We start from the raw sequence: 57,194 nt of genomic DNA on the forward strand, positions 1-57,194 counted from the left end.
AAGTGGGGCGCATTATAAGGGGATCTGAAACCCCGTCAACCCTTATTTTCAAAAAACCTTAATATCGCCGAAAAACAAAGCGGGGAGGCCTGTCGGCCTCCCCGCTTTATACCCATTCTTGCCCGTTACAGGCTCGGGAAGGCGAACTGCGATGCCTCATGGCTGGCCCGCTGCGGCCAGCGCTGAGTGATTGCCTTACGGCGGGTATAGAAGCGCACACCATCCGGCCCGTACGCATGCAGGTCGCCGAACAGCGAACGCTTCCAGCCACCGAAACTGTGGTAGCTCACAGGCACCGGCAGCGGCACGTTCACACCCACCATACCCACTTCGATCTCGTCGCAGAACAGGCGCGCCGCTTCACCGTCGCGGGTGAAGATGCAGGTGCCGTTACCGTATTCATGCTCGTTGATCAACTGCATGGCCTGCTCCAGGCTGCTCACGCGCACCACGCACAGCACTGGGCCGAAGATCTCTTCCTTATAGATGCGCATGTCTGGAGTAACGTTGTCGAACAAGGTGCCCCCCACGAAATAGCCATCTTCATTGCCTGCTACGCGCAGACCGCGACCGTCGACCACCAGTCTGGCCCCCGCAGCCACACCGTCGTCGATGTAGCCAAGCACCTTGTCACGGGCAGCAGCCGTCACCAACGGCCCCATGTCCAGGCCACAGGAAGTACCTGCACCGATCTTCAGCGCCTTGATCTGCGGCTCAAGCTTGGCAATCAGCGCATCCGCCACCTGGTCACCCACGCATACAGCGACCGAGATCGCCATGCAGCGTTCGCCACAGGAGCCGTAGGCAGCCCCCATCAGCGCACTGACCGCATTGTCCAGGTCAGCGTCAGGCATCAGCACCGCATGGTTCTTCGCACCACCCAGAGCCTGCACACGCTTGCCGCGCTTGGTGCCCTCGGCATAGATGTACTCGGCGATCGGCGTCGAGCCAACGAAGCTCAGGGCTTTAACCTCTGGCGCCTCGATCAGCGCATCCACCGCTTCCTTGTCGCCATGCACCACATTGAGGATGCCTTTTGGCAGGCCAGCCTCCAGCAGTAGCTGGGCGATGAACAGGGTCGAACTCGGGTCACGCTCGGACGGTTTCAGGATGAACGCGTTGCCACAGGCGATGGCCAGCGGGTACATCCACAGCGGCACCATGGCCGGGAAGTTGAACGGGGTGATGCCGGCGACCACGCCCAGCGGCTGGAAGTCGGACCACGCATCGATGTTCGGGCCGACATTGCGGCTGTACTCACCCTTGAGCAACTCCGGGGCAGCGCACGCGAACTCGACGTTCTCGATACCGCGCTTGAGTTCACCCGCCGCGTCTTCCAGCGTCTTGCCATGCTCCTCGCTGATCATCTGCGAGATCTTCGCTTCGTTCTGCTCCAGCAGTTGCTTGAAGCGGAACATCACCTGGGCACGCTTGGCCGGTGGTGTGTTGCGCCAGGCCGGGAAGGCCGCCTTGGCCGAATCGATGGCCTGCTGGATAGTCGCACGACTGGCCAGCTCGACCTTGCGTACGGCCTGGCCGGTGGATGGGTTGAACACATCGGCGGTGCGCTCGCCTTTGGTAACCAACTCGCCGTGGATCAGGTGCTGAACGATGCTCATGCAGAACTCCCTATAAAGAAGGTGAAGGCGGGCGCGAGGTTTACGCGCCCGACGTCAAAATCGGAAAAGTCAGTCGACCTTGTTCAGGGCTTCGCCCACAGCGTCGAACAGGCGGTCCAGCTCTTGCGGCTGGGTATTGAAAGTAGGCCCGAACTGCAAGGTGTCGCCACCGAAACGTACATAGAAGCCGGCCTGCCACAATTTCATGGCCGCCTCGTAGGGACGCACGATCGCATCACCGTCGCGGGCGGCGATCTGGATAGCGCCAGCCAAGCCATAGTTACGAATGTCGACAACGTTCTTCGTGCCCTTGATGCCATGCAGCAGGGTCTCGAAATGCGGCGCAAGCTCGGCCGCCGATTGCACCAGGTTTTCCTTCTGTAGCAGGTCCAGCGCAGCGATACCTGCCGCGCAGGCCACCGGATGCGCCGAATAGGTGTAACCGTGCGGGAATTCCACGGCATATTCGGGGGTCGGCTGATTCATGAAGGTCTGATAGATCTCGCCGGTGGCGATCACCGCGCCCATCGGGATGGCGCCGTTGGTCACCTGCTTGGCGATACACATCAGGTCCGGGGTCACGCCGAAAGCCTCGGCACCGGTCATTGCGCCCATACGGCCGAAACCGGTGATCACCTCGTCGAAGATCAGCAGGATGTTGTGTTGGGTGCAGATCTCGCGCAAACGCTTCAGATAGCCCTTGGGCGGCGGTAGCACGCCTGCTGAGCCGGCCAACGGCTCGACGATGACAGCAGCGATGTTAGATGCGTCGTGCAGCTCGATCAGCTTGAGCATTTCGTCTGCCAGCGCAATCCCGCCCTCCTCCGGCAACCCCTTACTGAAGGCGTTGGCTGGCAGCACGGTATGCGGCAGGTGATCGACATCCAGCAGTTGGCCGAACATCTTGCGGTTGCCGTTGACGCCCCCCAGGCTGGTGCCGGCGATATTGACACCGTGATAACCACGGGCACGCCCAATGATCTTGGTCTTGGTGGCCTGCCCCTTCAGGCGCCAGTAGGCACGCACCATTTTCAGCGCGGTGTCGGCGCACTCGGACCCGGAGTTGGTGAAGAACACATGATTCAAATCGCCTGGGACCAGATTGGCGATTTTTTCAGCCAGTTGGAACGACAGGGGGTGGCCGAACTGGAAGGCAGGCGAGTAATCGAGGGTCGCCACCTGACGTGCGACCGCCTCGCTGATTTCCTTGCGGGTATGCCCTGCGCCGCAGGTCCAGAGGCCCGACAGGGCATCGAACACCTTGCGCCCTTTGTCATCGACCAAGATATTGCCTTGCGCCGCCACGATAAGGCGCGGATCGCGCTGGAAGTTACGGTTGGCGGTGTAGGGCATCCAGTGGGCGTCCAGCTTGAGCTGGCTGGCCAGACTGGCGTGGTCGGTTTCAGGCATGTTCATCGGCGGTTCCTCGGAATACGACTAAGCAACGATGGATGTTGTTGCAGCTAGTATTGGCACGGCGATAAAGTCTGGAAAACCCAACATTTCTAACCTTCAGTCAGTTACAGGCTAAACAGATGAGCCGACGCCCCGATGCCCTCGCCCAAGTCAGTGATTTCGATATCCGCTTGCTGAAGATCTACCGCAGCGTGGTCGAATGCGGTGGGTTCTCTGCCGCCGAGAGCGTACTGGGCATCGGCCGCTCGGCCATCAGCCAGCAGATGAACGACCTCGAGCAGCGACTGGGCCTGCGTCTTTGCCAGCGCGGGCGCGCCGGTTTTTCACTGACGGAGGAAGGCCGCGAGGTGTACCACTCGGCCTTGCAATTGCTCGGCGCTCTGGAAAGCTTTCGCACCGAAGTCAACGGACTGCACCAGCACCTGCGCGGTGAACTCAACATCGGCCTGACCGACAACCTGGTGACCCTGCCACACATGCGCATTACCCACGCCCTGGCCGAGCTCAAGGATCGCGGTCCAGATGTACGCATCCAGATCCGCATGATCGCCCCCAGCCAGGTCGAGCAAGGTGTGCTCGACGGCAGCTTGCACGTCGGTGTCGTACCGCAGACCAGCCCGCTCTCGGGCCTGGAATACCAGCCGCTGTACAGCGAACGCTCGCTGCTCTATTGCGCGGTCGGCCACCCGCTTTTCTATGCCGATGACCATCAGATCGATGACCTGCGTCTCAACAGCCAGGATGCCATTGCCCCCACCTTCCGCCTGCCAGCTGAGATCCAGGCGCACTACCAGGCACTGCGCTGCACGGCCAGTGCCTCGGACCGCGAGGGCATGGCATTCCTCATCCTCACCGGGCGCTATATCGGCTACCTGCCCGACCACTACGCCAGTGTTTGGGTGCAACAAGGCCGCTTGCGCGCACTCAAGCCCACTCAGCGCTTCTACGACCTGAGCCTGAGCTGGGTGACGCGCAAAGGGCGGCGACCCAACCTGGTGCTGGAAAGCTTCCTCGACAGTCTGGCCGCGACACGCTGATGCCTGTCTCTGACGCAAACGCTTGTTACTTCAGCACAGGCAGGTAATCTGTCCGACATCCGTTGCCACCGACCCTGTACGGAATCGTCCATGACCCTAGAAGTCCCTGCGCATCGCCTCCTGGCCTCGGGCAAGCCCGCCGGCCGCATCCGCCAGAAGAACGAACAGGCCATCATCCAGGCCGCCGAGGACGAGTTCGCCCGCCACGGCTACAAGGGTACGAGCATGAATACCATCGCGCTCAAGGCCAACCTGCCCAAGGCCAACCTGCATTACTACTTCACCAACAAGCTCGGCCTGTACATCGCCGTTCTGAGCAACATCATCGAACTGTGGGACAGCACCTTCAACGCCCTGAACGCCGACGACGACCCCGCCCAAGCGCTGAGCCAGTACATCCGCACAAAGATGGAATTCTCTCGACGCAACCCGCAGGCCTCGCGGATCTTTGCCATGGAAGTGATTAGCGGCGGCGAGTGCCTGACCGAATATTTCAGCGCCGATTACCGCGAGTGGTTCCGTGGACGGGCTGCGGTGTTCGAAGCCTGGATGGAGGCTGGCAAGATGGACCGGGTCGATCCCGTGCACCTTATCTTCCTGCTCTGGGGCAGCACCCAGCACTATGCCGACTTCGCCACCCAGATCTGCCAGGTCACCGGCCGCAGCCGCTTGACCAAGCAGGACATGGAAGACGCCAGCAACAACCTTATCCACATCATTCTCAAAGGCTGCGGCATCACCCCGCCCGCCTGATTCGGACCTATGCCTTCTACCCTGCTCGAGCTCTGCGAATTCCGCGAGGAGATCCGCAAGAGCCGCTTCATCACCCTCGCCGGCCCGATCAGCAGCCCTGCCGAGGCCATGGCCTTCATCGAACGCCACAGCGACCTGGCGGCCACGCACAATTGCTGGGCGTGGAAGCTCGGTGCCCAATACCGCAGCAGCGACGATGGCGAGCCAGGCGGTACGGCCGGACGGCCGATCCTCGCAGCCATCGAGGCCCAGGACTGCGATCAAGTGGTGGTGCTGGTCATCCGCTGGTACGGCGGCATCCAACTGGGCACCGGCGGCCTGGCGCGAGCCTACGGCGGCGGCGCCAACAAATGCCTGCAACAGGCCCCAAAGCGACTGCTGGTGCAACGCAGTGAGTTCAGTTGCAGTTGCAGTTTCAGTGAACTGGCCCTGGTCAAGCTGCGCCTGGCCGAAGTGGACGGCCTGATACTGGATGAGCAATTCACTGCCAACGGCGTGGATTTGCACATCGCCCTAGGCGATACCCACCTGGACAGCCTGCAACAACAGCTGGCTGACCTGAGCCGCGGTCGGATCCTGCTGGAACGGCGCTGAGGCTTGCCCACAGCTCCTGTGGGCGTGCTTGTGGATAAGCTTTGGGCTTTTCGACGCAGGTCTTGTACTGCAAGGCTTTCAGCGTATTGAGCATATTTTGATCACAGTTAGGTGACAGCCGCTTAAACCACGCAGGATCAGTGAGTTATCCCCAGCCGACTAGTCGCAAATCGCTAGATAGCGCCCTTTTCCGGCCTTCATGCTTGCTCACAGTAACTGTGGAGCAGCCTGTGGATAACCCGTTGAACAACGCGCTGCCCCCCAGCGAATGCGGGGCTCAGGCGCCGTTGATCATTTTTTGTTCAACCAAGCGTGCCTTAGGCCAGCACTTCAGCACCGCACAGAACAGTTCAAGTACCAAGCCCCCTGCGATCAAAGAAAGCGCAAGGCTAAAGCCTGGGGTATCCTCCAAGGTCAAGCCCGCTAATCTGCGAGGCCACCACCCTCCGAATCGGCCAACTGGCCCTGAATTACGCGGCGAACTTCGCCAACGCCTCGTGCAGGCCCGCCCACTTCGCCCCGAAAATCTTCAAGGAACATCGCAATGACCGAACACAAGACCGCGTTGATCATCGGCGCATCCCGAGGCCTCGGCCTGGGCCTGGTGCAACGCCTGCACGAAGATGGCTGGAACATCATCGCCACCGTTCGCGACCCGCAAAATCCCGGCGCCCTCGCCGAGGTGCCGGGGGTTCGCATCGAACGCCTGGAAATGAACGACACCGCACAGCTTGACGGCCTCAAGCAGCGTTTGCAGGGCGAGGTGTTCGACCTTTTATTCGTCAACGCGGGCGTCATGGGTCCACTGCCCCAAGACCTGGAAGCCGTGAGTGTCGGAGACGTCGGCGATCTGTTCTTCACCAACGCCGTAGCACCGATCCGCGTCGCCCAGCGCCTGTCCGACCAGCTGCGTCAGGGCAGTGGTGTACTCGCCTTCATGAGTTCGATCCTGGGCAGCGTGGGCATTCCCGACGGCGGCGAGATCTGCCTGTACAAAGCCAGCAAGGCCGCACTCAACTCGATGATCAACAGTTTCGTGGTTCAACTACAGCGCCCCGACCTGTGCGTATTGGCCATGCACCCCGGCTGGGTGAAGACCGACATGGGGGGCGAGAACGCCGAGATCGACGTCCTCACCAGCACCCGCGGCATGCTCGAACAGATCAAGGCGCACAGCGGCAAAGGCGGCCTGCGCTTCATCAACTACAAGGGTGAAAGCCTCGCCTGGTAAGCCGCCAACGGCATAAGCGCTCGGATCGTCGGTCGAACGACAAGGGCCTGAGCGGGCGCATTGCCCGGCCAGGCCCTGTAGAATGTCGCTCAACCGTACCTGATCGAGACTTATACACATGTATGAATGGCTGAACGCCTTGCCCAAGGCGGAACTGCACATGCACCTGGAGGGTTCACTCGAACCCGAACTGTTGTTCGCCCTGGCCGAACGCAACAACATCGCACTGCCCTGGGCTGACGTGGAAACACTGCGCGCCGCCTATGCCTTCAACAACCTGCAAGAGTTCCTCGACCTCTACTACCAAGGTGCCGACGTGCTGCGCACCGAGCAGGACTTCTACGACCTGACGTGGGCCTACCTGCAACGCTGCAAGGCACAGAACGTGATCCACACCGAGCCCTTCTTCGACCCGCAGACCCACACCGACCGCGGCATCCCCTTCGAAGTGGTGCTCACCGGCATTACCCAGGCGCTCAAGGATGGCCGTGAGCAATTGGGCGTCGGCAGCGGATTGATCTTGAGCTTCCTGCGCCACCTGAGCGAGGACGAAGCGCAAAAAACCCTCGACCAAGCCCTGCCATTTCGCGATGCCTTCGTTGCCGTCGGCCTGGACAGCTCAGAAAAAGGCCACCCGCCCAGCAAGTTCCAGCGTGTCTTCGACCGCGCCCGCAGCGAGGGCTTCCTGACCGTCGCCCACGCAGGCGAAGAGGGCCCGCCCGAATACATCTGGGAAGCACTCGACCTGCTCAAGATCCAGCGTATCGACCATGGCGTACGCGCCATCGAGGACGAGCGCCTGATGCGACGCATCATCGACGAGCAGATTCCGCTGACCGTCTGCCCACTGTCCAACACCAAGCTGTGCGTGTTCGACCACATGAGCCAGCACAACATCCTCGACATGCTCGAACGTGGCGTGAAGGTCACGGTCAACTCGGACGATCCGGCCTACTTCGGCGGCTATGTGACGGAGAACTTCCACGCCTTGCACGAGCACCTGGGCATGACCCAGGACCAGGCTCGCCGACTGGCGCAAAACAGCCTGGACGCCCGCCTGGTGCGTTAACCCACCTGTCGGTTCGGCAACCGGGCAATCGCCGCGATCTGTCGGACGCCGAGCGGTACCATGCGTACCGCCCGGCTTTCTTCCTGCTCATGCACCCAGCCCGACTGGATGAACAACTTGAGCAACGCATACCCCAGGCTTCCGCCCAGGTGGGGCCCCTGGTCGCTCCATTCACTACAGTGACAGAGCGTGCAGCCGCGCGGCTGTCCGGGTGCCAACGAGTCGGTGAACACCCCCAGTGCCTCCAATTGCACCCGGCCCTGCGGGCTGACATTCAGGTGGTGCGGTTCGCCCTCCAGCCAGCCAGCCGCCAGCAAGCGCTGGAGCAGCTGCGCGGCAATCTCGCCACCCAGATGATCGCCGCACCGCCGGGCCTTGCGCATGGAAACGGGTATCTGCAACGGTGAGTGGGCACGCTCACCGTGTCGGTTGGCCAACTGAATACTGGCCAAGGCCTCGACCGCGGCACCGACTTCCGGCGTCGCCAGGCGGAAATGGCGTTTGCGCCCACGCACCTCGATACGCAACAAGCCGGCGGTGGCCAGCAGTGAAAGGTGCATGCACGCCGAAGAGGTGCTCAAGCCGGTGGTGATGGCCAGCTCGTCCGCCGCACGGGGCGCGCCATCGATGAGCGCCCAGAGCATGGCGCTGCGTTTTGGGTCGGCCATCATGCCAGCGACCCGAGTGATGCTGTTGACTGCATTCATGAATGCTCTAATCCCTGAGAGTTATCGTCTGGTTGCCATGACAGTAGGCGCGACTCATTCTGCCGTTACGCAGCAATCGCCGTGTGCGATGAGGGGGAAATGCCTCGGGCTTGCGCTAGCCGTCGGGCGCAGTATAAGCCGCGAGTTGCACAGCGTTTTGTAGGCAAAACGACCAACTCGCGTGGTCCGCCGAACGTTGCGCTCGACATGGCTTCTCGCATAACCCCCGCGTGAACGGAGCAAAAGCCCGCGCTAAAGCAGGCGTTTGGCGTACGACGTAAAATTTCCCACACCACGCGTACACCTTGCTCACGCCCCGACACCTAAAGTAAGGCACGCAAAGCAGAATGCTCCCACCCAAGACTGACCGTCAGTCAGACTACTGAGCGCGCTCATGGCAGGTAACCGAGGTCACGCTACACTTCATCGGCGCTTGCTCACTGGAGGTAGATCGCGATGAAGATTGTCGTCAGTGCGTCGAACCGAAACCCCAACTGCCCCTGGCTGGTGCAGATGGACCAGCATAGGGTCAGCTTTCGCAGTGAAGCCGAAGCCAGGGCCTTCGTCAGCTTGCTGGAAAGCCGACTGAAGGCGCCCCACTCGCTTACCCAGGCCGCTTGGCCTGAGCGCGCCGGACCAGCACTGCAACACTGACCACCAGTGCGCCGCACAGGCTGATCACCAGCGCCATGGGTACCGCGCTGCCATCGTGCAGCACGCCGACCAACGCCGCGGCCCCGGCCGCGACACTGAATTGCAGGCATCCCATCAACGCCGAAGCACTGCCTGCCCGGGCACCCTGCCCGTTCATGGCGCAAGCAGAGGCGTTGGGAATAATGCAGCCCAGGCTCGCGATACACACGAACAGCGGCACCAGCAATGGCCACAGCGCCGCTGGACGCAGCGCAGCCACCGCCAGCAGTGCAAGGCCTGCAACCCAGTACAGCCACACGGCCCGCGCCAGCAAGAAGGCAGGCCCCCGACGGGCGAGCAAGCGCGCGTTGACTTGCGCCACGAGGATGAACCCGGCGGCATTGGTCCCGAACAGCCAGCCATAGTGCTCAGGCGGCACGCCATAGAGCTTGATGAAGACGAAAGGCGAACCGGCGATGTAGGCGAACATACCCGCGATGGCGATACCGCCGGTCAGGGCATGCCCGATAAATACCTTGTCGCAGAGCAGACGCAGGTACTGGCGCAACGCGCCCGACAAGGGTTGGCGCGGCACATCGGCCGGCAAGCTCTCCGGCAGGCCCAGGCCCACTGCCAGCAGGCACAGAGCACTGAACAAGCCCAAGGTGAGAAAGATCGACTGCCAGCCGGCCAGGTTCACCAGCACGCCCCCCAGCATCGGTGCCAGGATCGGCGCCAAGCCCATGACCAGCATCAGTTGGGAGAACACTTTGGCCGAGGCGATGGCGTCGCACTTGTCGCTGACGATAGCGCGTGACAACACCATGCCCGCACAGCCTCCCAGGGCCTGGACAAAACGCGCCAAAATCAGGCTGTCGAGGTCAGGCGCAAAGGCACAAACCAGCGAGGCCACGGTGAACAGACCGACGCCGCACAGCAGCGGGATACGTCGGCCAAAGCGATCGGCGACCGGGCCGTAGGCCAACTGGCCAAGCGACAGGCCCAGGAAATAGGCCGCAAGAGTCGTCTGCACATGCTGCTCATCCGTGCCAAAGGCAAGCGCCATGGCCGGGAAAGCCGGTAGATAGAAGTCGATCGCCAAGGGCCCGAACGCACTAAGGGCGCCGAGAATCAGCAGGGTTCGCAGGTTCATGGAAAATCCATAGCAGGCTAAGCAAGTACGCTAGTTTACCTGCACCGGACACCACGGCGACGAAAACCTTTGTAACATTTGCACGACCCCGCTACCCCGACGTGCCCCCAGTACCGTGCCAGCCAATCAGCCTGCCGCGACCTCCGCGGCGTAGCCTTCTTCACGAATCGCCGCCAGCAACTGCTCGGCGCCCAGGGCGCTGTGCACCCGCACCTGCCGCGCCGCCAGGTCCACCTCGACCTGCGCCTGCGCATCTTGCGCCTGCACTGCGCGGGTCACGGCCTTGATACAGTGGCCGCAGGTCATACCTTGCACATTGAATACTTGCATCGAGGTTACCTCCTTCGGGATTTGGCCCAGTTTCGACCTTGCCATCGGGGCAAGGTCAAGTTCTGCAGCGAACTGCCGGGGTGGAAATCCGCGCCGGCCTCGGCCAAGCTGCGTGTTTGACGATTTTGGCAAGCAGGAGATTCTTCATGATCAGGGCAGCAATGGGCCTCGTCGGACTGCTGGGCACGCTGGCCGTAGTGCCGCCGGTCAGCGCCGAGGGCAACAGCGACTACAGCGTGCTGATCATTTCCCGGGAGCGCCTGGAAGTGGCCACCACCTGTGAAATCGGCGTGTACCTCAACGATCAACTGTCGGGGCGGGTGTTCCAGGAACAAGCGACCTCGTTCAACCTGCCGCCTGGCCCGGTGGATGTGCGCCTGCGCCTGCTGCCAGGACAAGCCCCAGGCTGCGCGCCTGGGATAGAGGACCAACGCAGTACGCGCCTGACCCTACAGGCGGGCCAGATCAACAAATACCGAATCGCCATGGGGCATGATGGCCTGGTGCTCAAACGGGCCAGCCTGGGCTATTGACCTTGACCACGTGACAAGGTTGATGCTGCTGGCATGTCCACGGAGGAAAGCGCCATGCCCGCATCCACGACCTTCGACCTGCCCATCGGCGGGATGACCTGTGCCAGCTGCGCCGGCCGGGTCGAGCGCGCCCTGCGCAACGTCACCGGTACCGAACAGGTCAGTGTCAACCTGGCCACCGAACAGGCCCGCGTCCAGGCGCCGGCCGACAGCCTGCCAGCCTTGGTCGGCGCCGTGCGCGAAGCCGGCTACAGCGTTCCCACCAAAACCTTGGAACTGGCGGTTGGCGGCATGACCTGCGCCAGTTGTAGCGGCCGCGTCGAGCGCGCCTTGGCCAAGTTGCCGTGGGTCGAGCAGGTCAGTGTCAACCTGGCCAGCGAGCGGGCCCACGTGCAGGTCGTGCAAGGCATCGACGTCAGCCAACTGATCGCCGCAGTGGAAAACGCCGGCTACAGCGCCAGCCTGCCGCACAACGCCCAGGATGATCGCCAACAAACCCAACGCCGCCTGCGCAAGGAGCGCCTGGCGGTCGCGGCCGCGCTCGTGCTGGCACTGCCCTTGGTCCTGCCGATGCTCGCGCAGCCGTTCGGCCTGCACGGGATGCTGCCGGCCTGGGTGCAATTCCTGCTGGCCACCCCGGTGCAGTTCATCCTCGGCGCACGCTTCTATGTGGCGGCCTGGAAAGCGGTGCGTGCCGGGACCGGCAACATGGACCTGCTGGTGGCCCTGGGCACCTCCGCCGGCTATGGCCTCAGCCTTTACCAATGGGCCAGCGCCCACCCAGGCATGCAGCCACACCTGTATTTCGAAGCCTCGGCAGTGGTGATTGCCCTGGTGTTACTGGGCAAATACCTGGAAAGCCGTGCCAAGCGCCAGACGGCGAGCGCTATCCGCGCGCTGGAGGCCCTACGCCCAGAGCGCGCGCTACGGATCATCGACGGGCGTGAAGAGGACGTGGCTATCAGCCAGTTGCGTCTGGACGATGTGGTCGTGGTCAAGCCCGGCGAGCGCTTCCCAGTCGATGGCGACGTGCTCGAAGGCTCCAGCCACGCCGACGAAGCGCTGATCAGCGGTGAAAGCCTGCCGGTGCCCAAGCGACCCGGCGATACCGTCACCGGCGGGGCAATCAACGGCGAAGGCCGGTTGCTGGTCAAGACCCGTGCGCTTGGCGCCGAGACCGTGCTGGCGCGCATCATTCGCCTGGTCGAAGATGCCCAGGCCGCCAAGGCGCCGATTCAGAAACTGGTCGATCGGGTCAGCCAGGTGTTCGTCCCCAGCGTGCTGGGGCTGGCGCTGCTCACCCTGCTGGGCTGGTGGCTGGCCGGGGCGGGGCTCGAGACCGCGCTGATCAACGCCGTGGCCGTGCTGGTGATTGCCTGCCCCTGCGCCCTGGGCCTGGCCACCCCGACCGCGATCATGGCCGGCACCGGCGTGGCCGCTCGCCACGGTATCCTGATCAAGGACGCCGAAGCCCTGGAACGTGCCCATGCTGTGAACCGGGTGGTGTTCGACAAAACCGGCACCCTGACCTCGGGCAGCCCACGCATCGTCCATCTGCAATCGACCCACAATGACAACGACGAGCCACTGCGCCTGGCCGGTGCGCTGCAACGGGGCAGTGAACACCCCTTGGCCAAGGCCGTGCTGGACGCCTGCGCCGAGCGTGGCCTGGACGTCCCGACAGTGAGCGACAGCCAATCGTTGAGCGGACGCGGCATCGCCGGCCAGGTACAAGGCCGCACACTGGCCCTGGGCAACCGCCGCCTGCTCGACGAAAGCGGGCTCCCGGCCGGCGACCTGGCCACCAGCGCCAAGGCCTGGGAGGCCGAAGGTCGCACCCTGTCATGGCTGCTCGAACGAGCCCCACAACCCAGGGTACTGGGTCTGTTCGCCTTCGGCGACAGCCTCAAGCCCGGCGCCGCCCAGGCCATCGACGCCCTGCATGCACGCGGCATCAGCAGCCACTTGCTGACCGGCGACAACCGTGGCAGTGCCGCCGTGGTGGCCAAGGCTCTGGGCATCGACGACGTGCACGCCGAAGTGCTGCCCGCCGACAAGGCCGCCACCGTAGCGCTGCTGAAACAGAACGGCGTGGTGGCCATGGTCGGGGATGGTATCAACGATGCACCGGCCCTGGCCGCTGCCGATATTGGCATCGCCATGGGCGGTGGCACCGATGTGGCCATGCAGGCCGCAGGCATCACGCTGATGCGCGGCGACCCGCGCCTGGTTCCCGCCGCCCTGGAAATCAGCCGCAAGACCTACGCAAAAATCCGCCAGAACCTGTTCTGGGCGTTCATCTACAACCTGGTGGGCATTCCCCTGGCCGCCTTGGGCTACCTCAACCCGGTACTGGCCGGCGCCGCCATGGCCCTGTCCAGTGTCAGCGTGGTAAGCAATGCCCTGTGGCTGAAGACCTGGCGCCCCACCGACACTCACCCGGAGGCCCCATGAACATCGGCCAGGCCGCCCGCCACAGCGGGCTGAGCGCCAAGATGATCCGCTACTACGAGTCCATCGGCCTGCTGCGCCCAGCCAAGCGCAGCGACAGCGGCTATCGCCTGTACCAGCAGGAGGACCTGCACAGTCTGGCGTTCATCAAGCGCTCCCGCGACCTGGGCTTTTCCCTGGATGAGGTCGCCCGTCTGCTGACCCTCTGGCAGGACCGCCAGCGCGCCAGCGCCGATGTGAAGGCCCTGGCCATGCAGCACATCGACGCACTCAATCAGCGCATCGAAGAGTTGATGAGCCTGCGCGACACGCTCGGCGAGCTAGTCGCCGACTGCCAAGGCGACGACCGCCCGGACTGCCCGATCCTCAAGGACCTGGCCAACGGAGCCGGTTGCTGCCGCTGAACGTCTGCGGCGCCCTTCGAACAGCATGCGGTATGCCGTAATAGCCTAAACACGACATTTTTTCGCCCGAATACGCCCTTCACCCACTAAATGCGGCATCTGCCCTTTAAAACCGCATGCCCTTGCCGATGCAGTGAATACCTGCCTTGCGTAATGAAAAGAAGAAACTGGGAGCGTGGATGAACATCAAGCAAAAATTGACTTGGGCCTTTGCCGTCATCGCCGGCCTGCCCATCGTCCTGGTCGCCAGCCTGGTGATCCTCAACCTGCGCGGTGAAGCACGCGACAATTTCCTCGACAACAGCAGTCGGGAAATCCGCCAGGTCGGCAACGCCATGAACATCTTCTTCCAAGGCATCGACCAGAACGTCGAGTACATTGCGTCCCAACCGCTGATCGCCGCCACCGGCAACGAACTCAACAAGTTCATGAGCGCCAATCCGTCTTACGAGTTGGGCGAGCGCGCCACACAAGTGCTCGACTTCTTCACGCGCCTGGCCGACTCGCACCCCAGCTACGCCTACATCTCCTACGGCGTCGCCGACGGCGGCTACGTCGGCTGGCCGGCAGGGCAGAAATTCGTCAACTACGACCCGCGCCCGCGTCCCTGGTACCAGTTGGCCATGGCCAACCCCGGCAAGACCCTGCGTACCAATGCCTACTACTGGGCAGCGGACGACGCAGTCCTGATCAGCACCGTGCGCAGCGTACCCAACCAGCTCGGCAATAACGGCGGTGTAGTCAACATCGACGTATCGCTCAAAGGCCTTACCGAGATCGTCAAGAAGATCAAGCTGGGTGATAGCGGCTACCTGATGCTGGTGGAAAGCAACGGCAACGTGATGGTCGACCCACGCGACGCCAGCCACAATTTCAAGCAGCTCTCGAGCTTCGGCGAGGGTTATGCCGAACTGGCCAAGGCCGGCAAGGGCCTGGTCGAGGTCGAAATCGGCGGCCAACGCTACATGGCCAACGTGTATCCCGACGAGCAACTGGGCTGGACCTTCATCGGCCTGATCCAGGAAAGCGAAGTGATGCAGACCACCACCCGCCTGACTTGGCTGATCGGTATCGTCGCCCTGGTGCTGGCCGCCCTGTTCGCCGTGGTCGGCGCCACCTTCGCCAAGCTCATCGTGCGCCCGATCAACAGCGTCACCAATGGCCTGGAAGACATCGCCCAAGGCGAAGGCGACCTGACCCGCAACCTGGAAATCCGTGGCCGTGACGAAACCGCACAGCTGGCCAGCTGGTTCAACCAGTTCCTCGGTGCCATCCGCAGCCTGATCCAGCACATCGGCTCGGCAGCGGGCAAAATCCTCAGCACCTCCAGCAGTTCCACGCGGGTCTCGGCCGACATGTCCGAGGCTGCCGGTCGCCAGCGTGAAGCCGTGGACATGGTCTCCACCGCCTTCCACGAAATGGTCGCCACCGCCAACGAAGTGGCGCGCTCGTGCAGCCAGGCGGCGATGTCCGCCGACAGCGGCCAGCAGCAGGCCCGCGAAGGCCAGCAGCAGATCGACGCAGCGGTACAAAGCGTCGATCGCCTGAGCCAGGAGATCGAGCAATCGGCGCAATCGATCCAGCAGTTGGAACGTGACAGCAACGCCATCCAGTCGATCCTCGGGACCATCCGCTCGATTGCCGAGCAGACCAACCTGCTGGCGCTCAACGCGGCCATCGAAGCCGCACGCGCCGGCGAGCAAGGTCGAGGCTTTGCCGTGGTCGCCGACGAAGTCCGTGCCCTGGCCAAGCGCACCGCCGACTCCACCGCGGAAATCGACGGCCTGCTGGGTAACCTGGCCAGCCGCACCGCGCAAGTGGCCGAGCAGATGCACGCCAGCATCGAAGTGTCGCAGCAGTCGGTCAGCCGCATCGGCATGGCCCGCGACAGTTTTGGCCAGATCCGCGAGTCGGTGGACGTGATCCGCGACATGAACACCCAGATCGCCACCGCCGCCGAAGAGCAGCATCAGGTGGCCGAGGACATCAATCGCCACATCAGCCAGATCCATGGCGATGCGCAACTGGTGGCCGAACTCGCCCAGGCCGCGCGTCAGGATTCGGAAAGCCTGGCGGGACTGTCCAACGAGCTGGATGCACTGGTGCGACGCTTCCGCACCTGATCGAACGCATCGCGGGGCGCTCGCCCCGCGATGTCCCTCAGCGCTCGACGATAGCCGTCACCCCCTGCCCGCCCGCCGCACAGATCGAAATCAATCCACGCCCCCTGCCGCGCTCGGCCAGCAACTTGGCCATATTGGCCAGGATACGCCCGCCCGTGGCGGCGAAGGGGTGCCCGGCCGCCAGCGAGCTGCCCTTGACGTTGAGCTTGCTGCGATCGATAGCCCCCAGCGGCGCAGCCAACCCCAGCCGGGTGTGGCAATAGTCTGGATCCTCCCAAGCCTTCAGCGTACAGAGCACCTGCGCAGCGAAGGCTTCATGGATTTCATAGAAATCGAAGTCCTGCAGGCTGAGGCCATTGCGCGCCAGCAGACGCGGCACCGCGTAGACCGGCGCCATCAGCAACCCCTCCTGGCCATGCACGAAGTCCACCGCCGCAGCTTCGCCATCTACCAGGTAGGCCAGCACACGCAGGCCCTGCGCCTCGGCCCAGCCCTCGCTACCCAGCAACACCAGCGACGCGCCGTCGGTGAGCGGCGTCGAGTTGCCGGCGGTCAACGTGCCTTGGCCACTACGCTCGAACACCGGAGCAAGCTTGGCCAATTGCTCGAAGCTCAGCCCTGGACGCAAGTTGTTGTCGCGTGTCAGGCCCAGATAGGGGGTGAGCAGATCATCATGCCAGCCGTCGGTGTAGGCCGCCGCCAGGTTGCGATGGCTGAGCAACGCCAGTTCATCCTGGGCCGCGCGCTCGATCTGCCAGGTCTGCGCCATAAGCTCGCAATGCTCGCCCATCGACAGCCCCGTGCGCGGCTCGCCATTGCGCGGCAGCTCAGGTTTGAAGTGGCGCGGGCGCAACTTCAGCCATGGCCTCAGCCGTTCGCCCAAGGTCCTGCCACGGTTGGCTTGCAACAGGATCTGGCGCAGCCCTTCGCTGATCGCGATCGGCGCATCGGAGGTGGTGTCCACGCCCCCGGCGACAGCGCAGTCGATCTGCCCGAGGGCGATCTTGTTGGCCACCAGCAGCGCCGCTTCAAGGCCGGTGCCACAGGCTTGCTGGATGTCATAGGCCGGTGTCTGGGGCGATAGCCGCGAGCCGAGCACACACTCGCGTGTCAGGTTCAGGTCACGGGCATGCTTGAGCACAGCGCCCGCCACCACCTCGCCCAAGCGCAGCCCATGCAGGTGGTAGCGCTCCACCAGGCCCTCCAGCGCCGCAGTGAGCATCGCCTGGTTACTGGCCTTGGCATAGGCGCCATTGGAACGGGCGAAGGGGATCCGGTTGCCTCCCAGGATCGCGACGCGGCGGGTTGGATACATGCCTGTTACTCCTGTAACAAATTGATCGATAAGCCTAGGCGGTTTTTCGCCGGTTCGAACGACCTGCACGCAATCATGGTCCACACTGCATGCTTGCCTTCAGGGAGACCCCGTACATGAGCGATCGCTACCTCGGCTTTGCCACCTCCAACCTTGGCCGGCGCCTGCTTGATGCTCTCGGCCTGCCCTGCCCAGTGCCGCTGGAGCGCTGGCAAGCCGGGCGCCTGCGGCCGGTGGAGGGCGCCTTGGTGCTCGGTGGCGGGCCACTGGCTCGCCAGGTCGAGACGTTCGCCGCACGCTTGACCAACGAATGCTATGGCTTCAACACTGACAGCCTCGCCTTACCGGCATGGACCGCAGGCCTGGGGCCTCAGATCAAGGCGCTGGTGTTCGATGCCAGTCACCTGTCCGACAGCGATCAGCTCCAGCAGTTGCGCGCGTTCTTCCAACCGCTGCTGCGCAGCCTGGCGCCCTGTGCCCACGTGTTGATACTCGGGCGCGCCGCGCCGCCTAACAGCGATGTCCAGGCCTGCGTGGCCCAGCGCGCGCTCGAAGGCTTCAGCCGGTCGCTGGGCAAGGAACTGCGTAGCGGCGCCACCGCCAACTTGCTGTATGTCACTCCCGACACCGATCTTGAAGGCGCACTGCGCTTCTTCCTGTCGCCCAAAAGCGCGTTCGTCAGCGGCCAGACCTTGCACCTGGGCGATTGCACCGATCAGGTCCAGGACTGGACCCGTCCGCTGGCCGGACGCCACGCCCTGGTCACTGGAGCAGCCCGCGGGATCGGCGCGGCCATCGCCGAGACCCTTGCCCGTGACGGCGCCGAAGTGACCTTGCTGGACGTGCCCCAGGCGCAGTCCGACCTGGACGCGCTGTCCGCACGCCTGGGCGCCAGCGCCCTGGCCCTGGACATCTGCGCCGCCGACGCCGCGGCGCAACTGGTACAGGCACTGCCGGGCGGGCTGGACATCCTCGTACACAATGCCGGAATCACCCGCGACAAGACCCTCGCCAACATGACGCCGGACTACTGGGACGCGGTCATGGCGGTCAACCTCAAGGCCCCGCAGGCGCTTACCCAGGCACTGCTGGACGCCGACAAGCTGCACGACGGGGCACGCATCAGCTTACTGGCCTCGGTCAGCGGCATCGCCGGCAATCGCGGCCAAACCAACTACGCGGCGAGCAAGGCCGGGCTGATCGGCCTGGCCCGCAGCTGGGCACCGATGTTGGTCAGCCGTGGCATGAGCATCAACGCCGTGGCGCCGGGTTTCATCGAGACGCACATGACCGCCAGCATGCCGATGGGCTTGCGCGAGGCCGGACGACGCCTGAGTTCGCTGGGCCAGGGCGGGCAGCCACAGGATGTCGCCGAAGCCATCGCCTGGCTTAGCCAACCGGGTTCCGGCGCGGTCAACGGCCAGGTACTTCGGGTCTGCGGTCAAGCACTGATGGGGGCATGACATGAAACGCACCTGGCTCGATCTGCACGCCACCGCCCCACGCGCCAGCCTCTACTGGCGCGCCTTGGGTAAACGCAAGATCAGCGGCGAACAGTTGCCCGAGCAGGGTCTGCGTTGCTACCTGCGCGTGGACCAGGCCAACCTTGGCGCCTACCGCAGGCTTTGCCACTTCGCCGACGACGGCCGCCTACCGGGCACCTACCCACACGTCATGGCCTTCGGCTTGCAGTTGCAACTGCTCACCGCTCACGACTTCCCCTTCCCACTGCTGGGGCTGGTGCACCTGGCCAACACCATCGAGGTGCTGCGTCCACTCGGCGGCATCGACGGTCTGCGCTTTGCGGTGCACAGCGAAAACCTGCAACCCCACGCCAAAGGCGGCACCTTCGACCTGATCACCGAAGCCGAGGATGGGCTGGGCCTGCTGTGGCGCGAAACCAGCCGCATGCTGGTGCGCGGGCTCAAGCTCGATGCCAATGCCGTGGTCGAGCCACACGCACTACCCCAAGCGTTGCCCGAAGCCACGCGCTGGTATGCCGATGGCGATATCGGCCGGCGTTACGCACGGGTGTGCGGCGACTACAACCCGATCCACCTGACCGCGCTCAGCGCCCGGCTGTTCGGTTTCCCCAGTGCCATCGCCCACGGCATGTGGAGCAAGGCGATGGCACTGGCCGCACTCAAGGGGCACCTGCCCAAGGCCGGCTACGGCTTCGAGGTTGAGTTCAACAAGCCCGTGCGCCTGCCCTCGGAAGTGATGCTCGGCGCCAGCGAGGCAGGCGCGACGGGTCAGTTGCGTCTGGACGGTCATGCCGGGCTCGTGCATATGGTTGGCAACTGGCGTTCGCTCTGACACATACGGATGTCACTTGCTTTACATCGGACCCCACCGGAAGCTATGCGGTATGAGGAGACCCCGATGAACCTGCAAGAACTGACCGAACGCCTGCACCGCATCCGCGACAACAACGACTGGCGCGCCTTCCACAGCCCGAAGAACCTAGCCATGGCCGCCAGCGTCGAAATGGCCGAACTGGTTGAGATCTTCCAGTGGCTGAGCGAAGACCAGTCGCGCCAACTACCCGCCCAGCAGTTGGCGCATGCCGGCCAGGAGGTCGGCGATATCGTCCTGTACCTGTTGCTGCTGTGCAGCGAACTGGGCCTGGACATGAACGAAGTGGTACGGGCCAAACTGGCCGACAGCGAGAGGCGTTTCGCCAAATGAACGACCGTCATTTCGATGAGCTGGCCACCCGCTTCGCCGAGAAGATCTACGGTGGCGCCAAGGGCGCGATCCGCTTGGCGGTGCTGCAAGCGGACCTGGCCGAAACGCTGCCCGACCGCCCGCTGCGCATACTCGACATCGGCGCAGGGCTCGGCCACATGGCCCTGTGGCTGGCCCAGCGCGGCCACCAACTGACCCTGGCAGAACCCGCAGCGCCGATGCTCGAAGGTGCCCGAGCGCGCTTTGCCGAAGCCAGCCAACAGGCCACCTTCATCCAGGCCCCCTGGCAAGACTTGCTCGGCCAGCTCACCGAATCCTATGACCTGGTGCTATGCCACGCCGTGCTCGAATGGCTGGCCGAACCCGAGAGCATCCTGCCGGTGCTACACCAACTGACGGCCCCCGGCGGCTGGCTGTCGCTGGCCTTCTACAACCGCGATGCACTGGTCTACCGCAACCTGCTAAAGGGGCATTTCCGCAAACTGCGCAGCAATCGGCTGGCCGGCGAAAAGCAGAGCCTGACCCCGCAGAAACCACTTGATCCGCGTGAACTCAAGGCGCAACTTGAAGCCTTGTGGCAGGTCGAAAGCGAAAGCGGGATTCGCGTATTCCATGACTACATGCCCAAGGAATTCCAAAGCAAGGCCGAGCTGCTCGACCTGCTCGAGATGGAGCTGGCGCACCGCCGCCACCCAAGCTTCGCCGGACTCGGTCGCTACCTGCACTGGATCTGCCGCCCGCACTGATTGCCACCACCAGGAGGCCCCATGCCGTACCGCCCGCTGTGCCTGGTCCTGCTCCCCCTGACGCTGGCCGCCTGCCAGGGCAGCAACCCGTACGTGGCCAGCGGCAACCCCATCCCGCCCGCACCCGCGCAGGCCGCTGGCACGTTCGACGCCAGCGCCTATCCAGCCCCGGCGCGGGATTACGGTCGTTACCGCAGTTGGGCCTGGCGCGACAGCCGCTCGCCTACCGGCATGCCCAGTACCGACCCCGGCCAACTCGCCGATGCCGTCAGCAACGCCCTCGACCAGCACGGCCTACGCCCCGCACACGGCGCACCGGCCGATTTGCTGGTAAGCGCCGACATTCGCCAGGAACGGCGCCTGCGCCAGGTACGTGACTACGATTACGACCCCTACTACGGCCCCACTGCCGGTGTCGGCTTCGGCGGCTACCGGCATGGCTACGGCGCCTACGGCAGCGTACCGGTAGTGCGTACCTACGCGGTCGAGGTCATGGTGGTGCGCATCGAGCTGTTCGATGCGCGCAATGGCCAGCCGATATGGAGTGCCAGCGCCGAAAGCGGCAGCAGCAAGGACTCGCCGCGTGACCGCGAAAACGCTCTGCGCGAGTCCGTGAGCAAAGCGCTGAGCGGCTATCCTCCCAGTTGATCCTCGATCGGAGAACCATCATGTTGCGCCGCCTCGTTCTACTGTCTTGCGTGTTGTGGCTTGCGGCCTGTGCGAGTAACAACGTCCAGCATGACTTCGATGCCAGCCGCGATTTCGCCGCCTACCGCAGTTGGGCTTGGCAGGAGCCTGGGTTGCAGTACCGCCCGGATGATCCGCGAATCAAGAGCGACCTCACCGAACAGCGCATCCGCCAGGCAGTCGCCGACCAGCTCGACCAACGCGGCCTGCGCCCGGTGCAGGGCAACGCCAAGGCCGACGTGAACGTGCGCGCGTACCTGATCGTCGAGCAGCGTCAGCAGCAGGTCACCACCAACTACGGCGGCGCCTGGGGGGGTTATTGGGGTGGCTACTGGGGCGGACCGATGTACAACGAGACACGCAGCGTCGACTACAAGGTGGCGACCATCCAGGTCGACCTGTTCGATGGCAAGGACGGCAAGCTGGTCTGGCGCGGCAGTGCCGAACAGATCATGAACAACTATCCGCCCAGCCCGCAGGAGCGCAACGTCGCCATCCAGAAGACCGTGACGATGGTGATGGGTAACTACCCACCCCGTTAAGCCCACCGCTGCTCCTGTGTAGGAGCGGCCTTGTGTCGCGATAGGACCGCAAAGCGGTCCCGGCGATGCTATGCGAGGCCGATTTCTCGGGGCTGCTTCGCAGCCCTTTCGCGACACAAGGCCGCTCTCATAGAACTACACATAACTTGTTGATTTAGAAGGAATCTGTGGGAGCGGGCTTGCCCGCGAACACCGGCAAAGCCGGTGCCATCCACCGAGTCGCCTGCTTCGCGGGCAAGTCGGGGCGCCGAACCGCCGCTCCCACAGGGTACGCGGAGCGCTTGCGAAATCAGTTCTCTGCGCGACAGCGCAGCCCAAAGGGCTGGGTGATCTCCTACAAAGCACGCACCGCTTTCAGGCGCCCCGCGCACAGGCACCCTGCCATCATCTTGGCTACACTCTTTGCACAGCAGCCGCGCTGCCGGGCCTCAGGCCGGCAAAGGAGTGCCCCGTGGTTCCCCGCTTCGCTGCGCGCCAACACGGCGCGATCGGCCTGATGGCTACGCTGACCCTGGGCCTGGCCCTGCTGTTCATGTTGCTGGCCGTCGACGGCGGCCGCCTCTACCTCGAACAACGCAAGCTGCAACGCATCGCTGACATGGCGGCCCTGGAAACCGCCGAGCATGGCGGTGTCTGCACCGGTAGCGGCCCGCAAGCCACGGCCTTGGCGCGGACCGCCGCCACGCGCAATGGCCACGCCGCCAGCAACCCGCTGGTCGCCAGTTGCGGCTACCTGCAAACCGGCGTCGGCAGCGTGCGCAGCTTCGTGAACGACAACACGCGCCCCGAAACGATTCGCGTCGAGGTCAGCAACACCGTCACCACCAGCGTGGCCGGCGGCCTGTTCACCCTGGTCGAGGGCAACTTTGCCCGCACGACCACCCTGCATGCCCGTGCGGTAGCGGCCAAGCCCCTGCCGCCGCAGGCGATGCTGAGCCTGCGCACGACCCTGGCAACGGTCAGCTCAAGCCAAGGCCCACTGCAGAGCGGCTTGGTCAATGCACTGGGCGGCAACCTGCAACTGGACCTGCTCGGCTGGCAAGGCATCGCCAATACCCAACTGAACCTGCTCGATTACCTCAACCAACTGGCGCTCGACCTGAATCTGAGTGCAGGCAACTACCGACAAGCGCTGGCCTTCGAAACCAGTGCCGGCAAGCTTTTGCAGGCAGCCGCCAAGGTGCTCCAGCGAGGCGGTGCGACGGCCGACGTGCTCACCAACCTGGCAAAGATCGGCGCGCAATTGCCCGCTATCGATAACCTGCAACTAGGCGACCTGCTGGATGTGCAAACCGGCGCCGTGCAATCGGGCCTGAATACCAACCTGCAACTGCTGCAATTGGTGCAAGGGGTGATACAGCTGGCGGCCAAGGAACATGGCGCCAGTGTCGATCTGCCGATCAACCTGCTGGGGCTGGCCAATGGCAAGGTGCAACTGCGAGTAATCGAACCCCAACAGATCTCGGCGGTGGGCGATCCACGGACCGACGATCTTCGCGTACATACCGCACAGATACGTGCGTTGATCTCCCTTGACCTGCCACGGCTCACTGGCGTCGCAGGGCTTACCAACGCCGTGCTCGACCTGGCAGCGCCACTGACCAACGTACTCAACAACGTGCTCGGCCTGAACCTGATGGGCACGGTGCAGTCGCTCACCTGCGCCTTGGGCGTGCCGTGCAAGGTCAGCGATATCAAATTGCTCGATGAGGTGACCCACATCGACATTGGCCTGGAAGTCGCCGAGGCGACCAGCCGCCTGCGCCCGATGCCGCCCGATGCCTACAGCTGCTCGCCAAAGACCCTGACCACCGTCACCCAGCGCTCGGCAGCAGCGATTTCGGTCGGCAGTTTCGGCGCCAATGCAAGCAAGTTCCTCACCGACGGTAGCGCCAGCACGCCCGTCCAGGCGCTGCGGCTGATCGATATCGGCACCAATGTGTGCAGCCGCTTGCTGATCCTGCCGCCCTCCTGCGGCACCCGCGTGCCTGGCGTGGGCGGCGGCCTCGGCCTGCGGGTAAATACCAAGGTCCTGGCCAGTAGCCCAGCGGAAAAACCGCTGGTGTTCAACAACCCACCCAACATTGGCCTGGCACCGGCCTACCAGAACCTGGATACCGACCAATCGCAAGTCGTCACGAGCCTGGCCGACACTTTGGCCGGCATTCACCTGGAGGCCTATCGCCCGACCACCAACAACGGCCTGGGCCTGGTGATGAATGTGACCGCAGGCCTGCTCGATGGCGTGCGTGCGCTCATCGACCCGCTGATCTGCAACCTGCTCGGCCCGCTGCTCGACCCTGTGGTCAACAGCCTGCTCAAGGGGCTGGGGGTCGACTTGGCCACCGGCCAGGTTGGGGCCAACCTCAGTTGCAGCAGCGGCCACGCTCAACTGGTGCTGTGAAGCGGCAACTCCACGCAGAAACACGCGCCCTGCTCGCCATTGGCCACGCTCAGGCAGCCGGCCATTTGACTGACGATGCCATGGCTCACCGACAACCCCAGGCCCGTGCCGACACCCGCCGGTTTGGTGGTGAAGAACGGCTCGAAGATACGCGCGTGCAGGTCGGCGGCGATACCGCCTGCGTTGTCGTCCACCAGCAGGCGCACACACGCTCCATCCAGGGCCTGACGCACACGGATCCACGGCTGCGCAGGCCGTTGTTCGAGCAGCGCATCGCGGGCATTGACCAACAGGTTGATCAGCACCTGCTCCAGTTGGTCTGGGTGGCCGAACACCAGCCCCTGCTCGGGCGGCACCTCCAGGTACAGGTTCACGCCCTTACCGTGCAGGTTTTCCTCCAGCAGCGCTCGAGCGCCCTCCACCGCGTCCCAGGCGGCAAAGCACTGGCGCTCGTGCATGGAGCGGCGACCGTACACCCGCATATGCTCGACCAGGCGCTCGGCACGGGCCACCTGAGCCTCGATACGCTGTAGCTTCTGCACCAGCCACGCGGGGTCGGCACTGCCCTGGTCCAGTCGGGTGAGGGCATTGCTCACGGCCATGCGCATGACATTGAGCGGCTGGTTGATCTCGTGCACCAAGCCTGTTGCCAACTCGCCCAAGGTGGCCATCTTGGCGCTCTGGAGCAATTGCTGCTGGCTGCGGCGCACCTCGGTGTTGTCGCGGCCCACGGCCTGGATCTCCAGCAGCTGGCCTTGCTCATCGAACAGGCCACGGTCAGCCCAGATCCACCAGGCGTGCTCACGCCCGGGTAATTGCAGGCAGATTTCCGCACTGCTGACCGGCTGCGCCGGGGTCAGCCCCTGCAAGCGTTGCACGAAGGCCTCGCGCTGGCTGGTTGACAGCCATTGCCCAAGGTCGGCGCCCACCAGTTGCGACACCGGGCATTGCAGGTACTCAGCCAAAGGCCGGTTGGCGAACACCAGGGTCAGGTCAGGGCGATAGCGGCAGATCATCGCGGGGGAGTCTTCCACCAGCACCCGATAACGCTCCTCGCTCTGGCGCATACGTTCGGCCGCATCCGCCGCCTCCGTGACATCCAGCCACAAGCCAACCACTTCGCGCGGCTGGCCCAGATCGTCACGCAACAAGCGCGCCTCGTCGAGCATCCAGTGATAACTGCCACGGGCATCGCGCAACCGGTAACGGCAGCGGACGTGGCCATCGTGCAGCAGGCTGCGGGTGCGCTCCAGCCACAGCGAGCGGTCGTCCGGGTGCACCGCCAGACCCGGCTGGCGCGCCTGCTCGCTGTCGGTGCTCCAACCCAGCAACGGCGCCAGGCTTGCGCTGAAAAAATCCCCATACAGCGCGCCTTCGGCGTAACGCTGCACATAGATCACTGCAGGCGAACTGGCGATCAGGTTCTCCAGTCGCGCCTGGGCCGCAGCGGCATGCTGCTCTTGCTGCTTGAGCGCGCTGATGTCGAGCAGAAAACCGCGCAGGCGAGTGCCTTGGCGCTGTCCGGCCCAATGCAGCCAGCGCGGCGACGCGTGCGCCAGGCGCAGGCCGATGTTCAACCCCTGGCCTTCATGGGCCTGCGCCAGAGCCAGTTGCGCCGCCTCGCGGTCAGCCGGATGCACCTGCGCCAGCCACTGCGCCTGGCTCATTTGCTGGGGCAGCTCGAACGACGCGGCGACGGCCGGGTCCAGTTGCAAGTCGGCCCCTTCCGGCCACTCCCACCAGCCAGCGCCCAATTGTTGCTGGAGGTCATCCAGTTGCCCCGCCTGACGCCGTAACTGCTGGTGGCGGTGGCGAGCCAGAAGCGGCTCGATCAAGGTCCGCGCCAAGGCCAGGGCCATGTCAGCCGGCGGCGCCTGGGCTGGCGCCGCGCACAGCAACCAGGCCTCGGCATCCCGGCCTTGGCGATAAGGCACCACATACAGCGCAACGCCACCGCACAGCGCCTGTAACTCGGGTTCGTCGCGGATTTGTTGCGGTACGGCGGCCGGTAGGCGTTGCAACCAAGCCTGCAAACGGCTGTCATCGGGCCAGGGCCAGTGTCGATCACTGTCGGCATAGTGGCGCCAGCCACCGGGATCACGCAGCATCAGGCGCAACGCTCGGGCCTGCCAGTGCTCGGCCAATAGTTGCAACTGCTCGCAGGCGGTCTGCTCCAGGCGTTCGGCACCGCACTCACGCAGGGCGTGGCCGATTTCACTGAACAACGGTCGCTGGCGGTCCCAGCGTTGCTCGCGCAGCAGATCGCCGACATCGAACAATTGCAACAGCCACCCTTCGGCCTGGCGCTGCAACCAGCCACGGGTGGTCAAGGCATGCCCGACCACGGTCTGAAAATCCAGGTCCAGCGCCTGGCCCTGCCAGTCGGCAGGCTCGCCTTCGAGCACCAGCCAGCTGTGCGGTAGCAGATAATCGTGCACGCGCGCGCTCGGCTGCGTGGGCAAGGCCAGCAAGGTGCGCAGCGGGCCGCCCAGGCGTAGCACCCGGGCCTGATCGTCGAGCCACACTTGCAGGCCGACCGGCGCGGGCAGCTGGGCTGGCTCGATAGGCGCAGGGGCCGCGCGCCAGCGGTCGAAAAGGCCGCCGCTCACAGTTGCAGGCTCGCTTGGGCTTGCAGGCGTTCAGGCAGTTTCGGCACAGAGCCGATCACCGGCAGCACCAGCACCGGCACCACGCGCTCAAGGCGCTCGCGAGGGTAGTCGATGGCCACGGTTAACAGCTTGTCGGCCCCTATCGTCACCCGGGTATCGCTGCTCACGCTGAAGCCCAGCGCGCTCGGCATCCAGGCCAGTTGCTGGCCGATCACCTGGCGCGCCAGGCCCTGCACATCCTGGGCATAGGTGGCACTGGTCGGGTCAACTGCCACGCAGCGGCGCACCGCCTCGCTGCTGGCCTGGTTGAACGCTTGCAGCATCAACATCGGCAAGGCGTAGCTGACCAGTCCATAGAACACCGCGAAAAACACCATGAATACCGCGACAAACTCGATGGCTGCCGCGCCTTTTTGCTTCCGAACTGGGCTTGCCTGCATGTTCGCGTCTACCCTGACAGTAAGACTTGTCTGAGAGCATAGAACCGTTCAACGAATAGGGATGGCGATTAGCCAATGCAAAGCATTGTTCTCCTGATGTGGCTTGCCTTGTGCACCGAACAAGATGTCCGTGAACGGCAGATCTCCAACGCCCTCACCCTGGGTGTAGCGTCCTGCGCGCTGGTCTGGCTGTTCGCCACCGGTCATAGCTGGATCGGGGCCGATGCCAGCGATGCTGGCTGGGCCTTGGCCATCGTCATGCTGCTCACCCTGCCCGGCTACATGCTCGGTCGCTTCGGGGCCGGTGACGTCAAGCTGATGGGCGCACTGGCCCTGTCCACCAGCCCGCAGTACGTGCTAGGCACCTTCATCGGCGCCGGCATCACCGTTGTGGCGTGGCTGCTGGGCCGCCGCCGCCTGTGGACGCTGCTCAATCCCAAGCTGAAAAAACGCCTGCAAAAGCTTGCCGAAGAGGTGGGTGACAAACAGCCATTCGCCCCCTACGTCTTGGCAGGCTTTCTGCTGACTGCCGTCTGGATCCAATAAAACTACCGTACAGCAGAATGCAGGCAACCTGCCATGACAGAACCGTAAAGCGCGACTAGCTTTCTTGCTGCCAGAGAGACTGGTCCGGGAGCAGGGCCGATACAACAGGGAGTTGAATGTGAACAAGCCGGTCAGTGAGGTAAAAGTGCTGGTAGTCGATGATCAACCTTTGATCGTCGAGGAGTTATGCGAGTTTCTCGAAAGCCAGGGGTATCGCTGTGTCCCGGCCAACTCCAGCGAGCAGGCGATCGAGCGCTACCGAGGCGACGACGCAATTGGCCTGGTGCTGTGCGACCTGCATATGCCCGAGCGCGATGGTATCGAGCTGGTGCGGGCGCTCAAGCAGATCGCCGGCAACCAGCGAATGTTCGAAGCCATCATGCTCACCGGACGCGCCGACAAACAGGACGTGATCCGAGCCCTGCGCGAAGGCTTTGCCGACTATTACCAGAAGCCCATGGACTTGGACGAACTGCTCGAAGGGCTGCGCCGCCAGGAACAGGCTTTGCTCGAGCGGCGACGTAACTTCCGCGAGCTGGGTAGCCTCAACCAGCGCTTGCAGGAGCTTGCCGACTCGATCGAGGAACTCTACCAAGACCTCGAAAAAGCCCGCGGCCAAGGCGTGCACCGCCGTGCAGGCGACCATGACGAGAGTGATCCAGAGCTGCCGGCTGCGTTCGAAAAACTGTCGCCACGTCAATTGGAGGTGGCCAAGCTGGTGAGCAAGGGCAAGACCAATTATCAGATCGCCTGTGAGCTGGGCATCACCGAAAACACGGTCAAGCTTTACGTCTCACAGGTACTGCGCCTGACCCACATGCATAACCGCACGCAGCTGGCGCTGGCGTTGTCGCCAGGCGCCTCGCCGATACATCAGCGCTTCACCACCCACTAAACACGCCGCCCCCCGAGCCACGGCATCGGCCTCAGCGCCAGATTCTGCGTGTGTATTGGGCGCGGCGCTGGGTGGCTTGCACAACGGCCCCACTCAGTTGTTCGATGAGTTGATCTTGCTCCAACGGTAGAAATCGGGAATCGCGTACTTGTAGCTGTCCAACCAACGCTGCATCGCCTGGTCACGCTCCTTTTCAGTCTGTACCTGCGGCACCTTCGATGCTTCGCGATTGCTGGCCTGGAGCGTCAGCCAAGTCTGCGTCTCGCGCTCGGGGCGTACCGGGTGGGTGGCGTCTTCGGCCATCGCGAGCGCAGGCAAGGCCAGACAGGCCAGTAACGTCGCGTACTTGAGCATGTTCACCTCCCGATCAGTTGACTACCGCCGTGGCCTGCGTGGCGGCGGCCAGCGGGCCACGTCCGCCGGCCTTGAGCTGCTGCGCACGGGCCTGAGCCTGGGCGAACTGCGCTGGTGCCAGGTGCAGGCGCTTGACCAGATCCTCGGCCTGGGCCCAGTTGTCCTGGACCAGCGCCAAAGCCACCAGGTTGATCGCCGGCAGCGGGTTGTCGTCCTTGAGTTCGATGGCCGTGAGAAACTCGAACCGCGCCTGTTCGGCGTGCCCCAGGTTCATCTGCACCACGCCCAGGTCATTGCGCACCTTCTCGTTGGTGGGTGCCAGACGCACGGCGCGTTGCAGGTGGCTCAGCGCCTGTACCTCATCGCCCCGTGCCGATGCCAGTTGCCCCAGGCCATGCTCGCCTTCAGCCGCCAGGCAACCACCCAGCAGGCTGCGGTACAGCGGCTCGGCCTGACTGCGCCCGAGCAGGCGCAGCACCTTGGCCTTTCGCAGGCGCACCTGATCGAGGCCATCGGGCAGTTGCTCAAGGTGCGCCAGCCCCGCATGGGGGCGCCCCTCGGCAATCAGCTGGTCAGCCATGTCCAAGCTCATCTGCTGGTTCGCATCCGGCTTGGCGCAGCTGTCGCCACCGAACATTCCCCCCAGAACGGTGGACTGTTGACCGGCGCAGCCGCTCAGCAGCAGGCCAGTGAGTACCATGATCGCTCGCATCGTGCCCTCCTTCAGGATCCCAAAGCCCGCGCCAGCGCGGAAAACCCAGGCCCGGCCAGAACGATGAGCAAGGCCGGGAACAGGAACAGCATCATCACCGCCGACATTTTTGCCGACATCTTCGACACACGCTCCTGCAACCCGGTCAGGCGCCGGTCATCGAGCAGCGCTTTGAGTGCCTGCAACGACTTCATCGAACCACTGCCCTGGGTCAACAGTTGCTGGAGGATCACACAGGTGTCAGTGAACTCCTCCACTGCCAGCAGGCGCGCAGCCTTATCCAACGCCGGCCCCAAGGCCAACCCCGAATCCACCCGTTGCAGCACCAGGCGTAGTTCGCTGCTGACCTGCGGCAACAGCGTGCGCCCCTCGTGGGCCAACACCCGCAACGCCTGCTCCACCGCAAGCCCGGTCTCGAACAGGATGCGCAGCAACGGGATCAACATGCTCACTTCACGGGCAATCTGGCGCTGGCGCCGCGCCGCAGCCGCCGCTAGCAGGCGCTTGGGCAGCAGATAACCGGCGCCCAGTGCACACAGCACCAAGACGCCCCAACTGCTGCCGCGCGCCCCCGACAGGCCGTGAGCCATCAGCCACGCCGCCCCACCGGCCAGCAGCGGCAAGCCCAGTTGCAGCGCCGCGAACAACGCACGCTGGCGGGTAAGTCGCCAGCCAACGCGATCGAGCAGCGCTTGGGTCTCGCCATCGAGCCGTTGCAGGCGCTGGCCCAGCGCGCTGTTGCCCAGCCACAGCAACCAGTCGCCCAGGCGCTCTTCGCGCCCCAGCTGCCCTTGCAGGCGCCGCGCCACGCGTTGCTGGGCGCGCCACTGCCGGGCGCTCTGCCAGGCCAACAGGGCGAACCCGGCAAGCAGACACAAGGCGCACACCAACCAGGCCATGCTCACAGGCTCCTCATCATGCGCCACAGCACCAGGCAACCCATGGCCTGCAAAGCGAAAGCCAGCAGCAGCATGCGCTGCCCGCTGGGGTCTTGCCACATGGCCAGCAGGTAACCTGGATTGGCCATCAGGAAATAGCCCACCATCCCCAAGGGCAAGGCCCCCAGTATCCACGCGGTAATCCGCGTTTCACCGGTCATCGCGCGCAGCTGACGCCCGCCCTGCTCACGCTCGCGGATCAACTTGATCAAGCTCTCCATCAGTTCGCTGGCGTTGCCGCCATGTCGCTGATTGATACGCAGGCCCAGCGCCAGCAGGCGCAACTCGTCCGCACGGTACAGTTCAGCCCACTCATTGACGGCATCGTGCAACGGCACGCCGAGTTGCACGTTGCGCTGCACGCGCTGCAGGGTCGAGCGCAACGGCTCGCGAGTGGCCTCGATCGCGCCAAGCACCGCGTCGTTCAGGGTACGCCCGGCCTTGAGGCTGCGCACGCTATAGTCCAGCAGGCCAGGCAATTGCTCGATGATCTGGCGCAACCGACGCTGGCACTGCCAGCGCAGAGCGAAATACCCCAGTAACGGCAATCCGAGCAGCGCCAGCACCGCCGCCCCGGTGCCCGCCAACAATCCCGTCAGCACCACCGTCGCGAGCCAGGCGAGCAACCAGGTGCGCAAGCTGAACGCGCCCTGTGCCAAGCCCGCGCGCTGCAAAAGCGGGTCGAGCCAGTCGTGCTGCACCGCACGCGAGCGCACCACCTGGTAGGCCCGTCCCAAGCGCTCCAGGATGCGCTCCTCGCCGCGTTTTTGCCGGGCCAGGCGCAGCAACAGCAGCGCCACCCCCAACAGCAGTGGCGACAGTGCCAGCAGCAACGGCCCCATCAGCGCAGGCCCTCATGGCGCAGCTTATCCCCGACCGGCTGCGGTGCCTCGCGCAGGAAGCCGTCGCCGCCGTGGCGGTCGAGGCGAAACAGCACATGGGTCACGTAGACATCGTCACGCACCCCGACCACTTCGAGGATTTCACTGACACAGCGCCGACCGTCAGCCAGGCGAGTCAGTTGAATCACCACATCCAGCGCCGCGCAGATCATCTGCCGCAAGGTCTTTTCAGCGACTTGCCGGCCAGTCAGGCCAACCAGCGTCTCCAGGCGCAACAGGGCATCCTGGGCGCTGTTGGCGTGCACTGTGCTCATCGAACCATCGTGGCCGGTGTTCATCGCGGTCAGCACATCGACCACCTCGGCGCCTCGGATTTCGCCCAGGATGATCCGGTCCGGGCGCATGCGCAGGGCATTGCGGATCAGTTCGCTGGCCTTGATCTCGCCGTGACCCTCGGCATTCGGCGGACGGGTCTCCAGGCGCACCACATGCGGATGGTTCAACTGCAACTCAGCCACGTCCTCGATAGTCACCAGACGCTCCTGAGCCGCGATCATCTGGCTGAGGATGTTCAGCAAGGTGGTCTTGCCGGTGCCGGTGCCGCCGCTGACCAGGATGTTGCAGCGCCGCCCCACGGCACGTTCGAGGAAGTCGAAGATGGCTTGGTCGATGGCCCGAGTCGCCAGCAGGTCGGCGCTCTTGAGCATGTCCTGGCGGAACTTGCGGATCGACAGGCACGGCCCATCGAGTGCCACCGGCGGGATGATCGCATTGACCCGGCTGCCGTCAGGCATGCGCGCATCGACCATCGGCGAGGACTCGTCTAGGCGCCGCCCCAACGGCGCCAGAATGCGCTGCATGACCCGCTCTACGTGGTGAGCGTCGATGAAGCGCAGGTCGGTGCGCTGCAACAACCCGGCGCGCTCGACGAACACCCGATACGGGCCGTTGACCAGAATTTCGGTCACGCTCGCATCGCGCAGCAGCACCTCCAACGGCCCATAGCCGGTCAGTTCGTCGACGATTTCCTCGCCAAGGCGCTCCATTTCATAGCGCGACAGGGCCAGGCGCAGACGCGCCACGTAGTCGCCCACCTGCTCCAACACGAACTGCGCCAAAGCCGGGCGCGCCCCTTCGAGCAGGTTACGGCCACTGTCCTCGATCGCATCGATCACGTGCCGGTGCAAAGCCCGCTTGAGCACCTGCGGATCATTGCCCGCATGACGCGTGCCGCCAAATGGCTGGTCCTGGCTCATCGGCTCCCCCACAGTCGGCGCAGCCAGGTGTAGCTGGGCGTGGCGAGGTTTTCCGAACGCCGCGCCAGGCGCTCGCCAAGGCTGCGTAGCGCTTGGGTGAGCGCTTCGCGTGGGGCCAGTTCGAACAGGCTCAGGCCCTGGTTCTTGGCGTTCAGGCGCAGCTCGGGGCTGTAGGGCATGATGCGCAGCAGCGGCAAACCATAGCGCTTGGCCAAGGCCTCGGCATCCGGGGCCACGTTGCGCATGAAACGATCGACCAACAGGCTTGCATGATCGAGCTTGATGCCACGGTCACGCCATTGTTCGAGCACTTCCAGGTTACGCCGGCAATCCAGGATGTTCTGGTCGGTGTAAACGATCAGCTTGTCGCAATGGCTGGTGATGGTGCGTACAGCCTCGCTGTCCATCTGCCCGGTGAGATTGACCACGATATGCTGGAAGTGCTGGCGTAAGGCACTGAGCAGCATGTACAGCTCGGCCGGGCTGGTTTTCCTCAGGGGCTCGTCGTCACTGGCGTAGGCGAGGATGCGCAGCCCGCCCTTGTCGCGTGCGAAGGCGCTGTCGATCAGGGTGGTATCGAGTCTGCGCAAATGGCGCAGCGCATCGCCGAAATGAAACGAGGCCTCCAGCCCCAACAGCGCCAGGCTGTCGCCGCGTGGCAGGCCCATGTCCAGCAGCAGGGTTTGCTGGCCGCTCTCCTGCACCACCCGCGCCAGGTGCGTGGTGAGCAGCGCGCCGTCAGCGCTGCGCTGGGCGCCGAACACCACGGTAAGGCCACCCAGACTCGGGTTGTTGGTCACCGTCGGCAAGCGCTTGCCCAGGCGTCGCACCAGTCCAGCCACTTCGCTGGCGCGCGAGCCGTAGGCGACAAAATCCCGCGCCCCCGCGCGCATGGCGTGGAGCACCAGCTGATTGTCCATGCCATCGCCCAGGGCCACGACGGCCAGCATCGGCTTGGCCTCCAGCATGCCTTCGATCAGCGCGCATTGGGCCACCAGTTGCTCGCGATCCAGGCCGATGAACACCAGGTTGCTGAAGGTCACATCGACCAACGCCAGCAACTCGTCGAGGCTGCCACCGCTGGCACCGATCACCTGCCCCAACGGCGCCAGGGCACCCTGTAGCCAGAGCAGGTCGTCCTCGTTGCGGGTCAGGGCCAGGTAGGTGTGGTTGTGCTGTTCGTTCATTGGGACAACCCGTCACGGCTTTCAAAGTGGCCGTTTTCCATAAAGAACAGTTGCCCCCAGCTGGGGTCGTAGGTACGCAGTGCCTCGCCCGGCAACGCTGGCAGCCGGGCATTGGCTGCCAGCGGCTGAACCAGGTGCGGGGTGACGATCATCAGCAGCTCGGTCTCCTCGCGGTTGAGGGTCGACTGGCGGAACAGCGCGCCAATGATCGGCAAATTGCCCAGCCCTGGCAGCTTGTCCACGTTCGAACGCACGTTGCTGCTGATCAGCCCGCTGATGATGAAACTTTCGCCATCGGCCAGCGAGATGCTGGTGTCGGTGCGCCGTACGCTCAGCGCTGGCACTCGGGTACCGGCGATGGTCACGGCGTTGCTGAAGTCCAGCTCACTGACCTCCGGCGCCACCTTGAGGGTGATGCGGTCACGACTGACGACTGTGGGGGTCAACGCCAGACGCACGCCGAACTCCTTGTACTCGATCGACACGTTGTCGCTGCCACTGCTCGGCACCGGGATCGGCACCTCGCCGCCGGCCAGGAAACTGGCGGTCAGGCCACTGAGCACGGTCAGGCTGGGGCGCGCGAGGGTGTAGGCGAAACCGCTGTTCTCCAACGCGTTGATCATCGCCAGGAAGCGTCCGTTATTGCCGCCAAGGACGATATTGAACACCTCGTCATTCAGCGCGACCCCAGGTGTCACGTTAGGCCGTGCGGTGGCCCCAGGCACCGTTCCGGGCGAGCCGATCAGGCTGTTGGAGCCCTTGAAGAACAGCCGCGCACCGGCTTCCTTGTATTGGCTGCGGCGCACTTCGACGAAGCGGATATCGGCCTGGACCTGGGTCGGCAGCTCGGCCTGAGCGCCCGCCAGTGGCATGGCTTCGGCCATGTCGGCGCTGGCCCGGCCCTTGACGAACAACATGGCCCGGTGCGGCGCCGCGCTACAGGCGCTCCACAACATCAGGCTGGTGCTGCCCTGCCCCACGGCCGTCAGCAACACCGCCCGCTCGCCACTGGGCTGAACATCGGCGACCTTCGGTTCACCGACCGCCGCCCGCGTGATGGCCACCGGTAGCCGCAGCTCCTGTTGCAGGCCTTGGTCGATCTCGATCACCGACGGCAGTTGGTCGAACCCGGCGCAGCGTTGCGTGGCCGCCTGGGCATCAGGCGCCAAGGCCAGGCACAGCAGTGTCGAGAGCGGCGTGAAGCGGCGCAAAGTACTACGCATACGTGCATCCTTGCCGGTTCAGGGCGTGGGGTTCGCCGGGCCCGCCTGGGCACCGCGAATGATCTGCATGGCTGGGGCGCCAGCGACCGCAGCCGGGTTAGCCAGGGGCACCTGGGACAACTGGCTGAAGCGGTACAGTTCGCGCTTGGCGGCGCCCACCTGGGCCTCGCTCTGCTCGCCAGCCCAGTAGCGCGCCAGCAGTTGCTCATCGGCGCTACGCACCGCCAGGCGCAAGGTGCCGACCTGCGCCGCCAGCATCAGCCGACTGGCCAGGGCCTGGGGCACAGCCAGCCCCACGTTACGTATCGCGCTGCCGCTGCTGGCACGCAGGTCGCGGCTGGCCTTGAGGTCTTCGGCGCTCTGGGCCGGACGGCCATCGTTGGCAAGGCCGGTCTGCAAGTCGACGCTGAGCACCCGCAAAGCCGGCAATACCACCTGGGCGGACGACTGCGGATTGTTGTTCTCCTCACGCAGAAACAGCAGCACGTCCACATAGTCGCCAGGACGCAACTGACCGCCTGCGCCAACCACATCGTCCACCGCCACCGCCACCGCTCGCTCATTGGCGCGAATCATGCGCGCCAGGGGGCCGCCGCTGGTAAAGCTCGACGCGTCAAGCCAGGTTCCTGCGGCCAAGGTGCGCGTGCTGCTGCGCCCCAGTACCTGCTCGACCTGCTCGAAGGCGCCCTCAGGTACGACCTGCAAGCGCTCGATGAGGACGTCGTCAGCGCTGATCGGGGTGTTGGCTGGCAACGTCTTGCGCAGCACCACGATGGGTGAGCGCGCCGGCTCAGGCGGCGCGGCGGGTGCCGGCGCAATCGTCGGCTCAGCGCTGCTCGCAGCGACGACGGGCACCGCTGTCGGCGCAGCCGCTGGCGGACGACTCAGGCGCAAGCCCCAATAACCGGCCAGCAGGGCGGCGAACAAGAACAGGCCCGCAAGCATCATGGTCAAGCGACTGCTCATTTGCGCCCTCCCTGTGCTCGGCTCGCTACTGGCATAAAGTAACTATTTCGCTATTGCAAGGTAGCCGAACCGTTCCAATCCGCCATTACCCACCAAGCGTTTTTCGAGCCATGAAATTGACACTTCCATAAAACAGAAACTTACAAAGTCTGTTGCGGCCCCCTACTTTTGGAATAATGCCTTCATACACTTGCAGGTTGGCCAAGCAGGGCAATGATGATGGCAAAGGGGTGTCATTCCGACGCCAACTACCGGCGCCTCGCCGCGCAAGGAGCAATGCCATGCTGCTGCAACAGATCCTCCTGCATTGCAAAACCTTCATTCAACGCAAGGACGGTGCCTCCGGCATCGAGTACGCGGTCATCGCGGCCATGGTCGCGGTGGTATTGGCCGGTTTCGTCACGCCGATCTCGGGCGAGGTGGAAAACATCATGAACACCATCAAGAACGCCATTACCCAGTGATCCGCTGAGCTTCGGGGGCCCCCATGCCGATGCTGCGTGAACAGATTCTGCTGGTGGACGATGAGCAAGAGGCGCTCGAGGAATTGGCCGAGTTGCTGGAGCACCAGGGTTTCTGCTGCTTTACTGCCAGTTCGGTGTCGCAGGCGTTGAAACAGCTGACCCGCCACCCCGACACAGCACTGGTCATCACCGACCTGCGTATGCCCGAGGAAAGTGGCCTGAGCCTGATCCAGCGCCTACGCGACCACACCGCACGCCAGCACCTGCCGGTGATCGTGATGTCCGGCCACGCTGACATGGACGATGTCAGCGACCTGTTGCGCCTGCAAGTGCTCGACCTGTTCCGCAAGCCGATCTACCACGCACGCTTACTGGAAACCCTGGACAACCTGTTCCCCAAAGCGCTGCAGCAGCAGGTGAGATGAGCCGGCCTGGCACGTCCTGAAACCTTGATAAGCGCGACAAGCCCGATGCGGTCCTGCAACAATGGCCAGCCCTGTGCCCGGACGCCCATCGAGGACCTGCACCGCTAATGCCTGCCCACGCTTTGCGCCAGTCGATCGAAGCTGCCATCGCCACCCACGGTCTGCCGACGCGCAGCATCGGCCAGGCCACCCGCCTCTATCGGGTGCAGCACGCAAGCTTCGACAGCCCCCTCTACTACAACCGCCACTCCGATACACGCTATGGCGATCCGCAGCACAGTATCGGCGTGTGCTATGTGGCCCTGAGCGACATCGTCGCCGTGGCCGAAACCCTGCAACACGGCCGCGCCGGTTTCGCCAGCCCAGTGCTGCGCAGCGAAATCGCGGCATTGGCGCTACATCAAATGGAGGCGGTACGCGAGATACGGGTGGTCGATGCCGGCGTCTTGGCACGCAATGCCGGCAAGCGCCTGAAAAGCATCGTGGCGTCCAAGGGCCAGGGCAGCGAGGGCTATCGCTACACCCAGGTGCTGAGCGACGTGGTCATGCGCCACGCCGCACAGGTAGATGGGATTCTCTACCCCTCGCAGGTCTACCCCATCAGTGGCAGCCTGGACGGCTGTAACCTGGTGCTGTTCGAAGGTCGTGGCGTGCAACTGGCCGCCGTGTGGCGCTTGCCGCTGGAAGAACTGCTGCTGAGCACCGACGAAACGGTCGGCGAGGCGCTCTGGCGCATGCAGGTGCCGGTGGAGTGAGTGCCGCGCCGATCAGCGCCCCATGTTCAGGCGGTTGGTGAAGTCGCGCACGATGATGGCGAACGCGCCAGGCTCGTCCAGCAAGCGATAACGCGGCCGAACGTGGGCGGGCTGGCCTGGGTTGGCGTAGTCCATGTCTTGCAGCAAAAAACCCAGCAGCAGGTTCACCTGCGCTGCGTTCCTGGGGTCGATGCCGAGCGCCCGGACCAACTCGGCGACCTCCGCCTGCACTGCATTAGCGGCGAACTGAAACGCCGGATAATGCTTGCGCGCGCCCTCGCTGTAGGCCAGCACCTGCCCTTGCAACACGCGCTTATTGAGCGCTTGGCGGGTGATACCGAGAATGGCGCAGGCGGTTTTCGAATCGAGCAGCTCGTAGCCGTCGCGGATCTGCTCGAACGCCAGCGCCTTGCCCTTGGCATAGGCGAGCTGGTTGCGCACCTTCGGGCTGGTCGGCTGCTGGCCAGGACGCGGCAAGCTGGCCTGTAGCGCATCGAAGTAATCACGCCCGGCGCCGCGTTCGGCCAAGGCCGCCAGCTGAGGCTGCGAGAGCTGATCAAGAAATTGCTCGAAGCCCTCCAGCAACGCGGCCTTGGCCTTATCGGAGGCGGACTTGGAAAGATAGGCGGTAGGGGCTTCGGCGATTTTCATGGCTAGGCCTAATCGAAGGTGACGTCGATGTGAAGAGCCTATAGCGCCGCCCCCATCGCGTCAACCTGTCAACCTGTCAACTTGTCTTAGAGTTGATAACTGAAGCTCAGGGTCAGCCGTGGCCGCCGGTTGAAACTGTCCAGGGCCATGTCGGACATCGGCTTGGCCACTTCGACGGCAATGTTGTAGTAGTGCATGTCACCAAACCGCAGGCCAAGTGCGGCGGACGACATCCGTACCTTTTGCACGTCGAGCTGGTTGAACCAGGCCCGGGCCGCATCGACAACCCCATAGGGTTGCAGCACCTTCACCCAGGTCCCGTCGCGCTGGAAGCTGTAGTTGACTTCGTAGGCCAGCCCCCAGCCCTTGTCGCCCGAGGCCTGGTCGCTGGGGTAGCCACGACCGAAGCTCTGCCCGCCGAACACTGCTCGCTCGCTGTCAGGCAGGCTGTCGTTGCTCCAGTAGGCGGCCGCCGAGGCGACACCCTGCCAGCGTTCGCTGAAGTTGTCGCTTTGCACGCCGGCCAAGCGCAGGCGCAAAAAATCCAGGTCCAGGTCGGCGTTGCTGCGTGCGCCGAAGTGGTCCAGCCCCTGATATACCCCGGCACTGAGGATGCGTAGGCGCCGGGCCTCGGCCTTGCGCCAGTCGCCTTCGAAAGACAGCGCCCGAATATCGGTCTGGCTGTCGAACTGCACAGGAGCGCCCACGACCCGATAGTCAGTTCGGTCATTGACTGCGTAGAAGCGTCCGATCACCTCCAGCGACTCGTTGGGCGAGGCGATCAATGCCTGGCTCAGGCCAATCGAGTAACGCTCGTTCTCGCGGTGCTGGGTCAGGTCAACGCCATTGTTCAGGCGCAGGCGCGCCTGCGGGTCACTGCGATAGCGCGCTGCCGAGAGTTGCAGGCGCGAGCCTTCGTCATCTATGAATTGGCTGTAGTCGAGGCGATAGTAGTGCTCCTTGTCATCCCCCGGAGGCACCAGCACATAGCCGCTGAGCTGCTCGCCGTAACGAGTCTGCGCGTTGCTGCTGGCCCCCAGCAACGCCTGTAGGTCATCGCGGCTGCCATCGTTGAGGTTGAGGCTGGTGGTGAAGGGTTTGCGGGTGGCCACGGCCATCAGCCGCGTGGCGCCATCGGTGGTGGTAGGCGGCGGCACCTCGGCGCGGAACGTGATGCCGGGGATGCGGCTGACCAAGGTGGTGTAACGCTCGAAGGTCTGCCGCGTCAGCGGGCGCTCGGCCTTGAGCTTGTCCAGCAAGCGTTCGACATAACCCAGGGCCGGGCCGATCTCGCCCTGCACCTGGTAATCGCGCACGTAGCCCTCGACCAGCACCACTCGCAGGCGCCCGTCGGCAAAATCCTGTGGTGGCAGGTAGGCGTAGGACAACAGGTAGCCATCGTCCTGATAGCGCTGGGTCAGGCGCCGGGTGAGGTCGATCAGTTCGGCCAAGCTCGACTCGCGCCCGATCACTGCTTGATAGTGGTCGCGCAACTCGCTCAGCGGATAGACCGTACCGCCTTCGAAACGCACTTTGCGCACCTGTACCCGAGTGCTCATCAGCAACGGTTGCTGCTGCGCAGTCCCAGGCACTGGGAGTTGCGGCGTCGCCACGGCAGGTCGATAGGCATCCACCGGCAAGTTCGGCGTGGGCAGGCGGCGTTCGGTCTCGTTACTGTTGAGAAAACTGGGCAGGGGCTCGGCGTGGGTCAGGCCGACCCCGCACAGCAGTAACGTCGCGGCCAGTAGGCGCATGCGGACACTCCATGATCCGGTCAAGCCAGGGGCGCCGTGCGACGCCCCTGGCGCTGCTGCAAGCGTAGGTGCTGAGCCGCTGATCGGCCACTAACGGCTACCACCCAAACCGCCCAGTACCCCACCCAGGCCAGTACCGGAGGTACTGCCATTGACCAATGTGCCAGCCTGGCCAACGCTGCCGCCCAAGGCCCCGGCCGTGCTGCCGAGCTGGCTCACCAACGGGTTGCCTGTGGCACTGCCCAGTTGCGTGCCGACATTGCTCACAGCGCCACCCGCCTGGTTGAGCAGCCCGGCCACGGGCGCACCAACGCCGGTGCTGGCACCGACTTGCTGGGTCAGGCTGGCGACGCCGCCGACCACAGGGTTAAGCCCGCCGCCGACCTGCTGGGTAAGGGCGGCCACTGGCGCACCGGCGCTGGTGTTGGTCACGCCATTGCCGCCCAGCACCGTGCCGAGGCTGGCCACGCTGTTGCCCACCTGGGCCGTGCTACCGCCCAAACTGCCCACGGCAGTATTGCTGGTGCCTGCGGTCAACCCGGCACCTGCGCCAGCGACCACGCCACCAACGGTTTCCAGCAGCCCGGTACGGGCACTGCCGGTTGTCGGCGATAGGCCTGCCGAGACACCAACCAGCGTGCCAAGGTTGCTGACCAACTGCCCGGTCGTGTCGGTCAGCGGGTTGCCGTTGCCCGCGCCGGCTACCTGCTGGCCTGCCTGATCAAGCGCATTGCCGACACCGTTGAGGGTCTGGTTCAAAGGACCGGCAAGGCCCGTTTGGCGCGTAACGTTCGCCGTGGTGTTCTCGACCAGCGATACCACCGGCACCAGTGTGTCGCTGACGCCTTGGGTAGCGCCGGCCAGAGGGCCACTCGTGCCGATGGGCGTGAGCGTGTCGCCGAGCATGGTCACCACTTGGCCCACCTGATTCACGCCCTGCCCTGCCCGGGCCACCACCTGATTGACCACCGGGACCTGCTCGAGCGCAGAACCAGTCGCGAGCGCCTGCAAGCCCTGCCCCAGCCCTGAAACACCGGTACCCAAGTCTGCCGTCGCAGCACCGACCCCACCCACGGTAGTACCCAGTGCATTGCCCCCAGAGCCCAGTTGTCCCAGGCCGTCGCTCAACCCGTTGCCGACGCTGTTCAGCGCCGTGCCGGTGGAGGACACCAGCGCCCCGACCCCGCCGGTCAACACCGTGCTGCCGGCCACGGGCAACGAACCGATTGCTTGGCCAAGCGCACTGACGCCGTCGCCCAGGCCAGCCACCGTGGTGCCCGCTTGACCGACCACCTGCGCCACCACCAAGCCGTCACCTACGCTGCCACTGCCACCTCCACCACCGACGCCGCCGCCGCCGCCGCCGCCGCCGCCGCCGCCGCCGCCGCCGCCGCCGCCATTGTCACCACCGCCATCGGTGCCGCCACCTCCGCCTGCGTTCCCAGACGAACCACTCACCGCGCTGTGGTGCCCGCCACCGCCGCTACTGCATCCCGCAAGGCCCAGCGCCATGACCATGGTCAGCGCCGTGGCCGCCTTCATCCACGCTTGATTATTCATGGGAAGACTCCTGCCGCTCATTGTTGTTGAGTCGCCGCGCTTCAGTTCGCGCAGGCTTACCCCTACAGTCAGCAGTGAAGTCCTCAGGGTTCGAAACGAATAGCTCACAACTTGCGACTAACCCTATTGGCAGGGCGTCATTGGCGCTGGCAAACACTCGATTTTTTAATCAGTTGCGTAACCTGCGAGGCAGCGCATCACCTAAGGTGTAACCCCAAGCGACTAGTCACCGCAGCATGCTCACGGTGTCACCTGGAACTCCACACGGGCTGTCTCGCCACTTTCGTCCAGGGCGCTGAGTTCGATGCGCCCGGCCTGTTCGAAGCGCACCGCCAGGCTTTCCTGGCCTTGGGTCTCACCGAGCGGTGCACCATTGAGGAACCACCAGCGCCGACCATTGCCCCCCAGCGCCGACACCCTTAGTTGCAACGCCTCGCTGCTGGTTGCCGGACGGCGCAGGCTGTCGCCCGGACGCACGCCAACAATCGACAGCGGCGGCGCGCTGCCCGCGCCCTGCGGCGGACAGCTTGGGTCGGGCGCAGGCAGCCGCGCAGCACGGCGTTCGGCCTTGGGTAACCAAGGCTCCAGCGGTGCGGGCCACAAAGCAACCTCATGCTTCATCGCACCGGGGCAGGTGGAATCGACGCGCAACCCTTGGGCGTTGACCCACACCACATCGCGCAGCCCCAGCCCCAGTGGCTGATCGGCCGCCTGCAAGGTGGGCGGCGTGGTGCCGTCCAAGGTCCAGGCGAAGCGCTGCCGGCGGCAGTTCGGATCTTGCCGATTCATCTGCTGGCCCAGCGGCCAGCAGATCGCCGCGACACCCACCGAGGCCGGCACCGTCTCAACCGGCACCTGGATACCGCGCTGGGCATCGCGATTGCTGAGCAGATCGTGCACCTGCAACATCAGTGGCGCCGCCGAGGCCAGACCGAACTGTCCCGGAACCGGCGTGCCGTCGGGGCGACCGATCCACACACCAATCAGGTAACGCGGCCCGACACCCACCGACCAGGCATCACGAAAGCCATAGCTGGTGCCGGTTTTCCAGGCCAGCGCAGGCCGCTGCACCAGCTCGGCATTCCGATCACGGTCCGGGCGCGCCAGGCCGCTGAGGATGCGCCGGGTGATCCACGCCGAACCCGGCGACAGCAGGCGCTGCTCGACCAACGGGTCCTGAGGCTGCAAGCGAATCCGTGCACTGCGCCCCTCACGGGCAAGAGCCGCATAGCCACCGACCAGATCCTCCAGACGGCTGCCGGCCCCGCCGAGAATCAACGACAGGTTCGGCTCGGCCAACGGTGGCAGCACCAAGGGCACGCCGCCCATACGCATCTGTGCGGCGAAGCGCTTGGGGCCGTAGGCTTCGAGCAACTGCACCGCTGGCAGATTGAGCGACAGCGCCAGGGCGGCGCTGGCCGACACCGGGCCACTGAAGCCCATCGAGAAGTTGCCTGGGCGGTAATCGCCGTAGCGCCGGGGCACATCCTGCAACAGCGACTCGGAGTGGATCAGGCTATCGTCCATGGCCATGGCGTAGAGGAATGGCTTGAGAGTCGAACCAGGCGAGCGCAGGGCATGAATCATGTCCACATGGCCGAAGCGTCGCGCATCCCCCAGGTCGATGGAGCCGAGGTAGGCGCGCACGGCCATGTTCTGGGTTTCAACCACCAGCAGCGCCGCCGACGTGCGCTCAGGCAAACGCGCGCGCCAGCCCAGCAGCAGGTCTTCCAGGCGGCGCTGCAACGCGGCATCCAGGGTGGTGCGGATCAGCGGCGGACTGTCGCGGGTGTTGAGCCTGCGCGCCAGCAGTGGCGCCAACGCGGGTTCTTGTCGCGGCGCCAGCAGCAGGGGCTCTTCGCGGGCCTCGGCGATGCGCAGGTCCGGCCATACCTGGTATTCGGCCAGGCGTTGCAGCACCTTGTCGCGGGCTCGCTGGGCGCGCTCTGGGTGACGGTCCGGGCGCAATCGGCTCGGGGCCTGGGGCAACACCGCAAGCAAGGCAGCCTCGGCAGGGGTGAGGTGTTTCGGGGACTTGCCCAGGTACGCCCAACTGGCCGCCGCCACCCCCTGCAAGGTGCCACCAAATGGCGCACGGTTCAGGTAGACCTCCAGGATCTCGCGCTTGGACAGGTGCCACTCCAGTTGCGCGGTACGCCACAACTGACGCAGCTTGCCCGCCAAGGTGCGGTCATGCGGGTCGAGCAGGCGCGCCACCTGCATCGACAACGTGCTCCCCCCCGACACCACCCGCCCGCCGCGCAGGTTCAGCCAGGCCGCCCGAGCCAGGGCCATAGGGTTGACCCCGGGATGCTGATAGAACCAGCGGTCTTCGTAGGCCAGCAGCGCCTCCAGGTACAGCGGCGAGACCTCCTCAGGGCTCACTGGATAGCGCCACACACCGTCGGCATCGGCGAAACGCCACAGCGGCGTACCGTCCTCGGCCAACACCACCCGCGCCAGATCGTCGCCTGGCATCGGCAGCGGCCAGAGCCGGTCGGCCAGCCACAGCAGCATCAGCAACAACAGCCCGCCGACAGCCAGCCTGCGCAGCATTCTTTTCAGGCGCGGGCGGGCTAAGCTTGGCATCGGGAACCGACCGGGCCGGGTAGCGGCCAAAGGCTTTGAGCGTTCATCAGGAAGCGATTATGCATGTAGAAGGTTTTTTCGAATGGCTGGGCCAGGCACTGGGGGCGGTGATCCGCTTTATCGTCGATGCCCTGAGCGGGTTGTTCAACCTGCTGGCCAATGCCGGTGGTAATTTTATCGACGGCCTGGCCCGTACCTTGGGGATGGACACTTCGCTGGTCAGCATCCTCGCGCTCATCGTTGGCCTGATGCTGCTGTACTCGGCCGTGCGGGCGTTCATGCGCGCATCGATCGTGCTCGGGATCATCTGGGCGTTGTTAGGGTTGTGGGTGCTGAGCTGGGTGGTGCACTGAAAGCAGCTACAAGCTACAAGCTACAAGCTGAAGGGCGCCGGCGCTTCTTCTTGTAGCTTGCAGCTCGCAGCTTGTGGCTTGCTCAGCGGGCACGCACGGTCATTTCTCCTTGGCTCGCGCCAACCGCTTGCAGGTTCGGCCGATACATCGACTCGACCTGCGGCGGCGGGATGCGGTAGCTGCCTGGGGTAACCGCACGGGCCAGGTACAGCAGGTGCGTGGTGCCATAGCTGTCCAGCTTGAGTGCAGCGACGTAGCGATCATCGCGGTACTCCTGGTGCACTACGCTTGCATTCTGCATCGACTCGCGCCACTGCTTCACCGCGCTGCTGGCGTTATCCAGGCTGGCAGCACTCTGCGCCAGGTTCTGGTTCTCAAGCTCCAGGCCGGCTGGCAGCAGGTCGACCACCAAAGCGTCGGGCACCGGGTCTTTTGCCTTGAGCGCCAGGTGCACCAGCACCAGCTCGCCACTGCGCAGGTTACCCAGATCCAGCGCCTGACCGTTCATGCCCAGGTACTCGCGGCGGATCTCCATGCCATTGCCACTGGCAGCCGGGGCCTGGCGCGGATAGCCAGACAGCGTCAATTGCTGGTACAGCGTATCGCTGCCTTGGTTCTGTACGGTCAACGGCGAGGCCAGCAACGAACCTTCGAGCTTCATCCCCGAATCACTGTTGTCGAATTCGCGAATCTCGCCCGCGCTATCCAGACGCGCCTTCCAGTTGCCCTCGGGCTTGCCGAGCAGACCGCGACCGGCCAGGAACAGCGCGTTGCGCTCTTGCGTGGACAGCCAGCGGTTGGCCGCCAGTTCATCCGACAGGGCAAACAAACGTTGGTCGACCTGGCCTGCGGCGAGGCTGTTTTCCTGCAATAGCGCCAGGATCAACGCCTGGTCACGCAGGGCACTGCCGTAGTCGGCCATCCAGCCTGCGCTGCGGCTGACCGTAAGCCCTGCCTGCAACGCCTGCTGCGCACGCGGTTTGTCGCCCATCTTGTCCAGCGCTACCGCCAGCTGTACCAGCGGCAGGCCCGAGCGCGCATCGCTGCGGCGCTCGAACAGGCTGCGCAAGGCACCGAGCGGCGCCTGCTGGCTACGCGCGAGCACTAGCGCTGCGTACGCCTGCACGGCAAAGCGGGTGTGGTCGGCGTCCTGGCTGTAGTCCACCTCAATCAGGTTGCGCTCTTGCACGTAGCGCAACAGGCGCTCGCTGGCTTTTTTCAGCGCGTCGGCGGGTACGCCATAACCTTGCTCACGGGCGCGCAGCAGGAAGTCGGTGACATAGGCCGTCAGCCAGTATTCTTCTTCGCTGTCCGAACTCCACAGACCAAAGCTGCCGTTGTAGCGCTGCATGCCTAGCAGGTGCTCGATGCCCATTTCGATCTTGCGCTTGCGCACCTCGGCGGGCTCGCCCTTGATACCCAGGCGTTTGAGAGTCTCAGCGTCGGCATACAACGATGGGTACAGGCCACTGGTGGTCTGCTCCAGGCAACCGTAGGGGTAGGCCTCCAGCGCGCGGATCTGCTCGGCGAGGTTCAGCGGCGGACGACTCGACAGCGCCAGGCTGGCTTCAAGCCCAGCCGGTTCGAATTCGGCCAGATCGCTTTCAGGCAGACTCCAGGGCTGGTCCTTCAAGGCCACACGGTAGTGCTTGAGCATCGCCGGGTAGGCCGGGCGCACGCCCAGGGTCCACTCACGCGAGAAGACCTGGGTTGGCTCGCCAGGCAATTGCAAGCCACTGACCTGCACGCGGACCTTGCCCTGGCCCAGGCCGCCCTGGGCCTGCACCGGGATCATCAGCGTGCTGCGCTGGCCCGCACCAAGGGCGATGCTCTGCTGCGCGCCGCCGACCAGCGACAGCTGGCCTTCGGTGCCCAGTTGCACGCTCAGTTGCTGGGCACGGCCTGACAGGTTGGCAAGGTCCAGCGCCAGCTGGGTGCGGTCGCCACCGGCCAGGAAGCGCGGTGCCGACAGCTCGGCGATCAGCGGCGCGGCGACCACGGTCTTGCCCTCGGCCATGCCGAAGTGCTCGTCGGTCCAGGCCTGCGCCATCAGCCGCAGTTCGCCGTTGAAGTCGGGAATGTCGACCGTAGCTTGGCCTTCGCCCTTGTCATCAAGGGTCACCGGCAGGCTCTGCTGGGCAACGATAGTCACCGTGGTGTTGGGGCGCTTGCCGCCCTTGGCCATGGCCGCGTCACCACCGAAGGCCAGGCTCGCCAGGCGGCCCTGGCCGGCCTCGATCAGTTGGCCGTAAATGTCCAACTGGTCGGCCCCATACGCTTTACGCCCGAACAGGCTGGCGAACGGGTCGGGGGTCTTGAAGTCGGTGATGTTGAGAATGCCGACGTCCACCGCCGAGAGCAGCACATGGACTTGCTTGGGCACGCTGCCGTCAGCGTTGGCCGCCTTGAACTTCACCGTCAATGGCTGTTTAGGGCGCATTTTCTCCGGCGCCTGCAGGGTCACGGCGAGCTTGCGTTCAGCACGGTCCAACGGCAGGTGCAACACGCCCACGGCGCGTTTGGGGGTAGCGTTGGCCTTGCGCTCGCCAGGGCGAATCACCAGGGCACTGATGTACAGGTCGTGGCGCGCCCACTGTTTGTCCAACTGTACATCGAAGGTCTTGCCCTCGGCCGGGACGTCGATCTCCTGCCACCACAGCGGGCCGTCAGCGGACTCGACCATCAGGTAGCCACTGCCAGCAGCAGGCGGAGTGACGGTGACCTTGGCGCTGGCGCCATCGGTGTAGGCCGGTTTGTCCAGGGCGATTTTGACCTGGTCGGGGCGCACGGCGCCGCCTTCGGCGTTGTCCTGGGCACGATAGCCGGCCCAGAACCGCGCACTGGAAACCAGCCCGGTCTGCGGGTCTTCGACCTCGACGCGGTAGGGGCCCCATTCCACCTGGAAGTTCAGCTTGGCAGTGGAGCCGGCTTTCACGCTGAGCGTTTCCTCGTTCTGGGTGAGGAATTTCTCGTTGTAGTTGTAGCTCCAGCCGTCGCTTTGCGAGTAGTTCCAGTAGTAGTCGCGGCGCTCGCGGATCAACCGCACCTTGAGGTTGTCGGCGGCCAGCTTGTTGCCATCGCGGTCGGCCACCAGGAACTCGAACTCCACCGGGCCATCACCGTCGGTCTCGTCACCGTCGAACAGGCCACGCAAGCCCGGCAAACGCTCAGCCGGCCAGATTGGCTGATCCAGACGACGGGTGATCGGCCGGCCACCGGATTCCTGCAAGCTGGCCTGTACGGTCAGTTGCAGCGGCGAACGCGCTTCGCTCCAGCGGCTTTCGATGTCGATGCGAGCCTTACCGGCCTGGTCGAGGGTCACTTCATCCAGCTCCAGGTCCTGGGCCAGATCGGTTTCGGTGACGGCGCCGAACTGATAGCCCGGCAACGCCTTGACGGCCTCGCGCAGTGGGCGTACGTAGGCTTGGCCGCTGAGGCGATTGCCAGCTGCGGGGGCGCCATAGAGGTAGCGGCCATTGACCTGGATAGTCGCGGTGTCCTCGGGCGACAGCGGCGTGTCGCGGCCTTTGAGTTCCAGCGCCAGGCGCTCGGGCAGGAAGTCCTCGACGAGGAATTCGTACACCTGCTTGCGGCCACCGCCCAGGTCCAGCAGCAACTGCCAGCGGCCGGTCGGCGCTTCGCTAGCCAGCTGCAATTGGTATTGGAACAAGCCGTTGGCGTCAGCTTCCCAGACGAACTTGCGGCTGACCTGCTCGTCGGGGCGACGCACCTCGACGTTCACTGGCTGGGCCTTGAGCGGCTTGCCGTCCTGATCGCGCAGCAGGCCATTGAGCAGCACCGTTTCGCCCGGTCGATACAGGTCACGCGGGCCAAAGATGAAGAACTGCAACGGGTTGGCCTGGGGGCCGGTGATGTCGAATTCGGCCAGGTCCAGGGCCGCAGTGTTCAAGCGCAGCAGGGTCGTGTGCACGCCTTGCGTGGCGATCAGGGTATCGGCCTTGGCCGTGATTGGCAGTTGGGCGTGGCCGTCGCCATCGGTCTTGGCCTGGGCCAGCAGCTTGCCCTTGTCATCATGCAGTTCGAGGGTGACGTCCTTGAGTGCCTTGCCGCCTTCCAGGGCTTGGGCGAACACGTCCAGACGGTCGCGGTAGCGGTGCGCGGACAGGCCGATATCGCTCAGGGTGAACAGCGTCGCCGGCTGCGAATAGTCGTAGGTGCCCGAGGCACGCATCACCGCCAGGTACACGCCAGGTTCTTGCAGGGGCTTGATCCCCGCGATCGGCAACAGCACCGTCTCGCGGGTATTGCGCGCAGGGTTCAGGTCGAAGCGGCCGCTATAGACCAGCTCGGCCATCGCCAGGGTCTCCTGCGACTGGTAGTAGTACAAGCTGGAGTTGCGCCCCCAATTGGCCAGGAACGTGGAGAGCATGTCGGGCTTGACCCGGAAGAACTCTACATCGACCTTGTCGACGTTCAGTGCGATCACCGGAAGGCCTTCGGCCAGGCGGGTGGGCAACAGCGAGCCACGGCTGGCGAAGCCCACGGTGGGCTGCATATCGCGGGTTTCGAAACGGCTGACGGACTCGGCCTCAAGGCTGTTGCCATTGACCGACAGCAAGCCCTTGTCGATGGTCAGGACCATCTTGCGTTGCGGCTCCAGGTGGCGCAGGCGCAGCTCCATCTGGTTGTCGGAGAGTTCCCAGGCGCCGTCGACCTTGCCTTTGACGGTGTCTACCAGGTGCAGCTTGGCGGCGAAGTCCTGATTGGCGTCCAGCGGTGCCGAGAGGCTCACCGACAGGGTGCTGGCGCCATCGAGCTGCACCTCCGAGACATCCACCACGGTGAGTTCGCGCCCGGCATAGCGCTTGGCGAGCACAGCCGGATCCTCACGCCTGGCGGCCGGTTTTTCAGCGCTCGCAGCGGCCACCGGCTTGTCGACCTGTGCCGGTGGTTTGTCCTGGTTGGAGGAATCACAGGCACTGAGCAGGGCCAGCGCGCAGGCCAGCAACAATCCTTTGTTGAGCATTTGAGAATGAACTCTTCGGCAGCGTGTACGTAAGGGCACCAACTATAGCGCAAGACCGTTCGGCTTACCTGGCGATGCGTGGCAGGTGAGACCCGGTTCGCGCGAATGGGTTGCCTGATCGGTACAATGATTTCGCAATCGCACCCCACTGGAGCCCACATGCCGTCACTGTCCACCGCCTGGCACCACCGCCCCACCCACCGCAAGGTCTGGGGCCTGGCCGCGCCGATGATCCTGTCGAATGTCTCGGTGCCGCTGGTGGCACTGGTCGACAGCACGGTCATCGGCCACCTGCCCCACGCCCACCAGTTGGGGGCCGTGGCGGTAGGTGCCACGCTGTTCACCTTCATGGTCGGGCTGATGGGTTTCCTGCGCATGGGCTCCACCGGTTTCGCCGCCCAGGCAGCTGGTCGCGCCGATGGCGCGGCATTGCGCCAGGTACTGGTGCAGGGGCTGCTATTGGCGCTGGGCTTCGCCGTGCTGATCGGCCTGCTGGCCCTGCCCTTCAGCCAACTGGCCCTGCATGCAATGCAGCCGAGCGAGGCGTTGCACACCTCTACCGAAGCGTTCTTTCACACGCGCCTGCTCGGGCTGCCGGCGGCGCTGGCCAGCTATGCCCTGGTGGGATGGTTCCTCGGCACCCAGAATGCCCGCGCACCACTGGTGATCCTGCTGACCACCAACCTGCTCAACATCGCCTTGAACTTGTGGTTCGTGCTCGGCCTGGATTGGGGCGTGGTGGGCTCTGCGCGAGCCTCGGTGATCGCCGAGTGGAGCGCGGCGCTGCTGGGCCTGGCGCTGACTCGCCCAGCCCTGCGCGCCTATCCGGGGCAGATCGTCTGGTCGGCCTTGAGCCATTGGCAAAGCTGGCGGCCACTGCTGTCGGTGAACCGCGACATCTTCCTGCGTAGCCTGGCGCTACAGCTGGTGTTCCTGCTGATCGCCGTGCAGGGCGCACGTATCGGCGAGGCCACGGTGGCGGCCAACGCGCTGCTGCTCAACGGCTTGCTGCTGACCGCCTATGCCCTGGATGGCTTGGCCCATGCGGTCGAGGCGCTGTGCGGGCATGCCATCGGCGCACGTGAAGGTGAATCGCTGCGGCGGGCACTGGTGGTGTCGTTTGGCTGGTCGCTGATCGTAAGCCTTGGGTTTGCGGCGCTGTTCCTGCTGGGCGGCCATCTGTTCATCGACCTGCAAACCGACATCGCCAGCGTGCGCGCGGCGGCGTATCCGTACCTGCCCTACCTGGCGCTGCTGCCGCTGATCGCGGTGTGGAGTTATCTGCTGGACGGGCTGTTCATCGGCGCCACCCGGGCACGCGAGATGCGCAATGCGATGCTGGTGTCGGTGCTGATCGCCCTGCCCTTTGCGTTGGGGCTGAGCAGGTTCGGCAACCACGGGTTGTGGGTGGCGTTCCTTGGGTTCATGGCACTGCGGGCGGCGACGCTGGGGTGGGTGGCTTGGCGGCTTAAAAATCGCGGCTTGTGGCTCACGTAGACATCATCAATAGTTAAAAGGGCCCCTGAGCGATGCCTGATCGTTATGAAATGTCCTGCACATCACCAAGTCCAGGGTGGTCCAAGGGCGCTACGGCAGGCTGGTCTTGGTATCGCAATCGTTCAAAATGTTGTTGTGGCTGCCCAGCCCCGTCTCAGGTCGCTTCGCTGCCGCTGATAAATACGCCATGAACAATGCAGCCCCATAAGGAAAACTGCGAGTAATCAACATCACGCTCCACACTACCGAGGACAATGTCAGTGTTGACGAGCACATGACCAGTAATGCACAAACGATCAGCATGGCCAATAACAACGCCTCTCCCGCACAGCTACTCAGCACTTTTCCTAGCGAACTGCCAGCCGTCTGTTTGGGGGTCACGACAAACCTGGTTGACTTCGACCACAGTGAATAAAACACCGCCTGTGCGACGATATGGTTCAACGCATGACTTGCAAGAATCGACAGCCACGCATTGTAAGTACCATCCGGACTGTAACGTACATACAAGACCATTTGAGCTAAAAGCGTAACCACAAAGGCCAGGACCAGTGAGCTCGATATAAGCAGTGGGTAGGAAGACACGCCCGGAGGTGCCAACAGGGAAAGAGCCGACCATGCAATAAGCGCACTGGTCATCAAGAGTCCTCCCGCTTGGGACAGCCAATGCGTCCATCCGATGATGAATTGATAGCGCTGCGCCCACGAGAGCTGTTCATTTTTTCGAAAAATCGCTTTTGCATGTCCCATCAGGATCTGCACTGCGCCCCTCACCCAACGGAAACGTTGGCGCTTGTAGTCATTAAAACTATCCGGCATCAAGCCCTTCCCGTAAGAAACCGGGATATACCTCATCTTGTGCCCCTGTTGAAGAATTCTCAAGCCAAGCTCGGCATCCTCACAGACACACTGCTCCGACCATCGGAGCGCCCTCAGTACACGCGCGCGGATCAACGTCATGGTGCCATGGAGGATGATGGCATTAAAATTATTTCGAATCGGCATACCGACATTGAAGAAACTCTTATATTCGTAATAGCACAACCTTTTGAACAGCGAAACTTGGTCGCGATAATCCTGCGGCGACTGCAGAACAGCAATCTCGGGGTCATCAAACAGAGAAGTCAGCCCTAGCCAGTCTTGCTCGATCTGATAGTCCGAATCAACCACAGCAATGACATCAACGTCCTCAGACGTCTTCCCCAACAAGAAATTCAATGCCCCACCCTTATTACCGGAAATCTTCTCAACCCGCCAAAAATTAAACTTATCCCCCAAGGCAAGACAGTGTGCTTGCACCGGCTCCCAGAAACTCGCATGGTCGGTATTGTTGTCAATGACATGAACTTCATAATCCCCGTGAAACAGCTCACTGATTCGAGACAGTGTATCGTTCACCATCGTGGGCGGCTCATTGCTGCACGGGATGTGAATAGCGACTTTATAAGAACCTCGTCCCTCGCCTTCAAGCGGTGAAAAAAGACTATTGTTCCGTGGCATCAAGTACCCGTCGACTGTTTCGTGTAGCGAAATCAAGAGCACGCTGATGCACCACACGCACCATACACCGGTCGCAACCAGCTGATAGGCCGGAGACAAAGGTGAAAGCTCAAGCCATACCCTTTCGGCAAGCGCAAGCAGAATGGCTAGCCCGCTGCACAGTAATAGTTTTCTACCTAGCGCGCCTCTACAGAATTCGTACAGAAATACATGACCCCCTTTAACAGGGACTGAGGTCTTTCCGCCGAGCGCAAACTTCACCTTCCCGTTACTTTTGAACATCCCCCAATGCCGGCCCACCGTGCCTTCCGAGCGTTTCCAGCGCTGATCAAATGCTTCTATCACATTGTAATCCACCCCCATATTCTTGAATTGACTGACCACACCTCTAATATACTCCGCCTGCTGATATTCATCGGCAGGCATTGTATTCAGCGCATGCCCGCCAGAGGGCCATCCCACTTCGCCGACATAGATCTTGCGCCCCGGAAATGCTGAACTCACCTTATCCACCGCGCTCACCGTGTGGTTCACAGCCTCAGCAAGGTTAACCCCTTCCCAAAAGGGAAGTATATGTATGGTAATTTCATCTACGCAGTCGGCCAAGGAGGGATGACTCAACCATATGTGCCAAAGTTCCGCTGTCGTCACCGGAAGCCCTGTTAACAACTTCACCTCATGTATGTATTCCTTGAGCCGCCTCAATGGCATATCATGCCTGAATAAAACTTCATTCCCCACCACGACCCGCACAATGTTATTGCACCTACGCAAGATCACTGCTGCCCTAGCAATCTCCATTGAATTTTTTCTTTCATCATCACAAATCCAGACACCCAAACTGACCTTCATGCCCAACAAACCCGCGATACGTGGTATCCATGCCTGAGCACCGGAAACCGAGTAAGTTCGAATGTGCGGCAGATAGCGACTGAGCACAGTCAACTCGCGAATGACTTGCTTGAGTGTTACCCGCTTGCGCCGTTGAAAGGAGCGACTGTTTGAATACGGCGTATAGGAAGCACTCTCAATAGGATGCATCGGCGGGATGTCTTTTACCTTGCGGGCCTGCAGCAACACTTTGAAGATGAGCACCGAAAATAGCGCTGTTCCATTGATAAGAACCCCCCACTGCATCACACTCATCTCACACCTCATTATCTAGGCGCAGAAGCAGAACAGCGCTTCCCGTCGTGACATGCTCAAGTGATTCGACGTTAAGGCATCACTGAGAGTGATCATGACCTTGTACGACTACTCACACAGCTGACATTTTTGCCAGTTGACAATTGAACATAGCGCTCGGCGGTTGCCTTAAATGATTGCACGGTGCAGGAACGCGTTGAAAACGATGAAAAGAAGACAATCAGTGAACTTAGTCAGCCATCAACGCTGATGGTAACGACTCATTCGGCAGGAGGTAGAAGAGGGGTTGTCTCTGCGGGCAGCTATCGGTGTGTTTGTGGATCACCACCCACGGTCAACAAGACCACAGGTGGTGAGCGTTTCCAAAATCCAGATCCCGCTGATCGCAGGCCCCTACCATTCAAGTAAGCCGGGATGATGAAAATCCTGGCTTACTCGCTCAAGAAGACAAGTACGAAGACCGCGTCAACCCCAACCGCAGCGCATCCAGGAACTGGGTGCGTTCGCGGGCGCTGATCTTGGCGCTGGCGACCTTGTCGCGGTAGTGGGTCATCAACTCCTCCGGCGACAGGTGCACGTAGCGCAGCATGTCCTCGATGGTGTCGTGGGTCTCGATACCGGCGTGGTACACGCTGCCGTCGGCATTCTGGTAGATGTTCACCGAGTCGGTGTCACCGAACAGGTTGTGCATGTCGCCGAGGATTTCCTGATACGCGCCCACCAGGAACACACCCAACAGATAATCATCGCCGACCTTCACCGCATGCACCGGCATGCTCGTCTCGATGCTCTGCTCATCGACATACTGGTTGATCTTGCCGTCGGAGTCGCAGGTCAGGTCCTGCAGCACCGCGCGACGCATCGGTTCTTCGTCCAGGCGGTGCAGCGGGATGATCGGCAGCACCTGGCCAATCGCCCAGGTATCGGGCAGGCTCTGGAACACCGAGAAGTTGCAGATGTACTTGTCGGCCAGCTTGTCGTTGAGTTCGTCCAGCACCTGGCGGTGCGAGCGCTGGCGGGCCTTGAGCGAGTTGTGCAGGCGGCGGCACACGGCGAAGTAGCACTGCTCGGCCAGGGCCTTCTCGGACAGGCTGATCTTGCCGTCGGCGTACTGCGCTGCCACGTCGCCCATGTAGTGGGTGGCGCGCCAGTAGGTCTCGGTGACCATCTCAATGTCGGTCGGGCCGAGCAGGTCGGCCAGCCACTGTACGGTCTCGGGCAGGCTTTGCTTGTTCTCGATCACCGGCACTTCGTCGTTGTGGCTTTCGACGTCGGTCACCTGGATCACCAGCATGGCGTGGTGCGCGGTCAGCGAGCGGCCACTCTCGGAGAAGATGTGCGGGTGCGGCAGGCCCTGCGCGTCGCAGAACTCCTTGAGCATGCCCACCACCACGCCGGCGTAGTCGTCCATGTCGTAGTTGATCGAGCTGGCGTTGCGCGAGTGGGTACCGTCGTAGTCCACGCCCAGGCCGCCACCAACGTCGATATGGTCCACCGGCAGGCCCAACGCGCGCAGTTCACCGTAGTAGCGAATGGCTTCCTTGAAGCCGTGCTGGTAGTCGGCCAGGTTGGCGATCTGCGAACCCATATGGAAGTGCAGCAGGCGGATGCCTTGGTCGAGCCCAGCGTCACGGAAGCGCTGCACCACCGAAATCAGCTGCGCGGCAGACAGGCCGAACTTGGACTTTTCACCCCCGGTGTCGGCCCACTTGCTCGAGGCCAACGACGACAGGCGCACGCGCAGGCCCACCTGCGGCTTGACCTTCAGCTCTGCGGCTTCTTCGATCACCAAGGCCACTTCGGACTCTTTCTCGATGACGATGAATACGTTATGGCCCAGCTTCTGGCCCATCAGTGCCAGGCGGATAAACTCGCGATCCTTGTAGCCGTTACAAACGATGGTGCCGCCTTTGGGCGCCAGCGCCAGCACGGCGAGCAGCTCGGGCTTGGAGCCGGCTTCCAGGCCGATGGAAACGTTCTGGGTGGCGATGATGTTCTCCACCACCGCTTCTTGCTGGTTGACCTTGATCGGATACAGCGCGGTGTACTGGCTCTGGTACTCAAGCCGCGCGATATTGGCGTCGAAGGCGCCGGTCAGCTGGCGTACGCGGTCTTGCAAGATGTCCGGGAAACGCACCAGCAACGGCAGCGACAGGCCGCTTTGGCGCAGCTCCTGAACCTGCTCGAAAAGGTCGATCGGGGCGCTGCCCGGACCGTTGGGGCGCACTTCGACGCGCCCGGCGTCATTGATGGCGAAATAACCTGCGCCCCAATGGCGGATGCCATAAACACTACGGCTGTCGGCCACGGTCCACTGGCTACCATCGTCTTTGCGTGTGCGTCGTACGGACATTCACGTCCCCCATTGATAAGTCGAAGACACTGCCCAGCAGTGGGCGGGCGCAGTGTAGAAGCTGAAAATGACGATTCGTCCATGCCCGGTGGTAGACCCCGTGCACGGAAACGAGTTTAGAAAGCGCTGGGCAAAAAATCGCGTCACGGCCTCAGCCGCCGGACTTTTTCGCCTTGAAACCCTGTTTGATCAGCTCGCCGAGGAGCAACTCGACATGGTCGCCTTGGATCTCGATGACCCCATCCTTGAGCGCGCCACCGGTGCCGCAGCGGCGCTTGAGCGTGCTGGCGAGTTCCTTGAGCTGGTCAAGGGGCAGCGGCACACCGCTAATGGTGGTGACGGTCTTGCCGCCACGGCCCTTGCTTTCACGGCGCACGCGCGCGATACCATCACCTTCGGCGACGAACTGCTGCTTGCACACACAGGCATCCACCGGCTTGCTACAGTCAGGACAGTGCCGACCGGCATCGGTGGAATAGACCAGACCGCCAAGGGCGGCGAAGGAAGAAGCTTTCTTGGACACTTTTGTTCCTCTTTGCCGAGGACAAAAAAACTGGTCGACGGGAGCCGACCGCGAAGCCCCACTCTGGCAGGGGCGGCGCTACTGCCGCAAGATCTTGCGACAGCCCGAAAAGGGCGCGCAGTGTAACGATAAATCCGCCGGTTGCTAAGTACCGGATTGCGGCATTTTGCGCAGGTTTAGCGACCTCATCGGCTTATCGCCCAAGCCGTGCGCCTACACGGTATTGGCGAGGTA

The 57,194-nt window shown here is 63.7% G+C and carries 49 protein-coding genes and 1 pseudogene (1 of these 50 running past the window's edge); 25 read left to right on the plus strand and 25 right to left on the minus strand.

Translation table 11 applies throughout. The features are described from left to right. Nucleotides 1-125: 125 nt before the first annotated feature. Nucleotides 126-1,619: a CoA-acylating methylmalonate-semialdehyde dehydrogenase gene (locus tag ACNFIC_RS10795; RefSeq protein WP_138221276.1), complete on the minus strand. Its 1,494-nt coding sequence runs from the start codon at nt 1,617-1,619 to the stop codon at nt 126-128. A 69-nt stretch (nt 1,620-1,688) separates the two neighbouring features. Continuing rightward, nucleotides 1,689-3,035 carry an aspartate aminotransferase family protein gene (locus ACNFIC_RS10800; protein WP_138221275.1) on the minus strand — a complete coding sequence of 449 codons (1,347 nt, stop codon included), beginning with the start codon at nt 3,033-3,035 and terminating at the stop codon, nt 1,689-1,691. Nucleotides 3,036-3,154: 119 nt separating this feature from the next. Between ACNFIC_RS10800 and ACNFIC_RS10805 the strand changes: the two genes are divergently transcribed. From ACNFIC_RS10805 to ACNFIC_RS10825, 5 genes are all read left to right on the plus strand, one after another. Then, entirely contained in the window at nt 3,155-4,072 is a 918-nt protein-coding gene (locus ACNFIC_RS10805) for a LysR family transcriptional regulator (RefSeq protein ID WP_138221274.1), read from the plus strand. 90 nt (nt 4,073-4,162) lie between these two features. Further along, nucleotides 4,163-4,825: a TetR/AcrR family transcriptional regulator gene (locus ACNFIC_RS10810; protein WP_138221273.1), complete on the plus strand. Its 663-nt coding sequence runs from the start codon at nt 4,163-4,165 to the stop codon at nt 4,823-4,825. Between the two features lie 9 nt (nt 4,826-4,834). Further along, on the plus strand, nt 4,835-5,419 hold the full coding sequence (locus tag ACNFIC_RS10815) for an IMPACT family protein (RefSeq protein ID WP_138221272.1): 585 nt from the start codon (nt 4,835-4,837) through the stop codon (nt 5,417-5,419). A gap of 544 nt (nt 5,420-5,963) precedes the next feature. Then, on the plus strand, nt 5,964-6,650 hold the full coding sequence (locus ACNFIC_RS10820; protein WP_138221271.1) for an SDR family oxidoreductase: 687 nt from the start codon (nt 5,964-5,966) through the stop codon (nt 6,648-6,650). Nucleotides 6,651-6,768: 118 nt separating this feature from the next. Then, nucleotides 6,769-7,719, plus strand: coding sequence for an adenosine deaminase (locus ACNFIC_RS10825; RefSeq protein WP_138221270.1), 951 nt, complete (start codon nt 6,769-6,771; stop codon nt 7,717-7,719). Here the strand turns inward: ACNFIC_RS10825 and ACNFIC_RS10830 are convergent. Then, on the minus strand, nt 7,716-8,426 hold the full coding sequence (locus tag ACNFIC_RS10830) for an ArsR/SmtB family transcription factor (RefSeq protein ID WP_416780986.1): 711 nt from the start codon (nt 8,424-8,426) through the stop codon (nt 7,716-7,718). The genes ACNFIC_RS10825 and ACNFIC_RS10830 overlap by 4 nt on opposite strands. A 456-nt stretch (nt 8,427-8,882) precedes the next feature. Between ACNFIC_RS10830 and ACNFIC_RS10835 the strand changes: the two genes are divergently transcribed. Beyond that, nucleotides 8,883-9,080, plus strand: coding sequence for a hypothetical protein (locus ACNFIC_RS10835; protein ID WP_138221268.1), 198 nt, complete (start codon nt 8,883-8,885; stop codon nt 9,078-9,080). Here the strand turns inward: ACNFIC_RS10835 and ACNFIC_RS10840 are convergent. Together ACNFIC_RS10840 and ACNFIC_RS10845 are read right to left on the minus strand one after the other, a co-directional pair. Continuing rightward, the gene (locus ACNFIC_RS10840) at nt 9,031-10,212 is read right to left on the minus strand and encodes a multidrug effflux MFS transporter (RefSeq protein WP_138221267.1); all 1,182 of its coding nucleotides are present in this window, start codon (nt 10,210-10,212) and stop codon (nt 9,031-9,033) included. The two genes, ACNFIC_RS10835 and ACNFIC_RS10840, sit on opposite strands and share 50 nt — an antisense overlap. A gap of 126 nt (nt 10,213-10,338) precedes the next feature. After that, entirely contained in the window at nt 10,339-10,542 is a 204-nt protein-coding gene (locus tag ACNFIC_RS10845) for a heavy-metal-associated domain-containing protein (RefSeq protein WP_138221266.1), read from the minus strand. Between the two features lie 146 nt (nt 10,543-10,688). Here ACNFIC_RS10845 and ACNFIC_RS10850 point away from each other — a divergent pair, with 146 nt between their 5' ends. The 5 genes and pseudogenes from ACNFIC_RS10850 to ACNFIC_RS10870 all read left to right on the plus strand — a co-directional run bounded on the left by ACNFIC_RS10850 (nt 10,689) and on the right by ACNFIC_RS10870 (nt 16,053). After that, nucleotides 10,689-11,075: a hypothetical protein gene (locus ACNFIC_RS10850; RefSeq protein ID WP_138221265.1), complete on the plus strand. Its 387-nt coding sequence runs from the start codon at nt 10,689-10,691 to the stop codon at nt 11,073-11,075. A gap of 54 nt (nt 11,076-11,129) precedes the next feature. Then, nucleotides 11,130-13,529 (plus strand): heavy metal translocating P-type ATPase, encoded by a 2,400-nt coding sequence (locus ACNFIC_RS10855; protein ID WP_416780987.1) that lies wholly within the window; start codon nt 11,130-11,132, stop codon nt 13,527-13,529. Then, complete coding sequence (gene cueR / locus ACNFIC_RS10860) at nt 13,526-13,930, plus strand: Cu(I)-responsive transcriptional regulator (protein ID WP_138221263.1); 405 nt, start codon at nt 13,526-13,528, stop codon at nt 13,928-13,930. Before ACNFIC_RS10855 ends, cueR begins: the two co-directional genes overlap by 4 nt. Nucleotides 13,931-14,265: 335 nt before the next feature. Then, nucleotides 14,266-15,195, plus strand: a pseudogene (locus tag ACNFIC_RS10865) (cache domain-containing protein); the annotation flags it as partial. A gap of 129 nt (nt 15,196-15,324) precedes the next feature. Beyond that, nucleotides 15,325-16,053 carry a methyl-accepting chemotaxis protein gene (locus ACNFIC_RS10870; protein WP_416781168.1) on the plus strand — a complete coding sequence of 243 codons (729 nt, stop codon included), beginning with the start codon at nt 15,325-15,327 and terminating at the stop codon, nt 16,051-16,053. Nucleotides 16,054-16,090: 37 nt separating this feature from the next. Here the strand turns inward: ACNFIC_RS10870 and ACNFIC_RS10875 are convergent, their stop codons facing one another. Continuing rightward, complete coding sequence (locus tag ACNFIC_RS10875) at nt 16,091-17,368, minus strand: acetyl-CoA C-acetyltransferase (RefSeq protein ID WP_138221261.1); 1,278 nt, start codon at nt 17,366-17,368, stop codon at nt 16,091-16,093. Between the two features lie 116 nt (nt 17,369-17,484). Here ACNFIC_RS10875 and ACNFIC_RS10880 point away from each other — a divergent pair, with 116 nt between their 5' ends. The 7 genes from ACNFIC_RS10880 to ACNFIC_RS10910 all read left to right on the plus strand — a co-directional run bounded on the left by ACNFIC_RS10880 (nt 17,485) and on the right by ACNFIC_RS10910 (nt 24,435). Beyond that, nucleotides 17,485-18,831: a 3-oxoacyl-ACP reductase gene (locus ACNFIC_RS10880; RefSeq protein ID WP_416780988.1), complete on the plus strand. Its 1,347-nt coding sequence runs from the start codon at nt 17,485-17,487 to the stop codon at nt 18,829-18,831. Between the two features lies 1 nt (nt 18,832). Continuing rightward, nucleotides 18,833-19,684 (plus strand): MaoC family dehydratase, encoded by an 852-nt coding sequence (locus tag ACNFIC_RS10885; RefSeq protein WP_416780989.1) that lies wholly within the window; start codon nt 18,833-18,835, stop codon nt 19,682-19,684. Between the two features lie 66 nt (nt 19,685-19,750). Continuing rightward, a complete protein-coding gene (locus ACNFIC_RS10890) occupies nt 19,751-20,056 on the plus strand; it encodes a MazG-like family protein (RefSeq protein ID WP_138221258.1) in 306 nt (101 codons plus the stop codon). Next, nucleotides 20,053-20,802 carry a methyltransferase domain-containing protein gene (locus ACNFIC_RS10895; protein ID WP_416780990.1) on the plus strand — a complete coding sequence of 250 codons (750 nt, stop codon included), beginning with the start codon at nt 20,053-20,055 and terminating at the stop codon, nt 20,800-20,802. The genes ACNFIC_RS10890 and ACNFIC_RS10895 overlap by 4 nt, the downstream gene beginning before the upstream one ends. Nucleotides 20,803-20,823: 21 nt before the next feature. Beyond that, nucleotides 20,824-21,450 carry a DUF4136 domain-containing protein gene (locus ACNFIC_RS10900; RefSeq protein WP_416780991.1) on the plus strand — a complete coding sequence of 209 codons (627 nt, stop codon included), beginning with the start codon at nt 20,824-20,826 and terminating at the stop codon, nt 21,448-21,450. Nucleotides 21,451-21,470: 20 nt separating this feature from the next. Then, nucleotides 21,471-22,031, plus strand: a complete 561-nt coding sequence (locus tag ACNFIC_RS10905; RefSeq protein WP_138221255.1) for a DUF4136 domain-containing protein — start codon at nt 21,471-21,473, stop codon at nt 22,029-22,031. Nucleotides 22,032-22,482: 451 nt separating this feature from the next. After that, nucleotides 22,483-24,435: a pilus assembly protein TadG-related protein gene (locus ACNFIC_RS10910; protein ID WP_416780992.1), complete on the plus strand. Its 1,953-nt coding sequence runs from the start codon at nt 22,483-22,485 to the stop codon at nt 24,433-24,435. On the opposite strand, the gene ACNFIC_RS10915 is transcribed toward ACNFIC_RS10910, so the two are convergent. Then, on the minus strand, nt 24,420-27,044 hold the full coding sequence (locus ACNFIC_RS10915; RefSeq protein ID WP_416780993.1) for an ATP-binding protein: 2,625 nt from the start codon (nt 27,042-27,044) through the stop codon (nt 24,420-24,422). The two genes, ACNFIC_RS10910 and ACNFIC_RS10915, sit on opposite strands and share 16 nt — an antisense overlap. After that, nucleotides 27,041-27,484, minus strand: a complete 444-nt coding sequence (locus ACNFIC_RS10920; RefSeq protein ID WP_138221253.1) for a TadE/TadG family type IV pilus assembly protein — start codon at nt 27,482-27,484, stop codon at nt 27,041-27,043. The genes ACNFIC_RS10915 and ACNFIC_RS10920 overlap by 4 nt, the downstream gene beginning before the upstream one ends. 75 nt (nt 27,485-27,559) lie before the next feature. Between ACNFIC_RS10920 and ACNFIC_RS10925 the strand changes: the two genes are divergently transcribed. Both ACNFIC_RS10925 and ACNFIC_RS10930 read left to right on the plus strand, forming a co-directional pair. Next, entirely contained in the window at nt 27,560-28,030 is a 471-nt protein-coding gene (locus tag ACNFIC_RS10925) for an A24 family peptidase (protein ID WP_138221252.1), read from the plus strand. A 118-nt stretch (nt 28,031-28,148) separates the two neighbouring features. Continuing rightward, nucleotides 28,149-28,925 (plus strand): response regulator transcription factor, encoded by a 777-nt coding sequence (locus ACNFIC_RS10930; RefSeq protein ID WP_138221251.1) that lies wholly within the window; start codon nt 28,149-28,151, stop codon nt 28,923-28,925. A 93-nt stretch (nt 28,926-29,018) separates the two neighbouring features. Here the strand turns inward: ACNFIC_RS10930 and ACNFIC_RS10935 are convergent, their stop codons facing one another. Genes ACNFIC_RS10935 through cpaB form a run of 8 tightly spaced genes read right to left on the minus strand, consistent with a single transcriptional unit; the run spans nt 29,019 to nt 36,403 of the window. Further along, nucleotides 29,019-29,279, minus strand: coding sequence for a DUF3613 domain-containing protein (locus tag ACNFIC_RS10935; protein WP_138221250.1), 261 nt, complete (start codon nt 29,277-29,279; stop codon nt 29,019-29,021). A 13-nt stretch (nt 29,280-29,292) separates the two neighbouring features. After that, entirely contained in the window at nt 29,293-29,991 is a 699-nt protein-coding gene (locus tag ACNFIC_RS10940) for a tetratricopeptide repeat protein (RefSeq protein ID WP_416780994.1), read from the minus strand. A gap of 11 nt (nt 29,992-30,002) precedes the next feature. Continuing rightward, the gene (locus ACNFIC_RS10945) at nt 30,003-30,890 is read right to left on the minus strand and encodes a type II secretion system F family protein (RefSeq protein ID WP_416780995.1); all 888 of its coding nucleotides are present in this window, start codon (nt 30,888-30,890) and stop codon (nt 30,003-30,005) included. Between the two features lie 2 nt (nt 30,891-30,892). Beyond that, on the minus strand, nt 30,893-31,774 hold the full coding sequence (locus ACNFIC_RS10950) for a type II secretion system F family protein (RefSeq protein ID WP_138221247.1): 882 nt from the start codon (nt 31,772-31,774) through the stop codon (nt 30,893-30,895). Then, nucleotides 31,771-33,027: a CpaF family protein gene (locus ACNFIC_RS10955; protein WP_138221246.1), complete on the minus strand. Its 1,257-nt coding sequence runs from the start codon at nt 33,025-33,027 to the stop codon at nt 31,771-31,773. Before ACNFIC_RS10955 ends, ACNFIC_RS10950 begins: the two co-directional genes overlap by 4 nt. Then, complete coding sequence (locus tag ACNFIC_RS10960; RefSeq protein WP_138221245.1) at nt 33,024-34,214, minus strand: pilus assembly protein; 1,191 nt, start codon at nt 34,212-34,214, stop codon at nt 33,024-33,026. Before ACNFIC_RS10960 ends, ACNFIC_RS10955 begins: the two co-directional genes overlap by 4 nt. After that, nucleotides 34,211-35,437 carry a type II and III secretion system protein family protein gene (locus ACNFIC_RS10965; RefSeq protein ID WP_138221244.1) on the minus strand — a complete coding sequence of 409 codons (1,227 nt, stop codon included), beginning with the start codon at nt 35,435-35,437 and terminating at the stop codon, nt 34,211-34,213. Before ACNFIC_RS10965 ends, ACNFIC_RS10960 begins: the two co-directional genes overlap by 4 nt. 18 nt (nt 35,438-35,455) lie before the next feature. Continuing rightward, nucleotides 35,456-36,403, minus strand: a complete 948-nt coding sequence (cpaB, locus tag ACNFIC_RS10970; RefSeq protein WP_416780996.1) for a Flp pilus assembly protein CpaB — start codon at nt 36,401-36,403, stop codon at nt 35,456-35,458. A gap of 281 nt (nt 36,404-36,684) precedes the next feature. Here cpaB and ACNFIC_RS10975 point away from each other — a divergent pair, with 281 nt between their 5' ends. The 3 genes from ACNFIC_RS10975 to ACNFIC_RS10985 all read left to right on the plus strand — a co-directional run bounded on the left by ACNFIC_RS10975 (nt 36,685) and on the right by ACNFIC_RS10985 (nt 38,047). Further along, entirely contained in the window at nt 36,685-36,867 is a 183-nt protein-coding gene (locus ACNFIC_RS10975; protein ID WP_138221242.1) for a Flp family type IVb pilin, read from the plus strand. A 23-nt stretch (nt 36,868-36,890) separates the two neighbouring features. Continuing rightward, nucleotides 36,891-37,292, plus strand: a complete 402-nt coding sequence (locus tag ACNFIC_RS10980; protein WP_138221241.1) for a response regulator — start codon at nt 36,891-36,893, stop codon at nt 37,290-37,292. Between the two features lie 107 nt (nt 37,293-37,399). Further along, a complete protein-coding gene (locus tag ACNFIC_RS10985) occupies nt 37,400-38,047 on the plus strand; it encodes an RES family NAD+ phosphorylase (RefSeq protein WP_416780997.1) in 648 nt (215 codons plus the stop codon). Between the two features lie 12 nt (nt 38,048-38,059). On the opposite strand, the gene ACNFIC_RS10990 is transcribed toward ACNFIC_RS10985, so the two are convergent. From ACNFIC_RS10990 to pbpC, 4 genes are all read right to left on the minus strand, one after another. Continuing rightward, complete coding sequence (locus ACNFIC_RS10990) at nt 38,060-38,698, minus strand: hypothetical protein (protein WP_138221239.1); 639 nt, start codon at nt 38,696-38,698, stop codon at nt 38,060-38,062. An 86-nt stretch (nt 38,699-38,784) separates the two neighbouring features. Continuing rightward, nucleotides 38,785-40,452, minus strand: a complete 1,668-nt coding sequence (locus ACNFIC_RS10995) for a ShlB/FhaC/HecB family hemolysin secretion/activation protein (protein WP_138221238.1) — start codon at nt 40,450-40,452, stop codon at nt 38,785-38,787. Nucleotides 40,453-40,542: 90 nt separating this feature from the next. Further along, nucleotides 40,543-42,012, minus strand: coding sequence for a collagen-like triple helix repeat-containing protein (locus ACNFIC_RS11000; RefSeq protein WP_416780998.1), 1,470 nt, complete (start codon nt 42,010-42,012; stop codon nt 40,543-40,545). Between the two features lie 240 nt (nt 42,013-42,252). After that, nucleotides 42,253-44,601 (minus strand): peptidoglycan glycosyltransferase PbpC, encoded by a 2,349-nt coding sequence (pbpC, locus tag ACNFIC_RS11005; protein WP_416780999.1) that lies wholly within the window; start codon nt 44,599-44,601, stop codon nt 42,253-42,255. Between the two features lie 59 nt (nt 44,602-44,660). Between pbpC and ACNFIC_RS11010 the strand changes: the two genes are divergently transcribed. Further along, nucleotides 44,661-44,954: a hypothetical protein gene (locus ACNFIC_RS11010; protein WP_138221235.1), complete on the plus strand. Its 294-nt coding sequence runs from the start codon at nt 44,661-44,663 to the stop codon at nt 44,952-44,954. 82 nt (nt 44,955-45,036) lie between these two features. On the opposite strand, the gene ACNFIC_RS11015 is transcribed toward ACNFIC_RS11010, so the two are convergent. Continuing rightward, nucleotides 45,037-49,941, minus strand: coding sequence for an alpha-2-macroglobulin family protein (locus ACNFIC_RS11015; protein ID WP_416781000.1), 4,905 nt, complete (start codon nt 49,939-49,941; stop codon nt 45,037-45,039). Nucleotides 49,942-50,100: 159 nt separating this feature from the next. On the opposite strand from ACNFIC_RS11015, the gene ACNFIC_RS11020 reads away from it, so the two are divergent. Beyond that, on the plus strand, nt 50,101-51,438 hold the full coding sequence (locus ACNFIC_RS11020) for an MATE family efflux transporter (RefSeq protein WP_416781001.1): 1,338 nt from the start codon (nt 50,101-50,103) through the stop codon (nt 51,436-51,438). A 90-nt stretch (nt 51,439-51,528) separates the two neighbouring features. On the opposite strand, the gene ACNFIC_RS11025 is transcribed toward ACNFIC_RS11020, so the two are convergent. From ACNFIC_RS11025 to ACNFIC_RS11040, 4 genes are all read right to left on the minus strand, one after another. After that, nucleotides 51,529-54,084, minus strand: a complete 2,556-nt coding sequence (locus tag ACNFIC_RS11025) for a glycosyltransferase (RefSeq protein ID WP_416781002.1) — start codon at nt 54,082-54,084, stop codon at nt 51,529-51,531. 439 nt (nt 54,085-54,523) lie between these two features. Further along, nucleotides 54,524-56,437, minus strand: a complete 1,914-nt coding sequence (gene speA, locus ACNFIC_RS11030; protein ID WP_138221231.1) for an arginine decarboxylase — start codon at nt 56,435-56,437, stop codon at nt 54,524-54,526. A 151-nt stretch (nt 56,438-56,588) separates the two neighbouring features. Beyond that, complete coding sequence (locus tag ACNFIC_RS11035; protein WP_138221230.1) at nt 56,589-56,960, minus strand: translation initiation factor Sui1; 372 nt, start codon at nt 56,958-56,960, stop codon at nt 56,589-56,591. A gap of 213 nt (nt 56,961-57,173) precedes the next feature. Next, nucleotides 57,174-57,194, minus strand: the 3' end of a protein-coding gene (locus ACNFIC_RS11040; protein WP_416781003.1) for an NUDIX hydrolase. It continues 516 nt past the right edge of the window; only the last 21 of its 537 coding nucleotides appear in the window; the start codon falls outside the window, past its right edge; the stop codon is at nt 57,174-57,176.

Source organism: Pseudomonas sp. NY15463 (genome assembly GCF_048068415.1).
GTDB classification, from domain to species: domain Bacteria; phylum Pseudomonadota; class Gammaproteobacteria; order Pseudomonadales; family Pseudomonadaceae; genus Aquipseudomonas; species Aquipseudomonas mosselii_C.

Coding starts and splice junctions, on each gene's coding strand:
- ACNFIC_RS10795 (WP_138221276.1), bottom strand. CDS start 1,619: ATGAGCATCGTTCAGCACCTGATCCACGGCGAGTTGGTTACCAAAGGC.
- ACNFIC_RS10800 (WP_138221275.1), bottom strand. CDS start 3,035: ATGAACATGCCTGAAACCGACCACGCCAGTCTGGCCAGCCAGCTCAAG.
- ACNFIC_RS10805 (WP_138221274.1), top strand. CDS start 3,155: ATGAGCCGACGCCCCGATGCCCTCGCCCAAGTCAGTGATTTCGATATC.
- ACNFIC_RS10810 (WP_138221273.1), top strand. CDS start 4,163: ATGACCCTAGAAGTCCCTGCGCATCGCCTCCTGGCCTCGGGCAAGCCC.
- ACNFIC_RS10815 (WP_138221272.1), top strand. CDS start 4,835: ATGCCTTCTACCCTGCTCGAGCTCTGCGAATTCCGCGAGGAGATCCGC.
- ACNFIC_RS10820 (WP_138221271.1), top strand. CDS start 5,964: ATGACCGAACACAAGACCGCGTTGATCATCGGCGCATCCCGAGGCCTC.
- ACNFIC_RS10825 (WP_138221270.1), top strand. CDS start 6,769: ATGTATGAATGGCTGAACGCCTTGCCCAAGGCGGAACTGCACATGCAC.
- ACNFIC_RS10830 (WP_416780986.1), bottom strand. CDS start 8,426: ATGAATGCAGTCAACAGCATCACTCGGGTCGCTGGCATGATGGCCGAC.
- ACNFIC_RS10835 (WP_138221268.1), top strand. CDS start 8,883: ATGAAGATTGTCGTCAGTGCGTCGAACCGAAACCCCAACTGCCCCTGG.
- ACNFIC_RS10840 (WP_138221267.1), bottom strand. CDS start 10,212: ATGAACCTGCGAACCCTGCTGATTCTCGGCGCCCTTAGTGCGTTCGGG.
- ACNFIC_RS10845 (WP_138221266.1), bottom strand. CDS start 10,542: ATGCAAGTATTCAATGTGCAAGGTATGACCTGCGGCCACTGTATCAAG.
- ACNFIC_RS10850 (WP_138221265.1), top strand. CDS start 10,689: ATGATCAGGGCAGCAATGGGCCTCGTCGGACTGCTGGGCACGCTGGCC.
- ACNFIC_RS10855 (WP_416780987.1), top strand. CDS start 11,130: ATGCCCGCATCCACGACCTTCGACCTGCCCATCGGCGGGATGACCTGT.
- cueR (WP_138221263.1), top strand. CDS start 13,526: ATGAACATCGGCCAGGCCGCCCGCCACAGCGGGCTGAGCGCCAAGATG.
- ACNFIC_RS10870 (WP_416781168.1), top strand. CDS start 15,325: ATGGTCTCCACCGCCTTCCACGAAATGGTCGCCACCGCCAACGAAGTG.
- ACNFIC_RS10875 (WP_138221261.1), bottom strand. CDS start 17,368: ATGTATCCAACCCGCCGCGTCGCGATCCTGGGAGGCAACCGGATCCCC.
- ACNFIC_RS10880 (WP_416780988.1), top strand. CDS start 17,485: ATGAGCGATCGCTACCTCGGCTTTGCCACCTCCAACCTTGGCCGGCGC.
- ACNFIC_RS10885 (WP_416780989.1), top strand. CDS start 18,833: ATGAAACGCACCTGGCTCGATCTGCACGCCACCGCCCCACGCGCCAGC.
- ACNFIC_RS10890 (WP_138221258.1), top strand. CDS start 19,751: ATGAACCTGCAAGAACTGACCGAACGCCTGCACCGCATCCGCGACAAC.
- ACNFIC_RS10895 (WP_416780990.1), top strand. CDS start 20,053: ATGAACGACCGTCATTTCGATGAGCTGGCCACCCGCTTCGCCGAGAAG.
- ACNFIC_RS10900 (WP_416780991.1), top strand. CDS start 20,824: ATGCCGTACCGCCCGCTGTGCCTGGTCCTGCTCCCCCTGACGCTGGCC.
- ACNFIC_RS10905 (WP_138221255.1), top strand. CDS start 21,471: ATGTTGCGCCGCCTCGTTCTACTGTCTTGCGTGTTGTGGCTTGCGGCC.
- ACNFIC_RS10920 (WP_138221253.1), bottom strand. CDS start 27,484: ATGCAGGCAAGCCCAGTTCGGAAGCAAAAAGGCGCGGCAGCCATCGAG.
- ACNFIC_RS10925 (WP_138221252.1), top strand. CDS start 27,560: ATGCAAAGCATTGTTCTCCTGATGTGGCTTGCCTTGTGCACCGAACAA.
- ACNFIC_RS10935 (WP_138221250.1), bottom strand. CDS start 29,279: ATGCTCAAGTACGCGACGTTACTGGCCTGTCTGGCCTTGCCTGCGCTC.
- ACNFIC_RS10940 (WP_416780994.1), bottom strand. CDS start 29,991: ATGCGAGCGATCATGGTACTCACTGGCCTGCTGCTGAGCGGCTGCGCC.
- ACNFIC_RS10945 (WP_416780995.1), bottom strand. CDS start 30,890: ATGGCCTGGTTGGTGTGCGCCTTGTGTCTGCTTGCCGGGTTCGCCCTG.
- ACNFIC_RS10955 (WP_138221246.1), bottom strand. CDS start 33,027: ATGAGCCAGGACCAGCCATTTGGCGGCACGCGTCATGCGGGCAATGAT.
- ACNFIC_RS10960 (WP_138221245.1), bottom strand. CDS start 34,214: ATGAACGAACAGCACAACCACACCTACCTGGCCCTGACCCGCAACGAG.
- ACNFIC_RS10965 (WP_138221244.1), bottom strand. CDS start 35,437: ATGCGTAGTACTTTGCGCCGCTTCACGCCGCTCTCGACACTGCTGTGC.
- cpaB (WP_416780996.1), bottom strand. CDS start 36,403: ATGAGCAGTCGCTTGACCATGATGCTTGCGGGCCTGTTCTTGTTCGCC.
- ACNFIC_RS10975 (WP_138221242.1), top strand. CDS start 36,685: ATGCTGCTGCAACAGATCCTCCTGCATTGCAAAACCTTCATTCAACGC.
- ACNFIC_RS10980 (WP_138221241.1), top strand. CDS start 36,891: ATGCCGATGCTGCGTGAACAGATTCTGCTGGTGGACGATGAGCAAGAG.
- ACNFIC_RS10985 (WP_416780997.1), top strand. CDS start 37,400: ATGCCTGCCCACGCTTTGCGCCAGTCGATCGAAGCTGCCATCGCCACC.
- ACNFIC_RS10990 (WP_138221239.1), bottom strand. CDS start 38,698: ATGAAAATCGCCGAAGCCCCTACCGCCTATCTTTCCAAGTCCGCCTCC.
- ACNFIC_RS10995 (WP_138221238.1), bottom strand. CDS start 40,452: ATGCGCCTACTGGCCGCGACGTTACTGCTGTGCGGGGTCGGCCTGACC.
- ACNFIC_RS11000 (WP_416780998.1), bottom strand. CDS start 42,012: ATGAATAATCAAGCGTGGATGAAGGCGGCCACGGCGCTGACCATGGTC.
- pbpC (WP_416780999.1), bottom strand. CDS start 44,601: ATGCCAAGCTTAGCCCGCCCGCGCCTGAAAAGAATGCTGCGCAGGCTG.
- ACNFIC_RS11010 (WP_138221235.1), top strand. CDS start 44,661: ATGCATGTAGAAGGTTTTTTCGAATGGCTGGGCCAGGCACTGGGGGCG.
- ACNFIC_RS11015 (WP_416781000.1), bottom strand. CDS start 49,941: ATGCTCAACAAAGGATTGTTGCTGGCCTGCGCGCTGGCCCTGCTCAGT.
- ACNFIC_RS11020 (WP_416781001.1), top strand. CDS start 50,101: ATGCCGTCACTGTCCACCGCCTGGCACCACCGCCCCACCCACCGCAAG.
- ACNFIC_RS11025 (WP_416781002.1), bottom strand. CDS start 54,084: ATGAGTGTGATGCAGTGGGGGGTTCTTATCAATGGAACAGCGCTATTT.
- speA (WP_138221231.1), bottom strand. CDS start 56,437: ATGTCCGTACGACGCACACGCAAAGACGATGGTAGCCAGTGGACCGTG.